The sequence below is a fragment of the Streptomyces sp. NPDC048211 genome, from assembly GCF_043202315.1.
Classification (GTDB): domain Bacteria; phylum Actinomycetota; class Actinomycetes; order Streptomycetales; family Streptomycetaceae; genus Streptomyces.
The window spans coordinates 1-57671 of record NZ_JBIDAD010000021.1 but is presented as its reverse complement, the minus strand read 5'-3'; the positions used below and the strand labels follow the sequence as shown (position 1 = coordinate 57671).

The 57671-nt window shown below is 68.9% G+C and carries 45 protein-coding genes and 6 pseudogenes (1 of these 51 running past the window's edge); 19 read left to right on the top strand and 32 right to left on the bottom strand.

What is annotated here, in order from left to right; all coding sequences use genetic code 11:
- Together ACGFZA_RS39240 and ACGFZA_RS39235 are read right to left on the bottom strand one after the other, a co-directional pair.
- Positions 1-351, bottom strand: the start of a protein-coding gene (locus ACGFZA_RS39240; RefSeq protein ID WP_385278260.1) for a glycoside hydrolase N-terminal domain-containing protein. Its footprint begins 2082 nt before the window's first position; the window shows 351 of its 2433 coding nt (coding positions 1-351); the start codon lies at positions 349-351; the stop codon falls past the left edge of the window.
- A 161-nt stretch (positions 352-512) separates the two neighbouring features.
- Positions 513-2393 carry a right-handed parallel beta-helix repeat-containing protein gene (locus tag ACGFZA_RS39235; protein ID WP_385278261.1) on the bottom strand — a complete coding sequence of 627 codons (1881 nt, stop codon included), beginning with the start codon at positions 2391-2393 and terminating at the stop codon, positions 513-515.
- A 579-nt stretch (positions 2394-2972) separates the two neighbouring features.
- Between ACGFZA_RS39235 and ACGFZA_RS39230 the strand changes: the two genes are divergently transcribed.
- The 10 genes from ACGFZA_RS39230 (at position 2973) to ACGFZA_RS39185 (ending at position 15811) form a co-directional block, all read left to right on the top strand.
- Positions 2973-4136 (top strand): GntR family transcriptional regulator, encoded by a 1164-nt coding sequence (locus ACGFZA_RS39230; protein WP_385278263.1) that lies wholly within the window; start codon positions 2973-2975, stop codon positions 4134-4136.
- 383 nt (positions 4137-4519) lie between these two features.
- The gene (locus tag ACGFZA_RS39225) at positions 4520-5722 is read left to right on the top strand and encodes a mandelate racemase/muconate lactonizing enzyme family protein (RefSeq protein WP_393685565.1); all 1203 of its coding nucleotides are present in this window, start codon (positions 4520-4522) and stop codon (positions 5720-5722) included.
- Positions 5719-6741: a hydroxyacid dehydrogenase gene (locus ACGFZA_RS39220; protein WP_393685563.1), complete on the top strand. Its 1023-nt coding sequence runs from the start codon at positions 5719-5721 to the stop codon at positions 6739-6741. Before ACGFZA_RS39225 ends, ACGFZA_RS39220 begins: the two co-directional genes overlap by 4 nt.
- 5 nt (positions 6742-6746) lie before the next feature.
- A complete protein-coding gene (locus ACGFZA_RS39215; protein ID WP_393685561.1) occupies positions 6747-7748 on the top strand; it encodes an aldo/keto reductase in 1002 nt (333 codons plus the stop codon).
- Positions 7745-9256, top strand: coding sequence for a hypothetical protein (locus ACGFZA_RS39210; protein ID WP_385278271.1), 1512 nt, complete (start codon positions 7745-7747; stop codon positions 9254-9256). Before ACGFZA_RS39215 ends, ACGFZA_RS39210 begins: the two co-directional genes overlap by 4 nt.
- A gap of 87 nt (positions 9257-9343) precedes the next feature.
- Positions 9344-10612, top strand: a complete 1269-nt coding sequence (locus tag ACGFZA_RS39205) for an ABC transporter substrate-binding protein (RefSeq protein WP_393685558.1) — start codon at positions 9344-9346, stop codon at positions 10610-10612.
- Positions 10613-10614: 2 nt separating this feature from the next.
- Positions 10615-11526, top strand: coding sequence for a carbohydrate ABC transporter permease (locus tag ACGFZA_RS39200; protein ID WP_393685556.1), 912 nt, complete (start codon positions 10615-10617; stop codon positions 11524-11526).
- Positions 11523-12365 carry a carbohydrate ABC transporter permease gene (locus tag ACGFZA_RS39195; protein WP_393685554.1) on the top strand — a complete coding sequence of 281 codons (843 nt, stop codon included), beginning with the start codon at positions 11523-11525 and terminating at the stop codon, positions 12363-12365. The genes ACGFZA_RS39200 and ACGFZA_RS39195 overlap by 4 nt, the downstream gene beginning before the upstream one ends.
- Before the next feature lie 147 nt (positions 12366-12512).
- Positions 12513-12854, top strand: coding sequence for an L-rhamnose mutarotase (locus ACGFZA_RS39190; protein ID WP_393685552.1), 342 nt, complete (start codon positions 12513-12515; stop codon positions 12852-12854).
- A 257-nt stretch (positions 12855-13111) separates the two neighbouring features.
- On the top strand, positions 13112-15811 hold the full coding sequence (locus ACGFZA_RS39185; RefSeq protein ID WP_393685550.1) for a right-handed parallel beta-helix repeat-containing protein: 2700 nt from the start codon (positions 13112-13114) through the stop codon (positions 15809-15811).
- Between the two features lie 63 nt (positions 15812-15874).
- On the opposite strand, the gene ACGFZA_RS39180 is transcribed toward ACGFZA_RS39185, so the two are convergent.
- Positions 15875-16624, bottom strand: a complete 750-nt coding sequence (locus tag ACGFZA_RS39180; protein ID WP_393685548.1) for a FadR/GntR family transcriptional regulator — start codon at positions 16622-16624, stop codon at positions 15875-15877.
- Positions 16625-17123: 499 nt separating this feature from the next.
- On the opposite strand from ACGFZA_RS39180, the gene ACGFZA_RS39175 reads away from it, so the two are divergent.
- Positions 17124-17783: a ThuA domain-containing protein gene (locus tag ACGFZA_RS39175; RefSeq protein ID WP_393685546.1), complete on the top strand. Its 660-nt coding sequence runs from the start codon at positions 17124-17126 to the stop codon at positions 17781-17783.
- Between the two features lie 76 nt (positions 17784-17859).
- Here ACGFZA_RS39175 and ACGFZA_RS39170 read toward each other — a convergent pair whose 3' ends face one another.
- The 5 genes from ACGFZA_RS39170 to ACGFZA_RS39150 form a co-directional block, all read right to left on the bottom strand.
- On the bottom strand, positions 17860-18900 hold the full coding sequence (locus tag ACGFZA_RS39170; protein WP_393685544.1) for a LacI family DNA-binding transcriptional regulator: 1041 nt from the start codon (positions 18898-18900) through the stop codon (positions 17860-17862).
- Positions 18901-18974: 74 nt separating this feature from the next.
- The gene (locus ACGFZA_RS39165; protein WP_393685542.1) at positions 18975-20147 is read right to left on the bottom strand and encodes a fumarylacetoacetate hydrolase family protein; all 1173 of its coding nucleotides are present in this window, start codon (positions 20145-20147) and stop codon (positions 18975-18977) included.
- 11 nt (positions 20148-20158) lie between these two features.
- The gene (locus ACGFZA_RS39160; RefSeq protein ID WP_393685540.1) at positions 20159-20962 is read right to left on the bottom strand and encodes an enoyl-CoA hydratase/isomerase family protein; all 804 of its coding nucleotides are present in this window, start codon (positions 20960-20962) and stop codon (positions 20159-20161) included.
- A complete protein-coding gene (locus ACGFZA_RS39155) occupies positions 20959-22056 on the bottom strand; it encodes an extracellular solute-binding protein (RefSeq protein ID WP_385273434.1) in 1098 nt (365 codons plus the stop codon). The genes ACGFZA_RS39160 and ACGFZA_RS39155 overlap by 4 nt, the downstream gene beginning before the upstream one ends.
- Positions 22053-23261: a CaiB/BaiF CoA transferase family protein gene (locus ACGFZA_RS39150; protein ID WP_393685537.1), complete on the bottom strand. Its 1209-nt coding sequence runs from the start codon at positions 23259-23261 to the stop codon at positions 22053-22055. Before ACGFZA_RS39150 ends, ACGFZA_RS39155 begins: the two co-directional genes overlap by 4 nt.
- Positions 23262-23463: 202 nt before the next feature.
- Here ACGFZA_RS39150 and ACGFZA_RS39145 point away from each other — a divergent pair, with 202 nt between their 5' ends.
- Together ACGFZA_RS39145 and ACGFZA_RS39140 are read left to right on the top strand one after the other, a co-directional pair.
- Positions 23464-24210, top strand: coding sequence for an SDR family NAD(P)-dependent oxidoreductase (locus tag ACGFZA_RS39145; RefSeq protein WP_393685535.1), 747 nt, complete (start codon positions 23464-23466; stop codon positions 24208-24210).
- Positions 24207-25274, top strand: a complete 1068-nt coding sequence (locus ACGFZA_RS39140; protein ID WP_393685533.1) for an aldose 1-epimerase family protein — start codon at positions 24207-24209, stop codon at positions 25272-25274. The genes ACGFZA_RS39145 and ACGFZA_RS39140 overlap by 4 nt, the downstream gene beginning before the upstream one ends.
- A 298-nt stretch (positions 25275-25572) precedes the next feature.
- On the opposite strand, the gene ACGFZA_RS39135 is transcribed toward ACGFZA_RS39140, so the two are convergent.
- Positions 25573-26580, bottom strand: a complete 1008-nt coding sequence (locus ACGFZA_RS39135; RefSeq protein ID WP_393685531.1) for an NADP-dependent oxidoreductase — start codon at positions 26578-26580, stop codon at positions 25573-25575.
- Positions 26581-26649: 69 nt separating this feature from the next.
- Here ACGFZA_RS39135 and ACGFZA_RS39130 point away from each other — a divergent pair, with 69 nt between their 5' ends.
- A complete protein-coding gene (locus ACGFZA_RS39130) occupies positions 26650-27747 on the top strand; it encodes a GlxA family transcriptional regulator (protein WP_385273449.1) in 1098 nt (365 codons plus the stop codon).
- Between the two features lie 269 nt (positions 27748-28016).
- On the opposite strand, the gene ACGFZA_RS39125 is transcribed toward ACGFZA_RS39130, so the two are convergent.
- The 3 genes and pseudogenes from ACGFZA_RS39125 to ACGFZA_RS39115 form a co-directional block, all read right to left on the bottom strand.
- Positions 28017-28535, bottom strand: coding sequence for a hypothetical protein (locus ACGFZA_RS39125; RefSeq protein WP_385273452.1), 519 nt, complete (start codon positions 28533-28535; stop codon positions 28017-28019).
- 573 nt (positions 28536-29108) lie between these two features.
- A pseudogene (locus ACGFZA_RS39120) lies at positions 29109-29461 on the bottom strand (NAD(P)-dependent oxidoreductase); the annotation flags it as partial.
- A complete protein-coding gene (locus tag ACGFZA_RS39115; protein ID WP_393685600.1) occupies positions 29425-29595 on the bottom strand; it encodes a hypothetical protein in 171 nt (56 codons plus the stop codon). The gene ACGFZA_RS39115 and the pseudogene ACGFZA_RS39120, both read right to left, overlap by 37 nt.
- Between ACGFZA_RS39115 and ACGFZA_RS39110 the strand changes: the two genes are divergently transcribed.
- Positions 29537-30046, top strand: coding sequence for a DUF5958 family protein (locus tag ACGFZA_RS39110; RefSeq protein WP_393685529.1), 510 nt, complete (start codon positions 29537-29539; stop codon positions 30044-30046). The two genes, ACGFZA_RS39115 and ACGFZA_RS39110, sit on opposite strands and share 59 nt — an antisense overlap.
- A 49-nt stretch (positions 30047-30095) precedes the next feature.
- On the opposite strand, the gene ACGFZA_RS39105 is transcribed toward ACGFZA_RS39110, so the two are convergent.
- From ACGFZA_RS39105 to ACGFZA_RS39080, 6 genes and pseudogenes are all read right to left on the bottom strand, one after another.
- Entirely contained in the window at positions 30096-30908 is an 813-nt protein-coding gene (locus tag ACGFZA_RS39105) for a phytanoyl-CoA dioxygenase family protein (RefSeq protein WP_393685527.1), read from the bottom strand.
- 790 nt (positions 30909-31698) lie between these two features.
- Positions 31699-32586 (bottom strand): annotated as a pseudogene (locus tag ACGFZA_RS39100) (family 16 glycosylhydrolase); the annotation flags it as partial.
- 436 nt (positions 32587-33022) lie between these two features.
- Positions 33023-34111, bottom strand: a complete 1089-nt coding sequence (gene rhaS / locus ACGFZA_RS39095) for a rhamnose ABC transporter substrate-binding protein (RefSeq protein WP_385273455.1) — start codon at positions 34109-34111, stop codon at positions 33023-33025.
- A gap of 116 nt (positions 34112-34227) precedes the next feature.
- Entirely contained in the window at positions 34228-35277 is a 1050-nt protein-coding gene (locus ACGFZA_RS39090; protein WP_385273458.1) for an ABC transporter permease, read from the bottom strand.
- Positions 35270-36325 (bottom strand): ABC transporter permease, encoded by a 1056-nt coding sequence (locus ACGFZA_RS39085; protein WP_393685524.1) that lies wholly within the window; start codon positions 36323-36325, stop codon positions 35270-35272. The genes ACGFZA_RS39090 and ACGFZA_RS39085 overlap by 8 nt, the downstream gene beginning before the upstream one ends.
- Positions 36322-37851: a sugar ABC transporter ATP-binding protein gene (locus ACGFZA_RS39080; RefSeq protein WP_393685522.1), complete on the bottom strand. Its 1530-nt coding sequence runs from the start codon at positions 37849-37851 to the stop codon at positions 36322-36324. The genes ACGFZA_RS39085 and ACGFZA_RS39080 overlap by 4 nt, the downstream gene beginning before the upstream one ends.
- Positions 37852-38678: 827 nt before the next feature.
- On the opposite strand from ACGFZA_RS39080, the gene ACGFZA_RS39075 reads away from it, so the two are divergent.
- Entirely contained in the window at positions 38679-39110 is a 432-nt protein-coding gene (locus ACGFZA_RS39075) for a hypothetical protein (protein WP_393685520.1), read from the top strand.
- 145 nt (positions 39111-39255) lie between these two features.
- Here the strand turns inward: ACGFZA_RS39075 and ACGFZA_RS39070 are convergent, their stop codons facing one another.
- The 5 genes from ACGFZA_RS39070 to ACGFZA_RS39050 all read right to left on the bottom strand — a co-directional run bounded on the left by ACGFZA_RS39070 (position 39256) and on the right by ACGFZA_RS39050 (position 45756).
- Positions 39256-39759 (bottom strand): N-acetyltransferase, encoded by a 504-nt coding sequence (locus ACGFZA_RS39070; RefSeq protein WP_393685518.1) that lies wholly within the window; start codon positions 39757-39759, stop codon positions 39256-39258.
- Positions 39756-40187: a hypothetical protein gene (locus tag ACGFZA_RS39065; protein WP_393685516.1), complete on the bottom strand. Its 432-nt coding sequence runs from the start codon at positions 40185-40187 to the stop codon at positions 39756-39758. The genes ACGFZA_RS39070 and ACGFZA_RS39065 overlap by 4 nt, the downstream gene beginning before the upstream one ends.
- Positions 40188-40303: 116 nt before the next feature.
- Positions 40304-41431 (bottom strand): ricin-type beta-trefoil lectin domain protein, encoded by a 1128-nt coding sequence (locus ACGFZA_RS39060; protein WP_393685514.1) that lies wholly within the window; start codon positions 41429-41431, stop codon positions 40304-40306.
- 64 nt (positions 41432-41495) lie between these two features.
- Positions 41496-42902 (bottom strand): glycoside hydrolase family 76 protein, encoded by a 1407-nt coding sequence (locus tag ACGFZA_RS39055; RefSeq protein WP_393685592.1) that lies wholly within the window; start codon positions 42900-42902, stop codon positions 41496-41498.
- Between the two features lie 241 nt (positions 42903-43143).
- Complete coding sequence (locus tag ACGFZA_RS39050; protein WP_393685512.1) at positions 43144-45756, bottom strand: lectin; 2613 nt, start codon at positions 45754-45756, stop codon at positions 43144-43146.
- A 730-nt stretch (positions 45757-46486) separates the two neighbouring features.
- Between ACGFZA_RS39050 and ACGFZA_RS39045 the strand changes: the two genes are divergently transcribed.
- Entirely contained in the window at positions 46487-48835 is a 2349-nt protein-coding gene (locus tag ACGFZA_RS39045; protein ID WP_393685510.1) for a ricin-type beta-trefoil lectin domain protein, read from the top strand.
- Positions 48836-49099: 264 nt separating this feature from the next.
- Here ACGFZA_RS39045 and ACGFZA_RS39040 read toward each other — a convergent pair whose 3' ends face one another.
- The gene (locus ACGFZA_RS39040; protein ID WP_393685508.1) at positions 49100-49627 is read right to left on the bottom strand and encodes a GNAT family N-acetyltransferase; all 528 of its coding nucleotides are present in this window, start codon (positions 49625-49627) and stop codon (positions 49100-49102) included.
- A 183-nt stretch (positions 49628-49810) separates the two neighbouring features.
- On the opposite strand from ACGFZA_RS39040, the gene ACGFZA_RS39035 reads away from it, so the two are divergent.
- Positions 49811-51568: a PP2C family protein-serine/threonine phosphatase gene (locus tag ACGFZA_RS39035; RefSeq protein WP_393685506.1), complete on the top strand. Its 1758-nt coding sequence runs from the start codon at positions 49811-49813 to the stop codon at positions 51566-51568.
- 224 nt (positions 51569-51792) lie between these two features.
- Here ACGFZA_RS39035 and ACGFZA_RS39030 read toward each other — a convergent pair whose 3' ends face one another.
- From ACGFZA_RS39030 to ACGFZA_RS38995, 8 genes and pseudogenes are all read right to left on the bottom strand, one after another.
- Positions 51793-52473: a 4'-phosphopantetheinyl transferase gene (locus ACGFZA_RS39030; protein ID WP_393685504.1), complete on the bottom strand. Its 681-nt coding sequence runs from the start codon at positions 52471-52473 to the stop codon at positions 51793-51795.
- Positions 52470-53321, bottom strand: coding sequence for a metallophosphoesterase family protein (locus tag ACGFZA_RS39025; protein ID WP_385273493.1), 852 nt, complete (start codon positions 53319-53321; stop codon positions 52470-52472). Before ACGFZA_RS39025 ends, ACGFZA_RS39030 begins: the two co-directional genes overlap by 4 nt.
- Before the next feature lie 329 nt (positions 53322-53650).
- Positions 53651-54330, bottom strand: a pseudogene (locus tag ACGFZA_RS39020) (transcriptional regulator).
- A 31-nt stretch (positions 54331-54361) separates the two neighbouring features.
- Positions 54362-54730 (bottom strand): annotated as a pseudogene (locus ACGFZA_RS39015) (transposase family protein); the annotation flags it as partial.
- A 111-nt stretch (positions 54731-54841) separates the two neighbouring features.
- Positions 54842-55009 carry an FAD-dependent monooxygenase gene (locus ACGFZA_RS39010; protein WP_393685590.1) on the bottom strand — a complete coding sequence of 56 codons (168 nt, stop codon included), beginning with the start codon at positions 55007-55009 and terminating at the stop codon, positions 54842-54844.
- Between the two features lie 5 nt (positions 55010-55014).
- Positions 55015-55479, bottom strand: a complete 465-nt coding sequence (locus ACGFZA_RS39005; protein ID WP_385273494.1) for a hypothetical protein — start codon at positions 55477-55479, stop codon at positions 55015-55017.
- A gap of 56 nt (positions 55480-55535) precedes the next feature.
- Positions 55536-56768, bottom strand: a complete 1233-nt coding sequence (locus ACGFZA_RS39000; RefSeq protein WP_393685501.1) for a cupin domain-containing protein — start codon at positions 56766-56768, stop codon at positions 55536-55538.
- A gap of 305 nt (positions 56769-57073) precedes the next feature.
- A pseudogene (locus tag ACGFZA_RS38995) lies at positions 57074-57241 on the bottom strand (IS5/IS1182 family transposase); the annotation flags it as partial.
- A gap of 61 nt (positions 57242-57302) precedes the next feature.
- Between ACGFZA_RS38995 and ACGFZA_RS38990 the strand changes: the two are divergent.
- A pseudogene (locus ACGFZA_RS38990) lies at positions 57303-57575 on the top strand (transposase); the annotation flags it as partial.
- Between the last annotated feature and the right edge of the window lie 96 nt (positions 57576-57671).

Here is a 57671-nt window from a genome sequence, read left to right as displayed (position 1 = left end):
CACCACCAGGCGGCGGATCTCGTCCAGGTGTGTTCCGGCACCGGGACGGACGTAGTCGTGCGGGCCTCCGGCCCACACGCTGTCCTCGTTGAGCTGGAGCCGTTCGGTGTCGGTGCCGCCGAAGACCATGGCGCCGATCCGGCCGTTGCCGACCGGGAGCGCCTCGAGCCATTCCGCCGCCGGGGACCGGTACCACAGGCGCATGGGGTTGGGTCCGTGCACGGAGCCGCCGGCCGCCGGCGCGGCGTCACCGGCCGCACCGGCCGCCTGCGCGCTTCCGGCGCTCAGGGCCATCGACGCCGCGGATGCTCCGGCAACGGCCAGGACGTTGCGCCGGGACAACTCGGACATGGGGTGCCTCCAGATGTGGGGTGCGGTGCGGGCGGGTGACGGGGCGGGGAGCGCGGCCGCCTCCCGCCCCGGGGTGCGGAGGTACGGGCCCGTACGGGCGGGGGCCGTCGCCGGTCCCGGGGGCGGGCCCGTACCTCTGGCGGTGTCCGGTCAGTGACCGGTCACTGGGTGTCGCCCTCGGGCAGCGGGTACGGGAAGTCGGCGGAGACACCGATCTTGTCGTACTCCATCTTCGAGGCGTCGTAGCCGTCTTCCCAGTTGGCGTTCTTCACGTCGTTGCACTGGTAGCTCTGGTAGCTCTGGTCGGTGGTCTTGCCGACCTCGATGTCCTCGAAGCTGAAGCCGCAGCCGCCGGCGTCCATGTGGACACCGCGGGTTCCGCTGTCCGGCATGGAACCGTCCGGAATCACATCGCCGATGACCATCTGGCGGACGTGGTTGTCGATCGTGTGCGGTTCGACGTTGCTGACGCCGTAGGTGTAGAAGGCGCCCATGTCACCGCTGTCCAGGCCCGCCTGGTCGATGCGCAGGTACTCGAAGGTGTTGTCGCGGGCGTAGTCGTCCGCAGGCGCGACCTCGGGCCGCGCTTCGAGGCTGATGCCGTAGCGCGCGCTGTGCTTGATGTGGCTGTGGCTGATCGTGTTGTGACCGGTGTTCATGAGCTCGATGCCGGAGGCGTCGCCGGGCACCAGTTCGCCGTAGTGGGTGATGTAGTTGTTGGTCAGCAGGTGACCGTTGGAGGTGTTGCCCTCGCCGGGGTACGGGCCCTCCACCTTGATGCCGTCGCCGCCGATGTTCTCCAGCAGGCTGTCCCTGACCGTCAGTCCGTCGTTGGCGAAGAGGGCGTACACCGCGTGGAAACCGGTGTCGGAGATGTGCAGCCGGGACAGGGTGATGTCCTTGCTGTTGGTCACGGTGACGGCGCCGAAGCGGTTGCGGGGCATCTCGATCTGCCGGTCGTACTCGGGGTACTTGTGCGGTTCGCCTGAGTCGCCGTCACTGATCCAGCCGTTGCGGTACCAGTCGACGAAGTCGGTGTACTGGAGGGAGAGCCCGTCGAGGGAGATGTTCTGCACGCGCCGGTCCGGGCTGGGCCCGGCCAGGTTGAACAGGGTCTTCACGGTGGGCCGCAGGACGGTCACGTCGTTGATGTCGCCGCGCGGCTTGTAGTACACCTGGCCCTTCTTGAAGTCCATGTAGTACTCGCCCGCCTGGTCCAGGAAGTCCAGCGAGTTCTGCAGGAAGTAGCGGGAGCCGCCGCGGGAGTTCATCAGGGCGTAGCGGGTCCAGTACTTCAGGGTCATCTGGTTCTTCGCCGGGTTCCAGTCCCGGATCGGGACGGTGTCGGTGAACCAGCTCCAGCTGCCGCCCGACCAGACGACGGCCGAGGCCTGGTCGAGATTCCAGCTCGCGTCCCAGTCGCCGGGGCTGGAGTAGAGCCACTGACGGACGGCCTCCTTCTCAGGCTCGGAGAGCACGGAGGTCATGTAGGGGGCCCACTCGTCGTCGGACTTGCGGTTGGGGTAGCGGGCCGTGGTGGCGCGCTTGCCGTCCTCGAAGAGGGTGTAGAAGGGCTTGTCCGTGCCGACGTCCGCACGGTAGATGCCGTCCTTGTACTCCTCCCAGCCGGTGACCGGGGCAGCCCCCATCACGCGGGCCTTGCCCGCGCCGTCGTAGGAGCGGTAGACGACCCGGTGCCCGTCGGCACCCGAGTCCCGGTCGTCGAAGTCGATCGTCGTGGAGACCGGGTAGTCGCCCGCGCGCAGATTGACGTTGATGTCGCAACGCATACGCCCGGGACGGTTGAGGCCCTTGTCGCGGATGTGGTCGCGGGCGCCTTCGATGGTCTTGAAGGGGCTGGCTTCGGTGCCTTTGGCCCGGTCGCTCCCGTCGGGCGCGACGAAGAGAGCGGTGGCCTTGCAGCCGGTCGCCCGCGCCTGCGCATCCGGCACGTTCAGTGTCGCTCCGCTGACCAGCAGGGCGCCGGCCGCCAGCAGCAGGGGAAGTCTTGACCTTTGTCGTACGAGGGTGGTGAGGGGCATGAGGTCTCCTTGCCACGTGCGTTATGTGGCTCTGTCGTTCGGCCGTGGACGTGCGACCGCCGGGCGGGGGCACGGGTCGTGCCGCACCGGGGCGTGCTCCTGCACGCGATGACGACGTCCGAGCACGTCATCGCGGCTTCACGTTCGGTCTGTCATCGCCCGCCGGTCACCGGGGAGCAGGTTCGCTCCGCCCGGGTCGTATGGGCGCAGGAAGGATTCGGCCCGGGCAGGCGCGGGCACAGGGGTGCCGTCGCGCGGGCCGTCATGGCCGGGGGCGGTTGTCCCCGGGTGGTTCCCGGTGTCCCGTGCGGGGCCGGGGACGGTGTTCAGGTGCGGACGGGCGACACGGCGCCGGTTCTTCCGGGCCCCGCGCCTCCGGTCCTCCGTTCACGCAGCGTTTCCTCCTCGGGGTGCTTCGCGGAGCGCGATCTCGTGGGTCACTGGCTGAGCACGATAAGTAAGATGTTCGCGCCCGGTCGCCGTCAATACGCCGGAGCGAACCATAAGTTGATGCGTGCGGGACGTCTTTCCCGTGGCCCTCCGAGTCATAAGTTCACCCAACCGTGGAGTGGCAAAGCCATGACATTTTCCGATCCGCAGGCGTTTCCCCAGCTCAGCGAGGAGGACCGGGCTGCTCTGTCCGACTACTCGCGCCGGCTGCCCGGGGCCGTGCGTCTGCGCAGCAGCATCGTCCTGGCCCTGGCCGAGGGGCTGACCAACGCCGAGGTGGCTCAGCGGTTCCAGGTCAGTCCCGCCACTGTGGCCAAGTGGCGGGACCGCTACGTGCGGCGGGGCATGGCCGGACTGAGGGACGCTCCCCGCTCGGGCCGACCGCGCAGCGTCACGAGGCGGGAGGCGGAGGCGCGTATCGCGGACGTGCTCGCACAGGCCGGCGACGGCACTCCGGTGCCGTCCACCCGCACCCTGTCGGACACCCTCGGCCTGTCGCAGTCCACCGTGGCGCGCATCCGACGCGAGCAGGCCGCCCAACTGCCCGACGGGGCGCAGCCGCCGAGGAGTGGGCGCCGGCGAGGAGGCGGCCGAAGCGCGGCGGGAGCGGCGCCGGAGCCGTCACGCCTCCCGCAGCGGCCACCCTCGGACCAGGTGTACGCGCTGCTGCGGGACTGGATCGTCAGCGGTGAAATCGCGCCGGGGCAGCCCCTCGTGGAGGCGGATATCGCCCGCCGGGTGGGCACGGGCCAGGCGCCGCCGCGCGAGGCGATCAAGCGTCTGGCGCACGAGGGCCTGGTGACCTCCCAGCCGCACCGGGGCACGCGTGTGGCCCGGATCTCCGAGCAACAGGCCCAGGACGTGAGGGACATCCGGGTCATGTTCGAGGAGTACGTGGCCAGGCGCACGGCCGGCCGCCTCGGCGCCGAGCACTCACGGCTGCTGACGGACGATGTGGCACGACTGCGCCTCGCCGTGGACAAGGGCGACATCGCGGCGTTCCGCGGCGCCGACATGTCGTTCCACCGGCATGTGTGCGCGGCCGCCGGCAATGAGGCGTTGATCCGGCTGTGGCGCGTGATCGAGTCCAGTCTCTGGGATCTCCACGTGCTGGGCGACCCCCGCTACGACGGCGGCTGGGGCGCGCTGGCCGAGCACCACGCCGAGCTCCTGGAGGTCCTGCGCCACGGGGATCCCGAGACCGCAGGTCCGATGTTCGCCGCCCACGCCGCAGGCGAGGTGGACGGCTACCTCGCCGACTCGACAGCCCGTCGGCGCGGGGCGGAACGCTGACCCGACGGCGCCGGATCCGGGCTCAGCAGGTGCTCCGACATGGCGTTCTTCCGTCCACGAACCCTGCTGCACAGGTGAGTTCGGTGTTTCCGCAAAGCTTCCAGGTCGTCACTTGTATGATACGTTACGACTGTTGAAGGGGTGGCGCGGGGCCTCCCCCTCGACGGCGCGACGCCATGGCCCGCGCCCAGAGAAAACGCCCCCGAACCATCAGCAGACGGCGCGGTCGTCGAGCGCGAGCCGCGTGCCCCGGCACCATCCCCCGCGGCCCGCGCCCGGCCTTCCCGGACCACAGGTCACCGGTCCACGGACGCACCAGCCACCCCGGAGGCCTCCCGCGCCTCCGTCCGGGGGCTGCTAACGAGCACTCAGAGGGGGAGCAGATGAAGATCACCGGATACCGGTCCCTGCGGACCGTGCACCACTGGGGCCGCCCCGTCGGGGACGCGAACGGCTTCGTCGCAAGCGGGGTCACCGAGGTCCCGGTCGTCCTGGTCGAAACCGATGACGGTCTCACCGGCGTGGGCCTGGGGGCCCACGCCGAGGCACATCGGATCTTCCCCGCCATCGAGGGGCAGGACCCCCGGGCCGTCACCGCCCTCTACGACCGGATGCTGGCCCACACGTTCAAGTCCGGCCACGGTGGCGCCGTGTTCGGCACCATCGGCGCCTTCGACATGGCGCTGTGGGACCTCAAGGCCAAGATGGCCGGCGAACCACTGTGGCGCACACTCGGCGCCGCCGACCGCTTCGTTCCCGGATACGCCTCCGGCCTGGACATCGCCCTGGACGACGAACAACTCGTCGCGCTCTACACCGGCTGGGCCGAACGCGGCTTCACCGGAGCCAAGATCAAGGGCGGACTCGACACCGACCGCGACATCGCGCGGCTCAACGCGGTGGCGGACGTGCTGCGGGCCACCACCCGCTCCCCCGCCCTGATGCTCGATGTCAACGAGACCTGGGGCAGACACCAGGCGGTGCGGCTGCTGGCCCGCATCGAGAGCCACGTCGACCTCACCTGGATCGAGGAACCCGTCCGCCGATGGGACGTGGCAGGAAACCGGGCCGTGGGGTGGGCCGCGCGTACCGCCGTCGCCACCGGCGAGAACCTGACCGGACTGGAGCAGTTCCGGCCTCTTCTGGCCGGGGACGCCGTGCAGGTGGTGCAGACCGGCAGCGTCTGGGGCATCACCCACTTCCTCCGGGTCGCCACCCTCGCCCACGGCCAGGACCTGCCTGTCAGCCCGGTCGGCTACGAGACCAACCCCCTCGCCCACGCCGCCGCCGCGACCCCCAACCACCTGGTCACCGAAGTGCAGGACACCTCGGCCCCGGTGGGACTCACGGTGGACCAGGAGGTCGCCGACGGCGGCATCGTCCTCGGCGACTCCGTGGGGCTCGGCATCACCGTCGACGAGGCGGCGATCGCGCGGCTGGAGGAGACGGCCGGCTGGGCCCAGCCGGCCGGACCCCACGTCCGGCCGCCCGATGCCGGCCTGCGCCTCGTGCCCGGATCCGGACACGACGGCCGGCCCGCCGACGACACCGCCGCCGGGAGCACCCGGAAGGGGATAGCACCGTGACACGACCACGTGCCGTCCTCGCGATGAACCCGCCGGCACTGGCCGGCTCCCTCTTCGACGAGAACGCGTACGCCCGCCTGCGCCGGGCCGCCGACATCGACACCGGTCTCGTTCTCACCGAGCTGGAATCCGCCCGCTCACGGGAGGCCCTGGCCGGGGCGGACATCCTCGTCGCGGGCTGGAACGCACCCGTCGTCCGCGCCGCCCACCTCCCGTACGCCTCCCGGCTGCGGGCCGTGGTCTACGCGGGCGGTGTCGCCGCGACCTGCCTGGAGGACCCCGAGTCCTTCACCGCCCGCGGGGTGGTCGCCGCCAACGCCCGGGCCGCCAACTCCGTCCCGGTGGCCGAGTACACGCTCGCCATGATCCTTCTGGCCGGAAAGCGGGCACTGCCCGCCGCCAGGAAGTTCCGGCGGTCAATGAGCGTTCCGGACCATCCGGCCACGCACACCGTACCCGGCAACTACCGGCAGACCGTGGGCATCGTCGGCGCCTCCACCGTGGGCCGCGCGGTCCTCTCCCTGCTCCGTTCCTTCGATGTCGACGTGCTCCTGTACGACCCCACCCTCACCGCGGAGGAGGCCATCGGCCTCGGTGCCCGGCCGGTGGCGCTCGACGACCTCATGCGAAGCGCCCACGTGGTGTCCCTGCACCAGCCGCTGACCCCTCGCACGCGGGGACAGATCGACGCGGGCCTGCTCGCCCTCATGCGCGACGGGGCGACGCTCGTGAACACCGCCCGCGGAGCCGTCGTCGACCAGGACGCCCTGACCGCGGAGCTCCGCAGCGGCCGGATCGACGCCGTGCTCGACGTCACCGACCCGGAACCGCTCCCCGAGGACAGCGAACTGTGGTCGCTGGACAACGTCGTGCTCACCCCGCACCTGGCCGGTTCCATGGGTGGTGAGCTGCACCGCATCGGAGACGCCGTCGTCGACGAGGTGGAGCGGTTCGCGTCGGGCCTTCCGTTCGCCCACCCCGAGGACCTCGCGGCCTCCGCGCGCGCCAGGGTCCGGTGAAGCGCGTGCGTACCCGAACCGCTGCCCGGACCCCGGCTCTGACGGAACTCGGCTTCGGAGCAGCCCAGTTGGGAAACCTCGGACGGGTCACGAGCGATGAGGACGCCTCGGGCGCCGTCGACGCGGCCTGGCACAGCGGTGTCCGCTACTTCGACACGGCCCCGCACTACGGGCTGGGGCTGTCCGAACGCCGCCTCGGCGCTGCCCTCTCGCACCGTCCCCGGTCCCAGTACACCGTCTCCACCAAAGTGGGACGGCTGCTGGTGCCGAGTCCGGAGACCGCCCACCTCGGGGACGACGGCGGGTTCGTGGTGCCCGCGGCGTCCCGCCGCAGCTGGGACTTCAGCCGGGACGGGATCCTGCGCTCCCTGGAGGGCAGTCTGGACCGTCTCGGTCTGGACCACATCGACATCGTCTATCTCCACGACCCCGACGACCATTGGCAGGAGGCGTCCACGACGGGCGTCGGCGCCCTCGTCGAACTGCGTGACCAGGGGGTGGTGAAGGCGGTGGGCGCCGGAATGAACCGGACCGGAATGCTCACCGAGTTCGTCCGCCGCTGCGACGTGGACATCGTCATGGTGGCCGGCCGCCACACCCTGCTCGACCACTCCGCCGAGGACGAGCTGCTGCCGCTGGCCCTGGAGCGGGGCGTGGGCGTCGTCGCCGCGGCGGTGTACAACTCCGGGCTGCTCGCGGCCCCCCGCCCACCGTCGCACGCCACGTACGACTACCGGCCGGCCTCCCGTGAACTGCTCGGCCGGGCCGCCGCGATCGCCGACGTCTGCGAGCGGCACGGCAGCAGCCTCCCGGAGGCCGCCATCGCCCACCCCCTGCGGCACCCGGCGGTCACCTCGGTGGTCCTCGGCGCGCGGAACGCCCACCAGTCCCGTACCAACGCCGACCGGCTGGCGGCCTCGGTCCCCGACGCCCTCTGGGACGAACTCACCGCCCTGTCCCTGCTTCCCGTGAGCAGCGCGACGCTGCCAGCGGAGAAACGGACATGAACGTCACCGCCTCCACCCGGCCGGATGCCGCGCGGCTCTGTCACCCCTACGGAAGGAACGCCATGGAACACCGCAGGACCGAGCCGGACACGGCCGCACTCGCCGGCTGGCTGCACAGCTGGATCACGCAGGAGGGCGCGGTCAACGGCTTCCACAACCACAGTGTGTGGGGCACGAACCCCTTCACCTTCCTCGACTTCACCAGCGGGCACACCACGTTCGCCGGCCCGGCCGTCGGGGCCCTCGCCCAGGCCCTGGCCGAACAGCCCGACGAGCGGGGCGTCGAACTGCTGCGGCGGCTGGTGCGCTATCAGGCCACGGAGTTCCAGGACGACGGCCAGTACCGCCACATCGGCTTCCAGGTCGGTGAGTCGGCGACCACCGGGCTCATCCACAACGCCGTCGGCAGCCTCGGTGTGCTCCTCGCTCTCAAGCACGCACGTCATCTGCTGCCCGACGCCGAGGTGGAAGCCGCGCTCACGGCCGTACGCCGCAACCTCGACGCGTGCGAGATGTACGGGGGCGGCCGGGCCGGTGAGGACGGCACCTGCAACCAGGAATACGCCCGGGTGTGGGTCAAGCAGTTGTACACGGAACTGGCCGACGACAAGACGTACGCGGAGCAGATACCCGAGGACCTCGCCACCCTGGTGCGCCTGTTCCACCACCGCGGCGTGCCCGACGCGGACAGCTCCGGCACGTTCCGCACCGTGCGGGACCGTGCCGAGGGCGGCATCCTGGAGCCGGCCGAGTACTACGGCCTCATGATCGTCCCCCTGGTGCTCGGCTACCGCGCCCAGGGCGATCCGGAGCTGCTGGCCGAGGCGAGGCGGCTGTGCCGGCACGTGGCCCGCTCGGCGTGGACCGACGAGACCGGCGCCGTCCGTTACCACCGCTACTGGTACGTCCAGGGCGACCGCGCCCTCAAGACCGACACTCCCATGCTGATCGCGGGCATGGGCCTGACGCTCTACGGCATCCACGAGGTGCTGGCCGAGGGCCCCGACGCCGAGCTGGAGGCGTTCACCGAGGCATGCCTGGCCACCTACGCGGGCTACCAGACGCCCGGTGGCTACTTCGCCTCCGCCAGCGGATGGCACAACGAGGCCGACATCGCGCCCAGCACGGCCTGGCACGCCCATGACCTGCTGTTCCTGATGGCGCGGCTGGGACCGGGCGACGGCTTCTGGGACAAGGTGCTGGCCCCCAGGGACCGGCAGTCGGTACTGATCAGCGACCGCGCCTTCTGGGCCGAGTCCGGCGTCCACTGGTGCGTGCGCTCACCGCTGACCGCCGGAGACCTGCACATCTACGGCCGCAAGGACAAGGACACCTTCACCCGGGAGTTCTTCGCCTGGACCGACCGCGAGCCACTGCCCGAGGACCTGCGGTATCCGGAGTCGCTGGAGTTCTTCGTCGCCAACGACGGCATCTACCGCGTCGACGGCGACGAGGCACCCACCGACATCACGGCCGTCGGCCCCCTGCCCTACCGGGGGCGGCTGTGACAACGGAGCGCACCCCGTCTCCGCACCCCCCGCAGTCCAGCGAACGTTGATCACCAGTTTTCCCTACCGAGGAGAAGAGAGTCGACAATGATGTCTGCCAACCGAGGGAGCAGGGCGCGCGGAGCCGCCCTTGCCGCCGTGGTTCCGCTGCTGCTCCTCGCGGCCTGCTCGTCGGGGACCGGTACGTCCGGCGGCAAGGACGGCGAGATCCGGATGATGGTCAACCTGACCGACAACCTCGACCGGGGCTACTGGGAGAAGCTGGTCAAGCCGTTCGAGGACAAGACCGGTCTGAAGGTGAAGATCGAGGGCCCGACCGGCAAGTCCGTCGCCGAGTCCTTCCCCCAGCAACTGGCCGCGGGGACCGCCCCCGATGTCATCCAGTCCATCTTCCCGGACGACGACACGGCCCCCGAGCTGGTCGACCTCAGCGGTGAGGCCTGGGCCAAGGGGACCCCGATGTTCGACGCGTACGCCATCGGCGACACGCACTTCGCGGTCGGCGTCGGCACCCAGACGCAGTCGCTCGTCTATTACAACAAGGCCGCGTTCAAGAAGGCCGGCATCACCGCGACTCCGACCACCTGGAAGGAGATGACCGCTGATCTGGGCAAGCTCAAGAAGGCCGGCTACACGCCGATGCAGACCGCGGGCGACTACCAGACCGGCCTCCAGCTCCAGCAGATCTACCACCCGACTCTCAACGAGCTCCACCCGAAGTGGCAGAGCGCCGTCACGGACAAGAAGCTCACCGTCGGTGACGCGTACAAGCCCGCCTTCCAGATGTACGCGGACTGGATCGACGCCGGGTACATAGCCAAGAGCGACGCCGGGCTCAACCCGTCGCAGGCGGACGGCAACTTCATCGCGGGCAAGGCAGGTCTCTACACCAACGGCAGCTGGTTCGCCGCCACGCTGGCCAAGGCCGGGAAGCTGCCCTTCGAGGTGGGCGTGTTCTCCCCGCCTGTCGCCGACGGCAAGAGCTATCCCGGGCCGCAGGGCGCCACCATGGCCAACCCGTACATGGTGCACAAGGGCGCGTCGGACGAGGCCGGCGCGAAGCAACTGGTGGAGTTCCTCGTGACCGATCCGGCGGCCGTCAAGGCGCAGCTCGGCTCCGACGGAGTGTTCCGCCAGGACTCCGACGTCAAGCAGACCGGTACCGACGCCCTGATCCAGGGCATTCTCGACGACGCCCCCGCGCTCGTCGCCGTGGGCGAGGGCCAGGGCAACGTCCGGCTGCCCGTCACGGGCTTCAACCCCAAGTTCACCGAGGTCGCGCAGAGCCTCTACACCGGGGCCGGCCCGGCCGACGCGGCGGAGGCCATCAACCAGTGGACCGACGAGAACCGCTGACCATGCCACGCACACTCCCCCCGAAGCCGCGGCGATGGCGCGCCGCGGGCGTCAGTATCAGCATGGTCGTCCCCGCGGTGCTGATCTACGCCGCTCTCCTGGTCGTACCGGTGATCTACGCGATCTACTACAGCTTCACCGAGTACAACGGATTCCCCACCCGCGTCCCCGAGTTCATCGGACTGGACAACTACCGCACCGTCTTCGGCTCCGACGACATGACGGGCACCATGGCGGTCACCGCCGTGGTGGCCGTGGTGGGCGCGGTCGCCGTGAACGCAGCGGCGCTCGGCCTCGCGCTGCTGCTGAAGCGAACCAACCGGTTCAACACCTTCGGCAGGGTGGTCATGTTCTACCCGCATGTCCTGAGCGCGCTGATCGTCGGCTTCCTGTGGCAGGCGATCCTCGGGCCGCAGGGTGTCGTCAACACCATGCTGGAGAAGGTGGGAACCGACAGCCTGCCCTTCCTCAGCGACCCCGACTGGGCCCTGTGGTCGATGATCCTCGTCATCGTGTGGTCCCTGTTCGGTGTCCAGCTGATCCTCTATCTGGCGGGGCTCCAGGCGGTGCCGGAGGATCTGCTGGAGGCGGCGAAGCTCGACGGGGCCGGCCGGTGGCACACCTTCCGTGCCGTCACCTGGCCGTCGCTGGCCTCCACGGTGACGGTCGCCGTCATCACCTCGGGCATCTCTCTGCTGAAGACGTACGACGTCGTCGTGTCGCTGACCGGGGGCGGTCCCGCGGGATCGACCAAGACCCTCGCCTACTCGATCCTCGCGGTCTCGTTCCCCCAGCGGAACATCGGCGTGGCATCGGCCCAGGCCGTGCTGCTGATCCTCGCAGCCGCCGTCCTGTCCCTCACGGTCCTCTTCCTGCGCAGGCGCGCCGAGAACGACGCGGAGTCCATCGGATGAAGAAGACACCCACTCCGGCCGCCGCCCTGCGCGTCGTATTCGTCACCCTGGCATCCATCTGCATGCTCGTGCCGATGTACCTCCTGTTGGTCAACGCCTTCAAGAGTCAGCGGGAGATCCTCAGCAACCCGTTCACCCTGGACCTCGGCACCGCGACGTTCCAGCACCTCGCGGACGCGTGGAACAACCCCGACTTCAGCATTCTCAAGGGCTACGGCACCACGCTCGCGCTGGTGCTCTGCGTGAACGCGCTGGCCATGGTGGTGTGCGCCCCCGCGGCCTACGTACTGGCCCGCACACCGAAGCTGATCTCCCGGATGCTGCTGTTCTTCTTCATCGCGGGGATGTTCATCCCGACCCAGGTGATCCTGGTGCCGGTCATCTTCGTGCTCCGTGCCGTGGGACTGATGGGCACGATGCCCGGCCTCATCCTCTTCATGGCGGCCACCACCATCCCGTTCACGCTGTTCGTCTTCTTCGGCTACATCCGGGTGCTGCCCCGGTCGCTGGACGAGGCCGCGGCCATCGACGGGGCCGGCAAGTACTACACGCTGTGGCGGATCATCGTGCCGCTGATGCGGCCGATCATCGCCACGGTGTTCATCCTGAACTCGCTGAGCGTGTGGAACGACTTCGCCAGTCCGCAGATGATCCTCGGCCCAGGCAGTGACGTCTACACCGTCACCACCGGTGTGTACGCCGCCGTCGGCCAGTACTCGACGGACTACACCAAGGTGTTCCCGACGCTGCTGCTCGCCGTGATCCCCATTCTGGTGATCTTCGTCGTGATGCAACGTCATGTCATGAGCGGCCTCGCGGCAGGAGCCGTGAAGGGCTGATCCCCGATGGCGGGGCCGGCCGGACATCACCCCCCGGCCGGCCCGCCCGTCCCGCTCTCCCCCGAACCCGACCGGCCCGGCCCTTGCGCCCGGCCGGCACAGGCCGTTCGCGGGCCGATCCGGTCCGCGCCACGAAGGAGCCCCGCCATGCCCGAGTCCCGCACCCCGCGCCGTGTCGCGTCCGTGATCCGGCTGCGTCCTGAACAGGAGGAGAGGTACCGGGAGTTGCACCGGTCGGTCCCTCAACCGGTCCTGGACACGCTCTCCCGCGCCCACATCACCTCGTACTCCATCTTCCTGCGCGACCACACGCTGTTCGCCTATTACGAGTACACCGGCGACGACTACGAAGCCGACATGGCGGCCGTCGCCGCCGACCCGGAGACCCAACGCTGGTGGACGCTCACCGATCCCTGCCAGTTGCCGCTCGGCTCGGCGGAGCCCGGGGAGCGCTGGGTGGATGCGGAGGAGGTCTTCCATCTGGACTGACGGATCGGCTCCCGCCGCCGCGCCCCCTCCCGACCGCTCTCCAGGGCCCTCGGTTGCGTCGTGACGCTTGTGCGGGGACAACGGGCGTCATAGTCTCCACATGTCATACATGTTCTGTTTGCCTGCGGCGCTGACCCGGGCGGCACATGGGCTGTCGGACGCCCTCTCAGGCGTCCTCTCACGGACGCCGGGACGCCTCGACACGAACCGGCTGTCGCGCCCGGGCCGGAGTCGCTGAATCAACGAAAGGCTCCTCCATGGCGAGAATCGGGAGACGACCGAGGCGGTCGCTGCTGGCCGCCGTCGCCCTGGCGCTGGTGACAGGCGCCGGCGTGCCGTCGGCCGGCGCCGCGTCGGCCGCGCCGTCCGGGCATACGGCCTCCTCCGCCGCCCTCACGGTCTACGTGTCGGCCTCGGACGGCGACGACCGGAACAGCGGGAGCCGCGACGCCCCGCTGCGGACGATCACCGCGGCACGGGACGCCCTGGCAGGACGTACCTCGCCCGGGGCACGGGGCACGGTGTACATCCGGGGCGGCACATACGTCCTCGACGACACGGTCCGGCTCAGCGGCAAGGAGAACTCGTGGGTGACGTACGCCGCGTACCGCGATGAGAAGGTCACGCTGACCGGGTCGCACGAACTTCCGGCGGACGGGTGGCAAAGGCTCACCGACCTCTCGGACGACACGCTCGCCGAGCCCCGGTACTCCTCCAACACCCGGCTGAACACCCCGGAACTGCGGGACGGGGTCTGGGTGTTCGACCTCGGCGCGCACGGCATCGACCCGGGCACGCTCTACAAGAACGGCTTCAACTGGGTCCAGCAGCCCTTCGCCCCGGAACTCGTCGTCGACGGCGGCACCCAGACCCTGGCCGAGTACCCGAACGGCAACACGTGCGCCACCACGGAGACCGCCTGCCATCTGTGGGGCACGGGAGCCAAGTGGAAGGCCGACGGTCCCCGGGACCTGATGAACGTGGACCTGGACGCCCGCTTCGGGCCGGAGAGCGACTGGAACGGCTCCGGCACCACGCCCCGCGCCCAGTTCGAGGACAAGAAGCAGACCCTTTCCGACCCCGGGCAGCGGGACACCTGGAGCCCGGAGGAGATGCGGCGCATGACCCCGTCCGTCTTCACCGTCGGCGGCCGCGCCGCCAGTGGCGACCGCTACCGGAACTGGGCACCCGAGGCGGTGCCCACGGTGGATGACGCGGGCACCCGCGGATTCGGCGCGTACTCCGACGTACCGGTCCAGCTGGATCCGCGCTGGATCGAGGACATCGACAACACCAGGTCCGAGACGGAGGGGTGGCTCTCGGGCTACCTCGGCAACAACTACGCCAACGACATGCTGCGCATCCTGTCGTGGAGCGGCGACAAGCTGTACACGAAGTACCCCTCCATGTACATCCCGCAGGACTCCTGGACCAAGGTCAAGGTGCTCAACGTCCTCTCCGAGATGGACACGGCCGGCGAGTACTACATCGACCGCTACCACGACAACGACGTCCTCTACTACCGGCCCCAGAACGGCACGATCGAGGGCAGGACCACCACGCTGCAGACGTTCGACAAGAACTTCATGCTGCTCGACGGCACCCGGGGCGTGACGGTCCGGGGTCTGGCGATGACGGGGTCGCTGGTCAGCGGTGTGCAACTGCTGGACGCCGTCGGGACCCTCATCGACGGGGTCGACATCTCCAATGTGAGCATGGACGCGATCCGGATCGGGCGCACGACGGACACGATCACCAGCATGCCGGACTACGAGACCCTGCAAGGCGGGCACGACAACGTCGTGCGGAACTCCTACCTCCACGATCTCGGCGGCGGAGGCGTACTGCTCGGCGGCGGCGACCGCGCCACCCTCGCACGCGGGAACAACGTCGCCCGCCACAACGAGATCACCCGCTTCTCCAAACTCGCCACGTACACCCCGGCCGGTTACATGTACGGCGTGGGGAACACGTTCGAGTACAACTACGTCCACGACGCACCGCACATGGCCGTGCAGATCATGGGCAACGACATGCGCGTCAACCACAACCACTTCTACGACGTGGTGAAGAACGCGGGCGACATGGGAGTCGTCTACGCCGGGCGGGACTTCACCTACCTCGGCAACGAGATCGCCTACAACCACTTCGAGAAGATCGGAGGTTCCAACGACGCCCTGTACATGGACGACGGCGCGACCGGAGTCCGCTTCCACCACAATGTCGTGAGCGACTCCAGGTCCGGGGTCAACTTCAACTCCGGGCACAGCAACACCGCGAACGACAACGTGTTCATCGGGGTGGACCACCTGGGCCACGGCGGCATCTATCACAAGAACGGCGAGACGCGCCTTCCGCTGGCCAACAGCTGGGTGCTGGAAAGCCGTTACAACACGTTCCTCGACGTCCGCGAGGACGAGAAGTACACCGCGACCCCCCGGACCGTCGCGGCCTGGCACGCGCACTACACGAGCGGGAAGCAGAAGTACTCGGACGGGAAGCCGATCACGTACCCGGAGATCACCGACTGGTACGTGCCGCGCGTGACCGCGACGGGCGAGGAGTGCACGGCCGCCGTCTACACCACGTCCGGAACCGACGGTTGCAGCCGCGCGACCGTGTGGGAGGACCCCGGCTCCGTCTGGGTCCCGTCGCGGGTCGAGATCGACCACGCGGTGATCGTCGGCTGCTGCGGCTTCATCGAGACCAACGCCGACTTCGCCGAACCGGCCTCGCAGTACAACCTGTCGCGGTGGAGCGACCGGGTCAACACCAACAGCGTCCTGGCGGTCTCGGTGGCGGAGACCGGTCTCGACCTCGGCACGCTGAAGTTCTCGGCCTCCGGCTCGGTGGCGCGGTCGTACGGGGCCGCATGGGTCCGGGAGTGGAACCGCGGCGTCACGGCCCAGGGCATCGGCCGCCCGGCGAACCGCGTCACGGACGCCGTCCGCCCGTAGCCGCCGGGTGACACCGTCACCCCGCGCCGGGGCATCCCCCACACACGGATGCCCCGGCGTACGTCACGCGCCGGAGGTGTCGAGCGGTCGCCGGCGTTCCCACGAGGACGTGATGTGGTCCCGCATCGCGTCTGCCGCCTCGTCGGCGTCCTGGGAGAGCAGCGCGGCCGCGATCCGTGCGTGCGCCTCGTGCGTCAGCTCGATGTGCTCGCGCGTGGGATCGCCGCTGTACTGGGGGTAGCGCACGGCCTTGCCCTGGATGCTCGACACGATGGCCCGCCCGAACGCGTCCCGCGACGCGCGGTGGATGATCTCGTGGAACTCGATGTCGGCGCGGGAGTAGGCCTCCGGGTCATCCCGCAGGGCGGCGAGTTCATCGAGTTTGGCCGAGAGCACCGCGGCCTGTGTGTCGTCCATGAGGCGGGCGGCGCGGGCGGACATGGCGCACTCGAGGGTCGTCCGGATCTCGATCAGGTTGTCGAGGAAGACCAGCCGGTCCTTCCGCTGGAAGAGCGCGTCGAGGATCAGGGGGTCGAGCAGACTCCACTGCTCCTGGTCGAGCACGACCGTCCCCCAGCCCTGGCGGGTCGCGACGAGGCCCTTCTCGGAGAGGGCCATCGTCGCCTCACGGATGACGGTGCGGCTCACCTCGTACTGATCGCACAGGACGCCCGCCGAGGGAAGTGCCGTTCCGGGCGGGTACTCGCCGAGCACGATGGCCGTCGCCAGGCTCTGCACGACGGCGGCGGCGAGGGGAGGCCGACGCCGTTGACGGGGGGACACGGCAACGGCGTCCGCGGATGGGTTACTCATCTGGTCAGCGACTCCCAATGTGTGCAGGTGTGCCCGGTCCCCACTGTCCGAGGGTTCAAGGCTAGCGGAACATGCTAAAGTCATCACTCGTATCATAAGTGATGACCGCGGTTCGCGAACACGCCACCACTCCGAGGGCGAGGGCGCGCCCGGGGCCGGATCAGCCGCCCACCCAAGGCACTTCGGGCATGCCTGGTCAGGACTCCGGGGCCTGGACTCGCCCGTCACCACCGTGCGACACGCTTCGAACGAAGGCGGGGTGCGACGCATGTCACTGGGGTCCGGTCGACGGGAACGGCCGGCCGAGGAGCGAACGAAGCCTGACCACCGGGAGGCTCGGAGCGCTTCGCTCCAGGGTACTCCCCACCCCCTAAGTCGCGCTTGAGGACGGGGAGTTGAGGAAACTCGGCAGCACCGACCGGGCGCGGTCCCACCGGCAGCGCCGAGCGGAATCACCCCGGCCACAGGGACGACCGACACCGTACGGAGGCAATCCGAAGTGAGTCAGCGCAACGCCCTGGTGGTACGCGGCGGCTGGGAAGGGCACGACCCGGTCGGCTGCACCCGGCTGTTCATCCCCCGCCTCGAGCGTGCGGGGTTCGACGTGACCGTCGCCGACGACCTGGCGGTGTACGAGGACGCGGCCCTGCTCGCCGCCACCGACCTCGTCGTCCACTCATGGTCCGGAGGCGAACTGACGCCCCTTCAGGAGAACACACTCGTCTCGGCCGTGGAGGCGGGAACGGGATTCGCCGGCTGGCACGGCGGCGTCATCGGGACGAATGTCGCCGCCGCCCGCTATCTGCGCATGGTGGGGGGACGGTTCCTGTGGCACCCGGAGGGGTTCCAGGACTTCACCGTCCGCATCACCGCCCTGCCGGAGCGGGACGGTGGGATCACCCGGGGCATCGAGGACTTCGACGTCCACACCGAGCACTACTGGGTGCTGACGGACACTCTGAACACGGTGCTGGCCACCTCGGTCCTCGCCCCCGACGGCGGCCAGTGGGACGAGCCGGTCGAGTTCCCCGTCGTGTGGACGCGCCGCTGGGGAGCCGGACGGGTCTTCGTCTGCACCCTCGGCCACCGCGTCGCCGACCTGGAGGTGCCGCAGACCGCGGCCATGGTCGAACGGGGCCTGCTCTGGGCAGCACGCTGAGCACCCGGCGGCGACCGCTCGCCGGCCGCGCCCGGACCTCAGAGGGAGCCGCCGCGGCCCGGGTCGCGCCCGCGCGTCATGAGCTCGCGCGGGCGACGACCCGGTAGCCCACGTCGCGGTGCGGCGCGCCGACCGGCGTGCCGCGCATCCGTTCCAGCAGCAACTCGGCCCCCAGCTCGCCGATGAGGGTGCCGGGCACCGCCACCGTGGTGAGCGAGGGGACGAGATGCCGTGCCAGCTCGAAGTCGCCGAACCCGGCCAGGGCCAGCGTGCCGGGGACGTCGATCCCCCGGCGCACGCACGCCTGCAGGGCGCCGGCGGCGAAGACGTCGCTGGAGAACATCACGGCGTCGGAGTCCGGGTACCGTTCCAGCGCAAGGTCCAGGAGCGTGACGCCGGTGTCCATGGTGACCGGTTCCGGTCCCGCGTCCACCGTGCGCGGAGGACTCCCCAGCAGCTCACGGACCGCGGTCGCGTAGCCGTCGAGCCGCTCGGCGGCCCGGGGATCGCCGGAGGTGTGCCGCCCGGCGAACGTGATCCTGCGCCGGCCCCGCTCGACGAGGTGCCCGACCATCGCGGCGGCCGCCGCCGCGTTGGAGAACCCGACCAGCAGGTCCACCGGATTGTCCGACCAGCCCCAGGTCTCCACGACGGGTACGCCTGCGGCGGCCAGCAGGGCACGGGTTCCGGGGGTGTGGTCGGTTCCCACCATGAGCAGTCCGTCCGGCCGCCGGCCGAGGAAGCTGCGCAGCACCTCCTCCTCGTGCTCCGGTCGGTAGTCGGTCGTGCCGACGAAGATCTGGTAGCCGTGCGCCGCCAGGGCGGTCGAGAAGGCGTGAACGGTGTCCGCGAAGACCGACGCGTTGATCTGCGGGACCAGGACGCCGACCGTGCGGCTGCGGTTCGATGCCAGGTTGCTGGCGGCGAGGTTGGGCACGTAGCCGGTCGCCGCGATGGCCGCTTCGACGTTGGCCCGGGTCTCGTCCGGCACCGACCGGGGGTCGCGCACGACCCGTGAGACCGTCTGGGCCGACACCCCGGCCGCCGCCGCCACATCCGTCAGGGTCACCGAACGGGTGGCGGAACGCTTGCGTGGGCGGCGGGGTGGCTGGGTCACATCCGAGACGATATCCATTGCACCCGCCTCCGTGCCGTCCGCCCGGCCGGGCCGGGCGGACGCCGCGCCACGCGTCACAGCGCTCCGCGGGCGGACAGGGATCGCATCAGGTCGGCGATCCCGAAGTTCCACGGCTCGCAGGCGTCGCTCGGCCTGATCCGGCTGACGAGTGAACCGAGCCGGGGCGTGGCGATGGTGACCATGTCTCCGTCGTGATGGGTGAAGCCCTGGCCCGGAGTGTCACGGTCCTCGACGGGGGCGAACATCGTGCCCAGGTAGAGCACCGCACCGTCGGGGTACTGGTGGTTCGGACCGATCAGCTGACCGACGAGGTCCAGTGGATCACGGCTGATGGCGGCCATGGAGGACACCGCGTCGAGCCGGTAGCCCTCCTCGCCCTCGACGGTCAGGGTCACCGCCGCCTTCCGCACGTCGTCGATCCCGAAGGTTCCGTCGAAGAGCCGCACGAACGGCCCGAGGGCGGCGGAGGCGTTGTTGTCCTTGGCCTTCGACAGCAGGAGAGCCGAACGGCCTTCCACATCGCGGAGGTTGACGTCGTTCCCGAGCGTCGCGCCCACCACCTTCCCGGCGGAGGAGACGACCATCACCATCTCCGGTTCGGGGTTGTTCCACCGCGAGGAGGAAAGGACCCCGGCATCGGTCGCGGTGCCGACCGCGGCCAGCACGGGGGCCTTGGTGAAGATCTCGGCGTCGGGCCCGATGCCCACCTCCAGGTACTGGCTCCACATCCCCCGGGCGACCAGGAGTTCCTTGAGCGCGGCGGCCTCGTCGGAGCCGGGCCGCAGGGATGCCAGGTCGTCCCCGACGAGTCCGCGGATCCGCTCGCGCACCTCGGCGGCGCCGGAGGCGTCGCCCCGTACCCGTTCCTCGATCACCCGTTCCAGCATGGACACCACGAAGGTCACGCCGGCGGCCTTGACCGCCTGGAGGTCCACGGGGGCGAGCAGCCATGGGCGTGCGGGATCACGTTTCTCTGGAGGGGTGTTGGCCAGCAGTTCGTCGAGGCCGGCGAGGCGCCTGCCTTCGGCCGTGCGCAACCGCGCCGCCGGGTCGGGCGTTTCACACAGGTCGCGGACGGTCGGGAAGGCCCCCGTCACGTCGTGCACACCGCTCTCGCGGACGGCGACGACGCAGGGGCCGATGCCGGGCCGCCAGACCCGGCCGACGAGGGCCCCTTCCGTGCCGTCGTCGGGCAGGGTGGTGGCGGCGTCGGGCCACTGAGTCATGTTCGTTCCTCTCAGGCTTTGCGGAAGACGGGCGGGCGCTTCTCGGCGAACGCGCGGCGGCCTTCGGCGGCGTCCTCGGTGGCGAAGCAGATGGTCTGCAGGTCCCGTTCGTAGGCGAGAGCCTGGTCCTCGGGCAGATTCCCGGCCGCCCGCAGGTTGATCTTGGCGGTCTCCGCCGCCACCGGGGCCCGGGAGGCGATGACCGCGGCGAGGGCCTTGGCCCGGTCGAGCAGTTCGCCGGGGGCGACCACCTCGCTGACCAGGTGCCATTCCAGCGCGCGTGCGGCGTCGATGCGGTCGCCGGTGAGCAGCATGAGCGCCGCGTTGCTCGGGCCGGCCGCGCGGCTGAGGAAGGCTGCCATGCCGCCGCCGCCGATCCAGCCGAGTGTGATCTCCGGCGCTCCGAAGGACGCGGTTCCTGAGGCGATCCGGATGTCGCAGGACAGCGCGGTCTCCAGCCCGCCGCCGAGGGCGTAGCCGCCGACGGCCGCGATCGTGGGCGTCCGGGCCTCGCGGATGGCGTCGCAGTAGTCGATGCGGTTGCGGAACTCCCACGGGGTGCGGTAGCCGTCGAGTTCGCGGATGTCCGACCCGGCGCTGAAGGCGCGTCCGCCCGCGCCGGTGAGGATCACGGCGCGGACGTCGTCCGTGGTGTCGCACCATCGCACGGCCCGGACCAGGGCGCGGGACATCTCGGGGGTCACGGCGTTCAGTTTCTCGGGCCGGTTCAGCGTGAGGGTGGCCACGCGGTCGGCGACGTCGAGCAGGACGTGTCCGGTGCCGAGGTCGGGCGGGGTGCTGGCGGTCGCGGTCATGCTCGTCCTGCTTCCTTCGTGGTCCGGCTCGCGCGGTGGAGGGCCCGCAGCCGGTCGACTGCGGCCCGATGGCCGGTCTCCCCGGCCAGGGCATCCCGGACGACGGCGGATGCGGCGCTCTGGAAGCCGATGTAGCCGGCGTGGCGGGGGCGGACCCACGCCTGTTCGCAGGTGGCGGTGGTCCGGCGGTAGAAGTCCGCGGCGACGATCGCCGGGTCGGTCCAGGCGGCGCGAGCGCTCGGCTGCCCGCTGTGCCGGGGCAGGAATCCGCACTGGGCGGAGGGCGACATCAGCCAGCGGATGTGGTCGAGGAGCTGCGGGGTGGGGGTGCACCGGGAACTGACGGCGAGTCCGGTGCCGCCGAGGGTGGAGCCCGGCCGTCCCCCCGGCCGGGCGGCCGGGGCGTCGGTGAAGGTCAGCCGGTCCGCGTAGGTGACGTAGCCGTACACCAGCGGGCAGTGTGCCAGGTGGTCGGTGGCCGCCATCAGCTCCAGCAGCCCGATCGGGTTGAGAGCGCGCGTCCGGGCGGGTGCGTGGGCGTCGATCCCGGCCATGAGGTCCAGGACGGCGCGTCCCGTCGTGCCGCTGATCAGTTCACCGGGGTCGGCGGCCGGCTCCTCGCCGAGGGCGACCGCCACGGAGGCGAAGGTGAGGAAGGCGTGGGGTCCGGCGAGCGACAGGGCCACCGGCACGCGGCGGGCCAGGCCGAGCACCTCCTCCCAGGTGGTGGGCGGCTCCCCGGCCAGATCGGTGCGGGTCGCGGAGACCTGGGTGGCCGCGTCCAGGGGCAGGGCCCACTGACTGCCGTCCATCGCGTACGAGCGCATGGTGGGTCCGATCGATCCGGTGCGCCAGCCGTCCAGTTCCTCCCTGGTGAAGAGGTCGTCCAGCGGGCGGAGGCAGCCCGCTGCGAGTGCCTCGCCCAGGTGCGGATGGTCCAGGACGACGAGGTCGTAGCGGGCGCAGAGTTCGTCGACGGGATGGGACTCGAAACCCTCCAGCGGCTGGACGGACCAGCGCACGAGGTCGCCGGCCGCCGCGGCGAGGGCGTCGTGGCCGCGCGGGTGGTCCCAGGTCAGTCCGGCGTAGGTCACGAGGTCTCCGTCACGGTGCCGGAGGCGAACAGTTCCTCGATCTCCTCCTGGCCGAGGCCGGCTTCGGCCAGGATCTCGCGCGAGTGCTGGCCGGTGAGCGGGGCGCCGCGGTCGATGCGGGGCGGAGTGGCGGAGAACTTGTAGGGGAACCCGGGCACCTTCACACGCCCCTCGGTGGGGTGGTCGTAGGTGACGAAGGTGCCGTTGTGGCGGATCTGCGGGTCGTCGACCAGGTCCGTGTAGCCGTAGACCGGACCGGCCCACACCCCCGCGGACTCGAAGGCGCCGAGCCAGTGGCGCGAGGTTCGGGTGCGGAGCCGGGAGGCGGTGCGCGAGAAGAGCTCGTCGCGGTGGGTCCAGCCGTGCTCCTCGTCCTCCATGGCCAGGAAGCTTTCCTCTCCGAGGAGTTCGCCGAGTGTCTTCAGCCGTGGGAAGGCGAGGACGATGTAGCCGTCGGCGGTCTCGAAGGCGCCGTAGGGCGCGCGGATGTAGACATGCGCGTGCGGTTCGCCGGAGCGGTTCTGCGCCAGGCCGCCCACGGTGTGCACCGACAGTTCCTGCATCTGGAGCGTGGTGACGGCGTCCAGCATGTTCACCGTCACGAGCTGCCCCTCACCTGTGCGTTCGCGGTGCAGCAGCGCGGCGAGCACCCCCTCGAAGGCGGTGGACGCGGTGACGGCGTCCACGAGGTACTGGCCCGCGGCCTGCGGTGCCTCGCCGGCGCGGCCCGCGGAGAGCATGGCACCGGACATCGCCTGGAGCAGCAGATCCTGACCGGGGCGCTGGGCGTAGGGCCCGTCCTCGCCGTAGCCGGAGATGGACACGTACACGAGCGACGGGTTGATCTCCGCCAGCGAGGCGTAGTCCACGCCGAGGCGGTCGGCGACGCCGGGGCGGTAGTTCTGCAGGAAGACGTCGGCGTCGGCGACGAGCCGGCGGAGCACCTCCTTGCCGTCCGGGTCCTTGAGGTCGACGGCGAGGGAGCGCTTGTTGCGGTTCAGCGAGAGGAAGGAGACGTTGATCCGGTTCCCGCCCGCGCCTCCCGCGGCCGCATGGCGCTGCCACTCCCCGGTGACCGGCTCGACCTTGACCACGTCGGCCCCGAGGTCGCCGAGCCGCTGGGCCGCGAACGGGCCGGCCATCGCGATGGAGCAGTCGAGGACCCGGTACCCGGCGAGTATCCCGGGCTTGTCAGGCGTCGTCATGGAACTCCTTGAAAGGGGAGGGAGGCAAAGGGGAGGAGAGGGAGGGGAACTCGCCGCACCGTCGCCGCATTTGTTGTTCCAAGCTCTGTTGTTAGCGCTACCGGCAGCGCTAACATTCACACTATGCGGGCACCGCTCGCAGTGTCAACGCCTCGATCCGCCCCGCGGCGCCCGGACGGCACCGGGAAGATGGGAACCACCGATGAGTCAACCGCAAGCAGCTCTCGTGACCGGCGCCGGCGGCGCCCTGGGGCGTGCCATAGCCGCCCGCCTGGCCGCCGACGGGCACGATGTGGCCGTCCTCGACCGCGACGCCGCATCGCTGGAGCAGACGGTCGAGGAGGTGCGGAAGTCGGGTGCCCGCGCACTGGCCCTGACCACCGACCTGCGCGACGCCCAGGCGGTCGAGGCGGCCGTCGAACGGTCCGCGGCCGAGCTGGGCACCCTGCGCGTCCTGGTCAACAACGCCGCGGTGTACCCGAGCCGGCCCTTCCTCGACGTGCCGCTGGCGGAGTACGAGGACGTGGTCGCGGTCAACCAGCGCGCCTACTGGGTCGCCGCCCAGGCTGCCGCGCGCCGTATGGCCGGCTCGGGCGGCGGGTCGATCGTGAACGTCGCCTCGATCACCATGCACGGGGGCTGGGACTCGCTCGCCGCCTACATCTCCACGAAGGGCGCGGCCGTCGCCTTCACCCGCGCACTCGCGCGCGAGCTCGGGCCTGCGGAGATCCGCGTCAACTGCGTCTCCCCCGGGGCGTTCCCCACGGCCGCCGAGGAGATCCACGACGATCCCGAGACCTATACGCGGCATGTGCTCGACCATCAGGCGCTCAAGCGGCGCGGCCGCCCCGAGGAGCTGGCCTCGGCCGTCTCCTTCCTCGCCGGACCGGAGTCCTCCTTCGTCACCGGCCAGTGCCTGGAGGTCAACGGAGGGTGGGTGATGGCGTGAAGCTGAACGGACGCGACTACGACCGTCACACCCTCGCCCGGCACGCGGGCGACCTCGCAGCCGCCGGTGGCGTGCGGTCCGTCGTCCTGGACGACGGCTCCGAACGCGGCATCCGCACGCTGGAGTTCCGTACCGGCGCCGGACTCTCCTTCGACGTGCTCGTGGACCGGGCCATGGACCTCGGCGGCGCGGAGTTCCTGGGCCGCGGTTTCGGCTGGCGCTCCGCGACCGGGTTCCGCCACCCGGGCCTGCACGAGTACCGCGACGACGACGGCCTGTCGATGATGCGCAGCTTCTCGGGGCTGCTGCTCACCGCCGGCCTCGATCACACCCTGTTCGGCGCCGAGGTGGACGCCTCGCAGTACCGCTACCCGCCGCGCCCCACCGCCTCCCACGCACTGCACGGCCGGGTCGGCAACCTGCCCGCCCGGCTCACCGGTTACGGCGAACAGTGGCTGGACGAGGACCGCTGCGTCCTCTGGGCGGAGGGCGAGGTCCGCCAGGCCGCGGTCTTCGGCGAACACCTGCGCCTCACCCGCCGCGTCGAGGCCGATCTCGGCGGCACGGAGATCCGGCTCATCGACCGGGTACGCAACGCGGGCTTCGACCCCACACCACACATGTTCCTGTACCACGTCAACGTCGGCTGGCCCTTCCTGGACGAGGGCGCGCGCTACGAGATGCCGCTGCGCCGCACGCTGTGGCAGAGCGACAGCGTCGCCGAACAGGGCGTCTCCCACACCGAGATGCCGGGACCGCTGTCCGGATTCGTCGAGCAGGTCTACGAGCACGAACTGGAAGCGGACGCCGACGGCTCGGTACGGCCCCGGCTGGTGAACGACCGTCTGGGGATGTACTTCGAGCTGGAGTACGACCAGGAGCAGTTCCCGTCCTTCTTCCAGTGGCTGCACCTGCGCGAGGGCGCCTACGCCGTGGGCTTCGAGCCCTCCACCCATCATGTGCAGGGTGAGACCGCGGCCCGTGAGGACGGGTCCATGACGTTCCTGGAGCCGGGCGAGGAGCGCCTGTACACAACAACGTTCCGGGTGGGCCGGACCGGCTGACCGCAGGGCGGTGCGGGCCAGGTCGCGGGGCCGGCCACCGGCCCGGCAACGGGGCGGCCGCTGCGGGGGGCGAGGGCGGGAGGCCACTGGACCCGCGGCCGGTGGCCGGTTGATTCTTGAGCAGCGCGGGTCTGCTGTCACCGGGGAGTCCACGGGACCGTGGCAACAGCTCATTCGAGCCGACATCGGCTCGGCGCCGTCCGTCCCGGCCACCCCGCTGGGTGCTGCCTCGGGCCAACGTTCGACGACTCCGCCGGTCGCCGAGCGGTGGCCCGGGGCGATGCGGGGACACCCCGCCTCAGCGCACGCTCAGGACCAGCTTCCCTGTGGTGCGGCCTGTCTCTCCCATGGCGTGGGCGCGGCCCCCTTCGGCCAGGGGGAAGGTGCCGGAGACGTGCGCACGGAGCCGGCCCCGGTCCACGAGTTCGGCGACAGCCTGCATGCCGGCCCGGTCGTGCTCGACGAGCAGAACGACGGCGCGGACCTGTGACTTCTCCGCCACGGCCCGGGTGTCCTCGGCCCCCGGGAGAAGTGAGACGAGGACACCACCGGGACGGAGAACGCCCACGGAACGGGTGGCGGTCTCCCCACCGAGGGTGTCGAGAACGACGTCGTAGGGCTCCTCGGTGTCGGTGAAGTCGTCGGAGCGGTAATCGACACAGGCGTCCGCGCCGAGCTCGCGCAGGAACTCGTGCTTGGGCGCGCTCGCCGTCCCGGTGACGTGAGCGCCGCGTGCCTTGGCGATCTGTACCGCGAGATGACCGACACCGCCGGCCGCGGCGTGGATCAGCACGCGCTGCCCGGCCCGCAGGCCCGCGGTCTCGACGAGGGCCTGCCAGGCAGTGAGCGCCGCCAGCGGCAGAGCGGCCGCCTGGATGTGATCGATCCCGGCGGGCTTGGCTGCGAAAGCGCGTGCGGGGCCGGTCACGTACTCGGCGTGGGAACCGGCCCCGTACGGGTAGGGCAGCATGCCGAACACCTCGTCACCGGGCTGGAAGAGAGTGACGCCGAAGCCGGTCTCGGTCACGGTGCCCGAGACGTCCCAGCCGAGGGTCCGCGGCGGGGGCGGCAGGAAAAGGCTCATGGCGCGGTGCTTGAAGTCCGTGGGGTTGAGCCCGGCCGCGTGCACGGCAATCAGGATCTCTCCGGGGCCGGGCACGGGCCGCGAAAGCTCCGTCAGCTGCAGGACCTCGGGGCCGCCGAGGGCCGTCTGGTGCAGGGCGAGCATCACGGGGGCGCTGTCCGGTGCGGCAACAGCCGCTCGGGCCGGGGATGGGAGGTCTTCAGAGATGTCCGTAGAAGTCATGTCTCCACCTTGCCCGCACGGTCCGGCCCGCACGATGGCAAGAAGGTCATCCTCCGATACAATCGTGCCATGCTCCTCGACCCGGCCGCCGGCCCCAGACCCCCCGCACCGGTCGCGGCCCAGGACCTCACCGCCCGCGTCTGCGAACTGGACAAGTGGATGGGCCAGGCCCCGCGGCCCGACGCCCACAAGGTCGTCGTCCTGGCCCTCGACGGCGTCTACCCCTTCGAGCTCGGCATCCCGCACCGGGTCCTGGGCTCTGCCGGAGGCCGCTACGAAGTCCTGTCCGCGAGCCTGGACGGGCAGCCCGTGCGCACCGACTCGGACCTGACCGTCACCCCCGGGCACGGCCCCGAGGTACTGGCCGAGGCGGACACCGTGGTCATCCCTCCGTACGCGATCTCCAGGGCGTCGTCCGCGGCCCTGGACCCGCAGGCCCTCGCCGCCCTGTCCCGCGTCCGCCCCGGCACCCGGCTGGTGTCCATCTGTACCGGCGCCTTCCTGCTCGCCGCCGCCGGTCTCCTGGACGGGCGGCGGGCCACCACCCACTGGGCGCTCACCGACCACTTCCGGCAGCTGTTCCCCCAGGTCGAGCTCGACGCCGGTGTGCTCTTCGTCGACCACGGTGACGTGCTGACCTCCGCGGGGGCAGCGAGCGGCGTCGACGTGTGCCTGCACCTCGTACGCCAGGACCACGGCAGCGAAGTGGCCAACCAGGTCGCCCGCCGCTGCGTCGTACCGCCGTACCGGGACGGCGGGCAGGCACAGTACATCGAGCGCCCGCTGCCTCCGGTGAGCGAAACCGGCACCGGGCCGACCCGCGACTGGGCGCTGCAGCGGCTGGAACTGCCGCTGACACTGGGCGAACTTGCCGCGCACGCGGTGATGAGCACCCGTACCTTCGCCCGGCGCTTCCAGGAGGAGACCGGTCTGAGCCCAGGCCGCTGGCTGACCCAGCAGCGGCTGCGGCGGGCCCGGCACCTGCTCGAATCGAGCGATCTGTCGGTGGACCGGGTCGCCCATGAGGTCGGCTTCGCCACCGCGACGTCGCTGCGCCGGCACCTTGCCGCGGAGGCCGGGGTCGCCCCGTCCGCGTACCGGCGCACCTTTCGCGCGTCGAGTCCAGCCGGTGGCGACTCCAGGGATGCGACAAATCGAGCGGGCTGACAAGCGGGCCGGCAGCTGAAGCCCACCCGCATCCGGACCCGGCCGGGCAGCACACGCCTACGGACGCCCCCGACCGTGCGGGGCGCAATTCCGTACCGGGTCGTGCGGCGGCGTGTCCCGACGCGGCGCTCGCGACACCCGACGGCACCGCCCGGACCGGCGGAAACCGCATCGCCACGCACGCTGCTCCCGGCCACCCCGTCTCATCCCCGAGAGCTGCTGGGCCGAGCTCCCGCACGGGAACGGCGCGCAGGGAATCCACCGGCTCCTCATGGGAAGTACAGGACGGCTTTCTCCAGTACATGGCCGGTGAACATGCCGCCCCAGGCGACCCCGCCCCGGTACATCGCGATCCGCGCGGCCTGACCGGTCGTCTCGACCGCGAGAGGCCTGCCGATCACAGTCGTGTCGAGGATCCGGGCATCCTGCGCCGCCCACTGGGCCGCCTCGGGCCGGACACGCGCGCTCACCAGGGCAGGGAGCACCAGAGTCGCGTTGCGGGCACCCGGTATCCCCCCGCGCAGGCTCTTGGCATAGCGCATGGCCCACACCGTGAACTCCCCCAGGGTGCTCACGTCGATCTCCGGGACCGCGGTCGCGAAGACGAACAGTTCGGCCTTGGTCCCGAACCAGCGCACCTTGCGGTCGGCGCGGCAGCCGGTCACCACCGGCCGGTCGTTCCAGTGGGGAGTGCTCATCGTGCAGCCGTCGGCCGCCAGCCGCTCGTGGAGCGACGCGAGGTACGTGGCTGCCGCATCGGCGGTCTGTCCGGTCGTATGCGGATTCATGCGTGAATCCTCCAACACCCCTGCCCTGTAAGGGAAGAGGAGGCGAGGAAGCGTGCCCCAAGCACCGAGTGCGACGCCGCCCTCCGCGCTGCGTAACGACGGCACCACTGTCCTGGTCGCACCGGTAGAACGGCCTTGTCGCTCATCCCCTCACGCGCGTCGCGTCCACCGGCGGCGGTGCCGGCGGGGGCCGGTTCGGTGGGCGGCGCGGCTGCGGAGGGTGAGGCCGCCCGCTCGGGTTCCATCCCCACCCGGCCCGGATGCACATGCCGGGACCCGGTCAGCGACCGTGTACCGGACGCCGTCCGCGGCGTCGAACGGCCAGTGACTGCGCGCCGGTCCGCGCCGGGGGAAATCCGTACGCGGGAACCGCAGCGCAGGACTGCTCCGCGACCCGTCACGCGGCAAGTCCCGTCGGACCCCTGGACAAGCCCCCCGACTCCTGTGCCGGGCGACCCACGGCAGTCGCGGGCCGCCCCATGGTGCGCGACGCCCTGCGCCCGCGGAACGGAGAGGACCCGCTCTGCGCCGTCGTGCTCCTGACTGTCGGCGGAGCACCCCGGCGCAGGCGGAGATGCTGTCGATGATGCGCGTCCAGTTGTCGACGCCAGGGCCGTCCCTGATCGCGCGCTGATAGTGGGCCTGCACCGACAGTGGGAGCGCGAGGTCGAGGCCGAGTGACGTGCTGGTCTCGACGATGTGGTCGGACGTCGCACCCATCATGGTGACCGTGCCGAGGTCGCCGGGATGCTCTCCGGCATCGAGCCCGGCGCCGGTCTCCCTTCGCCGACCCTCAGGACGTCGCCCATCGAGTAGGCGGCGGAGAGCCACTCCTGCAGCGCCTCCCTCGCCTTCATCCCTGCGGTGCCCAGCATCGCGGTGGCGTGCATCAGTCCGGACAGAGTGGTGAGGAACAGGCAGACGCGTCATCCGCCAGAGTGACGGGCAGTCCGGCGGTATCGAAGGCGTTCGCCCAGTGAGAGGCGTCGACCTCGCAGGCGATGGTGCCGCCGATGGTCTCCTTCTCGGTGTGGGCGGCGACGGCCCTGCCGTGGGACATCAGGATGAGGCGGTCGACCGAGGTGCTGTGGAATGATCGGCAGATGTTGGGGGCCGGCAGCGAGGACGGGACCCGGCTTCGGCGTGAAGCCGAGCGAGTCGTCAACGAGGTCGCCCAGGAGCTCCGGACGTTGGACGCGGGGACATCCTGGTTCTCCGCCCTTTCCCCGGTGGTACTCCGGGAAGCCGACGGCTACGCGATGCAGGCCCACATCACGGCGGCAGACGGGCGCGAAGGAGTTGCCCGGTCCGGCGTGCAGCCCACGGCCAACCCTTCGGTGATGATCTGTACGGACCCACCTCGCTACGGGTTCCCAGCCCTCCCGGCTGATGAACACGTCAAAGCGTTCCGTGTCCTTGTCTCGGTGTTCTCCGTCGCCGACACCCGCCGCAGGCACACGTACTGCAGGGGCACGTGCGGACACGCATGGCACAACTTGTCGCCCCAATGAGATGCCGTGGCGGCGCACGGTTTGGCACCGATGGCCGCGTTGGGCGCGCCTATCCGGCGCCGTGGTCGGCATCTCCCCCGCTTCGTCCGGGGGTTTCCTGCCCCAGGCCCCAGCGGATCGCCGTCTCCACCGGCGAGTAGGCACCGTCCGCCCGCTCCAGTTCGTACGGTGCGGCCGGCACCAGCGGCGGCTGCGCCATGAAGCGCGGCCGCACCCCATGATGCGGTTGCGCCGCGTGCACCAGGAACGGGTGGCACAGGAACACATCGCCCGGGGACCCGGTGGCAAGGGCGAGTGGCCGGTGGCCGGACGCCGCCATCAGATCGGGTGCGATGGTCAGCCCGCTCGCCCCGTCCTCCCCGTACTTCTGCAGTACCTTCGGCACGTCGAGGTGAGAGCCGACCCGGATCCGGGTCGGTGCGTCCTCCTCACCCACCTCGCTGAACAGGAAGAGCATCAGCAGCGCCCGGCCCCTGGAGCGCAGATTGGTGAAGTACCAGCTCTCGCCCTCCGGCAGGTAGCTCCCCTCGATGTGCCAGCCCGCGTCGTCCGGCTCCTCCTCATGCGGAAAACGCAGTGGGAACGTGCCCAGCGAGTAGCGCGGCTCCCAGCGCCCCTCGCCGACGAGGAGGTCGTAAGCGTGCTGCAGCTCGGGGGAGTTGGGGGCAGCGGCGAACGGCCCCTGCGCCATACCGGCCACCCAGTGCACGGGCTGCCTCCACGTCGACGGGTCGTCCGGGGCACAGCCCGTCTCCCGCCACAGCAACCGCGCGCAGTCCGCGGCCACGCGCGGCGCGACAGCACCCTCCAGTTTCACGAAGCCGTCGTGGAGAAAACGGGTTACCAAGGTCGTGTCATCCATGCCCCCATCGTGCGGCGAGGGCGGCCCCGGTCACCCGACATTCTCTGCACCGCCTTTGTCGGGTGATCGCCGGAGCGCGGCCACGCGGCCTGCGCCGCCCACTCGATTTGATCGGCCCGTCCCGATGCCGAGGCCGACGGAACCTGGATGCGGTAGGCCCCGGGGGGACCACAGGCGCTGGCCTCGCCCGGCCGAGCCCTTGATCGTCGGAGCGGAAGGAAGGTTCAATCCCCGCGTGGCTGGGAGTGACATCGAATCGGCGGTGGGCACGTCCACGACTGCCACGACTGGATGTGTGAGATGGCATCGGTTTCGCGCTGCCGATGACAGGGCGTTGATGGTGCGGGCCGGCACGACGGCGTCGCCCTTCGACGGAGGACAGAGCATCGCAGTCCTTGAGATCGATCTCGGCCTGCCATGGGACAGCACCACAGGAGACAAGCCGATCGTCGTTGGCAACGTACCGAATCTCTCGCCACTGAATCCAGCGCCCGCCACGGGCTCCGGTCGCGGAGCCGCTCTCGGCCGCTCGCCACTGACCATCGATCTTTGAGATTTGAGATGAGGGTGCCCCACAGCGGTGGTCCGGTCTGGGCGGACGAGCCGGCAGAGTGTGGAGTTCTTCCAGCCGCAGATGTCCGATGCCCCGCCGTGCGGGATCCCGCTCCGGCCAGAGTGAACAAACGGGGCGCGCGGACGGGGCGCGCGGACGGTGGTTCCCGGACCGGCCTGTCAGGTGCGGTCGCACCCGGGAGCCACCTGCCGCTTCGGATCAGGCCGGCGGTGCCACGTCGCTGGTGGTGACGTGGACGTGGTCGACGACCAGTTCCTGGGGGAAGGTCGTGCTGCCGTCAGGGTTGCCGGGCCAGTCCCCGCCGACCGCGAGGTTGAGAATGAGGAAGAAGGGCTTGTTGAAGACCCACGGGTTGCCGCCGGTGTCGGTGGGCGTGCGGTGCTGGTAGACGTTGCCGTCGACGGACCAGGTCACCGAGTCCGGGGCCCAGTCGATGGCGAAGGTGTGGAAGTCGTCGGCGAACGCCTGCCCGTTGGGGAGGGAGTAGCCCGCGCCGATGCCGCCCGCACCCGAGTACCCGGGGCCGTGCAGGGTGCCGTGGACGGTGGAAGGCTCGAAGCCGACGTTCTCCATGATGTCGATCTCGCCGGAGTTGGGCCAGCCGACCTGTCCGATGTCGTCACCGAGCATCCAGAAAGCGGGCCACATGCCCTGCCCGCGCGGGATCTTCATCCGCGCCTCGACATGACCGTACGTGGACGTGAACTTCCCCGAGGTGTTCAGCCGGGCCGAGGTGTACTCGCATGTCCCGTACCAGCACTGATAGTTGTTCGGGTTCTCCTTGCGCGCGGTGATGACCAGATGGCCCTGGCCGTCCAGCGCGGCGTTGCTGTTGCCCGCTGTGTAGTACTGCCCCTCGTGGTTGTTGACGTTGTCGCCGGTCTCGATCTGCCACTTGCCGCCGTCCACGGCGGAACCGGCGGGACCGTCGAAGTCATCGGTGAACGTCGCGGCCGCCGCGGCGGAACCCAGTGGTGCGGCGGTCGTCCGAGCCGCGTCGAGTGGCTGGGGTGCGCCGGACGCGAGACCCGATGTGGTCGCGACCAGTGCGAGAACGGAGAGCGCTGAGACCAGGAGGCGCTTGGTCAGGTGGGGGGAGCTCATGAGATTTCCTTCCCGTGCGGGATGGAGGACCGTGATTAGCCATGCATATGACAAGCAGGCACGACCATCACGTGGGGGGGATGGCGGGGCCTTGGTTCACTACGTGATTTAAGAAGTGAACCATCGGGGTGTCAAGGCTCTGGTACGGACCACAGTTCTTGCACATGAGCCTCACGGCACTTCCGCGTACATCCCCCGGCGGATCGGGTACGGGGCGGGCGGGCGGCTCCCTCGCACGCCTCACACCTGCCCGCTGGACTCGTTCGGAGCCGGCGGGCCGACGCCGATCCGCCGGAGCGTCGACGCCGGAGGGGCCGTCCGTGGACGACCGTCCCGGTCGGCGCCCTCGGAAGGAATTGCGAGCACGGCGCGGCAGCCCGGCCTCGGGCCGTATGGGGCCGCCGCACCCTTCAGCGGCCCCGCGTTCGTCATGGAGTCAGAACCTGAACTGATCGATGTTGGCCTTGTCGAAGACGGTCGGCTTGCCGAGCGAGACCACGCCGTCCTTCTCGATCGTGAACGACCCCAGGTCCCCCGCCTTGAAGGTCTCCCCTTCGGCGCCGGTGATCTGGCCGGACTCCAACGCTACGGCCGTGTGGGCGGCGAGGGCACCGAGCTTCGCGGGGTCCCACAGCTCGAAGCCTTCGACTGTGCCGTTCTTGACGTATGCGCGCATGTCGTTCGGGGTACCCAGGCCGGTCAGCCTGACCTTGCCCCGGTACTTGGAGCCGGACAGGTACTGAGCAGCCGCCTTGATGCCGACCGTGGTGGGGGAAACGATTCCCTTCAGGTTGGGGTATTCCTGCAGCAGGCCCTGGGTCTGCTGGAAGGACTTCTGTGCGTCGTCGTCGCCGTAAGCGGTCTTGACGAGCTTGATGTCCTTGTACTCGGGCTTCTTCAGCTCGTCCTTCATGAAGTCGATCCAGGCGTTCTGGTTGGTGGCCGTCTGGGCCGCCGAGAGGATCGCGATCTCGCCCTTGCCCCCGATCTGCTTCGCCAGCAGCTGGATCTGCGTACGTCCGAGGTCCTCCGCGCCGGCCTGGGAGACGAAGACCTGGCGGCAACCGGGCTGCGTGTCGGAGTCGTACGTCACGACACTGACGCCGTTCTTCATGGCCTGCTTCAGCGCCGTGCACAGAGCCCCCGGGTCCTGGGCCGACACGGCGATGGCGTCAACCTGCTGCTGGGTCAGGGTGTTGACGTAGGAGACCTGCCCCGAGGTGTCGGTGCCGCTGCTGGTGCCGACCTCCTTGTAGCTGGAGCCGAGCTGCTCAAGTGCCTTCTTGCCGCCGTTGTCCGACGTGGTGAAGTAGGGGTTGTTGACCTGTTTGGGCAGGAAGGCGACGGTGAGGCCCTTCTTGGTGGCCTTGTTCGGGTCGGCCTTGCCGGTGGCCGCCGCCGGGCCGGGCTCCTTGTTCGCGGAATCCTTCGTGGTCCCCGAGCAGGAGGTCACGCCGAGGGCGAGAACGGCGGTCACGGCAAGGGCGGCGGTCAGCCGGGCGCTTCGGGCGGTGGGACCGTACATGGCGGAGTCCTTTCGACGCTGCCGCGAACGGCAGGGCTATCGGGCGGGCGCTGAACAGCGGGCAGTGCGTGCGGCATTGCGTGCGGCACCACGGTGACGTGATACGGCGTGTGGAGTCAGGAGGTGCCGGCCGAGGGCGAAATGGCCGTGGCGGTTGCTCTCCTGCGGGCGCGGGCCTGGGCGACCTGGCGGCCGACGCGGGGGGCGAGGACGGAGATCACCAGCAGAACGCCGGTGACGACGATCTGGGACTGGGCGGAGACGTTGATCAGGCTCATGACGTTCTGCAGCGTGCCGAGCAGCAGCACACCGGCGACGGCCCCGCCGAGTGTCCCCTTGCCCCCGTCGAAGTCGATGCCGCCCAGCAACACCGCTGCGATGACGGAGAGTTCGAGGCCCGTGGCGTTGTCGTAGCGGGCGCTTGCGTAGTGCAGGGCCCAGAAGACGCCGGTCAGCGCGGAGATCAGTCCGGTGGTCACGAACATGGAGAGCCTGAGCCGCTTGACTCGGATGCCCGAGAACCGGGCCGCGTCCTCACTGGCGCCTATGGCGAAAAGGGAGCGGCCGGTCGGGGTGGCGTGCAGAACGACGACGGCTGCGGCAAGGAGCACGGTGAAGGGGATGGCGGCGTACGGGACGAAGGTGTCGCCGATCCGTCCGGCGCCGAAGTCGAGGTACTGCGTGGGGAAGTCGGTCACGGAGTCGGAGCCGAGGACGATCTGCGCGACGCCGCGATAGGCGGCCATGGTGCCGATGGTCACGGCGAGGGAGGGCAGTCCGAGCCGGGTGACGAGCAGTCCGTTGATCAGGCCGCAGACGACACCGAGCAGCAGGCACAGCGGGATGATCGCCTCAATCGTCATGCCGGCGTTCCACAGCGCGCCCATCACCGCCCCCGACAGCCCTGCCGTGGAGCCGACGGAGAGGTCGACCTCTCCGGAGACCACGAGCATGGTCATGGGCAGGGCGATCAGGGCGATCGGCAGGGTGTTGCCGATCAGGAACGAGAGGTTCAGCGCGTTGCCGAAGTTGTCGACGAAGGAGAACGAACAGATCAGGAGTGTCAGCAGCAGGGTGCCGACGGCGGTGTCCCAGCGGACCGCTCCCCCGATCCGGGCGAGAGCCGTTGGCTGAAAGGGGGCGGTGGTCTTCGTGGTGTCAGGCATGGCGGGCGCTCCTCATCTGTGCGGCCTTCCTTCGCAGCGCCGCGGCGACCCGCAGGGCGAGGACCCGGTCGGCGGCGATGGCGAGCAGCAGCAGGAAACCGTTGATCGCGGTGACCCAGACGGAACTGACGCCGATGGCCGGGAGCACGCTGTTGATGGAGGTGAGCAGGAGGGCCCCGAGCGCGGCCCCGTAGACGGTTCCGGAACCGCCGGTGAAGGCCACGCCGCCGACTACGACGGCGCTCACCACGGTGAGTTCGTACCCGCTGCCGGTCGCGGCGTCGACGTTGCCGAAGCGGGCCAGGTAGAGGGCTCCGGCAAGTCCCGCGAGGGCGCCGCAGAGCACGTAGGCCGTCATGATCCGGGCCCGGACCGGGATTCCTGCCAGTCGGGCGGCCTCGGGGCTGGATCCGAGTGCGTAGAGGTCGCGTCCACTGTGGTAGTTGCGCAAGTAGTAGGCGACTCCCGCCAGTACGGCCATGGCGAGCAGGGCGAGGTACGGCAGCACCCGGATCCCGTCGTGTCCGAAGTCGACGTAGGAGGCGGGCAGTGCGTCGGCGGTGATCTGGCGGGAGCCGACCCAGATGGAGTCGATGCCGCGGACGATGTAGAGGGTGCCCAGGGTGACGACGAGTGCGGGAACCTTGCCCAGGCTCACCAGAGCCCCGTTGAGGACCCCGAAGAGCGCGCCGAGGCCGACGGCGAGCAGGACGGCGATCAGCGGATTGCCGCCGTCCTGGAGGTACGTGCCCGCTGCGAAGGCGGAGATGCCGAGGACGGAGCCGACCGAAAGGTCCACGTTGCGGGTGATCACCACCACCGCCTGGCCGACCGCTACCAGGACCAGGATGGTCGCGTTCAGCAGCAGGTCCTTGATGCCCTGCTCGGAGAGGAACTCGGTGTTGGACAGCTGGGTCGCACCGAGCATTACGACGAGAACGAGGGCAACGGCCAGTTCGCGGGCCTTGAACACCTTGTCGACGAGTCGTCGCGAGGCCACGGACTGGGGTGCGGGCCTTCTCCGCACCGGGTCGGCAGTCGTCGTCATGCCGTGGTCCTTCCTCGATCGGCACGGCCGGTCGCCGCCGCCATCACTGTCTCCTCGGTCGCTTCGGACCGGGGTATCTCGGCGGTCAGCCGTCCTTCGTGCATGACCAGCACCCGGTCGGCCATCCCGAGAATCTCGGGGAGGTCGGAGGAGATCATCAGCACCGCAACTCCCTCCGCGGCCAGCGCGGACAGCAGTCGGTGGACTTCGGCCTTGGTGCCGACGTCGATCCCGCGGGTCGGCTCGTCCACGATCAGCACCTGGGGGGTGGTGGCCAGCCACTTGGCGAGAACGACCTTCTGCTGGTTGCCGCCGGAGAGGGTGCCGACGACGTCGGCGAGCCGGGCGTACTTGACCTGGAGCTTGACCGCCCAGTCCACCGCACGACTACGTTCGGCGGCTCGGTTCATCAAACCGCCGCGTGTGGTCGTGGCGAAGCCGGTGAGGCCGATGTTGCGCTCGATCGACATGTCCATCACCAGGCCCTGCGCCCGGCGGTCCTCGGGGACGAGGGCGAGGCCGGCGGCCATCGCCACGCTCGGGGCACCGGACCGCAGCTTCCGGCCAAGGACCTCGACTTCGCCGCCGTCGAACCGGTCGACGCCGAACACGGCGCGGGCGACTTCGCTGCGGCCGGCTCCGACCAGGCCCGCAAGGCCGACGATCTCTCCCCGTCGGACTTCGAAGGAGACGTCTGTGAATACCCCCTCACGCGTCAGCCGGCGCACGCCGAGAGCTACTTCGCCGAGTTCAGTGCTCTGCTTCGGGTACAGCTCGTCCAGGTCGCGGCCGACCATGCGGCGCACGAGGTCCTCCTCGCTGAGCCCGTCCAGCAACTCACTGGAGATCCAGGCCCCGTCACGCAAGGTGGTGACCCGCTGGCACAGCGCAAAGATCTCCTCCAGGCGGTGGGAGATGAACAGGACCGCCGCACCCTGGGTGCGGAGCGTCCTGACGACGCCGAACAGGCGGGCTACCTCACTGCCGGTGAGCGCGGCCGTCGGCTCGTCCATGATCAGGACGCGGGCATCGAAGGAGAGAGCCTTGGCGATCTCGACCAGTTGCTGGTCGGCGATCGACAGCCCACGCGCCGGCTGGTCGGGGTCGAGGTCGACACCGAGACGGTCGAAGAGGTCGGCCGCTGCCTGCCGGACCGCACGGTGATCCACTCGGCCGAGAGAACGTCTCGGCCGGCGGCCCACGAAGATGTTCTCCGCAACGGACAGGTCCGGAAAGAGAGTCGGCTCCTGGTAGATCACAGCGACGCCTGCGTCGCGGGCGTCGCCCGGACCGTGGAACTCGACAGGCTCGCCATCCAGCAGGACCGTTCCCGCGTCGGGCCTGTGCACGCCGGCCAGCACCTTGATCAGGGTCGACTTGCCCGCGCCGTTCTCCCCGGCAAGAGCGTGAGCCTCTCCGGCGAAGAGGCGCAGGGCCACACCGCGCAACGCCCGGACGGCACCGAAGGACTTGCTCACCCCCTCCAGCGCGAGTACCGGAGTCGTCTCCGGTTCGGGGTTCGTCATGAAAACTCTCCCGTGCTTGTGCCGAGCAAAGCGTCTGCATGAAATGTTTCAGTGGAGTTTCCGGGAAGCTAGCCCCGCCCCGACGAACACGTCAAGAGGTGCTCCGTACGGAACCCTCGAAATCGCGCACCCTGAGGACGGGTCTCGAAGTGGCGTTGAAATGCGCAGGAAGGGCCGCAGCGACACCTGAAGCGGCCGAGAAGACACGATCCGGCAACGCGCCTTGCGGCGGCCCGGAACTCTTGACGACTCCGACTGGGGGGATTAACTTTCCCTCGTCCAGAATGAATCGATTCATGAACCTTTTCCCGGTGCCCACCGTTCGGGCCGCCCACAACCCAAGATGGAATGCCTGAAACCGCCGCAATGGAGGCCGCTACCGGTCGCACGGCCGTACGACGAGGGCTGGGACCGTCCTCGCGATGGCGATGAGCGGGCTGATGAACCTGTGGGGGCCACTGCTTCTGTCGTGTTCCCCTTGATTGCCCGAGCCCGGTGAACGCACCGCACCGGTGGGGACTGCCCCAGCCTGAGCAAAGGGTGTGCCGGGAAGAGTGGGCCCGCGCGCGGCGCTTCGCAACGCCATGACGCGCTGGATGACGGGCCCGGCAGCACGGCCGTCGCGACCACGAGCCCTTCCCTCACCACGAGGAAAGTCATCGGCCCCGGGGCCGGCCGTGCACTCACATCAAGCGGTCAAACGCACCATGTGCGGTCGGCCGCTCCTCCGGCCACTGCGGAGTATGCATGCGCACGTCATGGTCCACCTCACGTGCTGGGCAGAGAAATGCCAGGTCGGTGCTGCCTTCACCTGCCATCCTGGGCCCATGGGAACCATCGAGCCCGACGACCGGCAGGTGACGGCGATCAGGGACGCAGATTCCGTCTCATGGTCGGTGCGGGCCTCAGCAGGGCGGCGACTGGCAGCATCAGCAGAGCTCACGGGCCTCACGCGCGTCCTTCATCGTCTCCTCCTCGACAACCAGGACACGGGAGTGATCCGGGAAACCGCCGAAGCGCTGCTCGCTCGGGGAGACGTCAGCGGACTTCGCACGGTGCTGGCCGCACTCGCCCGCGCGGCATCGGCCGACGCCCTGGACCAGCTCAGCGCGGCAGTGGACTGCAATCCCCTCTGGACGACGGTGGAAGGCACGGCCCGTCTCGTCGAGCAGCTACAGGGGCTGGTCGCCGATGTCGACGAGGGAGTCCGGAACGAAGCCCTGAAGATACTGGAGCCGATTCTCAAGAGCCGCGATTAGCCTGCCGCTTCACTTTCAAGCTTCACGGACCACAGCTCCGAGCCTTGGCACTGCGGCCCTGATGCTCCTCGCCTCCAGCAGAGCTCAAGGGGCGCGCGGTGTGGTCCGCTCGGTGTGCCCCAAGGACCAGTGCGGAAAGCGGTACTTACGCGTCGGGGTGCTCCGGCAGTGCGAGCCAGTCCGACCAAGAGGTCTCGCGGCCGAGGAAACGCGGCTGCACGAACGGCCAGTCGGCGGCGATCCACTGCGGCACCAGCTCGTCGAGGGCCTGCTCGACCTCACTGTCCACCAGCTCGTCCACCACCCACCAGGAGATCTCGGCATCCGCACCGGCCCTCTCCGGTGGGTCGATGTAGACGCAGCCGAGCAGAGCTGTCTCCGCGGCGTCGAGCAGCGCGTAGTTGAAGGACTGGTGTGCGGCGATCTCCTTCTCGTGCCGCAACAGGTCGGCCCGGTCGGCCTCGTAGGTCATGGTGGCCGCGGGCCAGCCCCAGGCCGGGCCGAAGATGGTCCACAGCCGCTCGCGCGAACCCATCACCGCCGGATAGTCGAGAGGGGTGTCCGCTTCCCGAATCGGCCGCAGGTGCTGACCACGACCCGGCAGCGGTAGCAGGACGGGGTGGACGAAGTCATCGGGAAGCCAGCTCATAGCGCTCGACGGTAGCAGCGCGCGGCCGTCCGCTCCCCCGGATTTTCCCCGTGTACCGCCCGCTTGACGTGGTCGCCGTCAGAGAGCTCGACTGCGGCCCGCGCTGCCATGTCGTTACTGGTCCAGATCTTCAGTGGGCCACCGTTGCTCGTGCCGAGGGCACGGAGACCGTGCGCCATTCGATCTGTTTGTCGTTTGCCTGTGGTGGGGTGAGGACGACGACGCGTGGGGCGAAGACGCCGGTGGATGTCGTCCGGGTTCAGGGCACCGGGTCCTATGGTTTCCTCGACCTCGGCGATGGTGAGGTGGCCGGAGGTCACCCTGGGCCGGCCGTGTACGTCCTTGCCGGCTTCTACGGCGACCGCGTCGTCGCCGTCCATGAGCACCCGCTTCATCCGCTGCCGGCCGTCATCGCGCTGTCCTGCCATCAGGCCGCCCCGTCATGGTGTCCTCACAGGCGATCGGGGGAGGCCGGGTGACCGTCCTCCCCCGATCGCGAGAGGGCACATCCCACCGTCTCCGAGTCGGTGCGGCGCCACACGGGTCAGACGGTCGTCCACTTCTGGTTGGAGCCACCGTTGCAGTCCCACAGCACCAGCTGTGTGCCATCGGCAGTGGAGGACGCGGGGTCATCGAGGCACCGCCCGGATGCCGGGTTCCGGTAGCCGCCGTTGTAGGTCTGCCAGATCTGGTTGGTCCCGCCGTTGCAGTCCCAGAGCTCCACCTCGGTGCCGTTGGCGGTGCCGAGGCCTGTGGCGTCCAGGCACTTGCCCAGGGCCCGGAGTGTTCCGCCCGACCCCGCGGTCCACCACTGCGCGTCGGTGTTGTTGCAGGACCACAGCTGGACCACGGTGCCGTTCGCGGAACCGCCGCCGTTGACGTCCATGCACTTGTCGGCGACGGCGGATCTCACCTGACCGCCGGTGCGGACGGGTTCGCCGATCCAGCCGGCGGCGTCGGCGGCCTGGATGCCGCTGTTGAAGGCGTCGGCCATCTTCCGGTAGCCGGCGTCATTGGGGTGCAGCCCGTCGGCCAGGTCACCGGTGGTCAGAGCGCCCATGTCGACGTAGCGGACATGCTTGCCCGCTGCCTGCTTCGCCTGGACCATCCCCGGGATGCGCTGGTTGTACCCGCCCCTGTTCGCTTCGATCGTGGGGTTCGTGGAGACGATCAGCGACGCGACGAGCACCGTCGCGTCCGGGGCGTCGGCCACCACCTGGTCGATCAGGGAAATGAGCCGGTCCGGCGCGGTGGGCACCTGGTAGTTCTGCCCCAGGTCGTTGGTGCCGATCATCAGGGTCACGACGTTGGGCCGGTAGCGGGACAGCGACGCATCCGCGAGGGAGGCGATCTGGTCGATCCGCCAGCCGGAGTGGCCTTCGTTGTCGGGGTCCCCCATGGAGCCGGCCCGGGACGTGCCGACGAAGTCCAGTGCGTAGCCCTTGGCGCTCAACCGGTCCCAGAGCGGGCCTCGATAGCCGTTTCCGGTACTGCTGCCGAGGCCGTCGGTGATCGAGTCACCCAGTGGCATGACGCGTAAGGCGGAGGCCGCCGCGACAGACCGCTCGTCCGGTGCAGCGGACCGCGCGGCCGCGGGCAGCGTGCCGCCCCAGAGCATCCCGGCGGCGGTCGCCAGCATCAGGCCGAGAGTCGCGAAGGATCTCTTCTTCATCACCAGTCCTTGTCAGGTGGAGTGCGGATGGCTCAGGGGGGATGACTCAGGGAGTGATCAGCTCTCAGCCTGTGGCGGCGTTGAGGAGGTCGAGGGCGCTCTGCTGGCAGCCGTAGTCGGTGGTGGCGTTGCCGCCGCTCCAGTGCGGGCCGTACTGGTCGAGAGGGTTGCGGTCGTGGGCGTAGGCGCTGTCGGCCCAGCGGGTGAGGGCCGGGGCGTAGGGGTGGTCGGAGAGGCGCCGGTTGAGGGCGCCGAGGCCGCGCACGTAGGCGCCCTTGAAGCTGGGGCCGTCTCCCGTGCAACTGTCGCCCTCGCCGGGTTCGCGCAGGACGCCGTCGGTCTGGAGCCTGACGGTCGACGCGTCGGCGAGGTCGCGTGCGGTGGTGAGGAGACCGGTGTCACCGGTGGCTTTGCTGAACTCGGTCAGCGCGCCCAGGATGACGCCTTGGTTGTAGGTCCAGGTGGGCTGGCCGTTGTTGGCGCAGGCGTCGGTGAGACCGTCGTTGATCATGCGGTCGCCGTTGATCATGCCGCTGCCCTTGAACCAGTTCCACTCGCTCTTCGCCCGGTCCAGATACGTGGCGTCCCCGGGAATGCGGTTGTGCAGGGCGGAGTTGAGCTGCAGAAACAGCTCGTTGGTGATGGCGTTCTTGTAGTTGCCGTTCGTGCTCCAGCGCACCCCGCCACCACAGGTGCTGTTCCAGTTCGCCTGCATGTGATCCGCGTCCGCGCGTGCGGTGTCCAGATAGCGTCTGTCACCGGTCACGTCGTACGCGTCGATCCAGGCCAGTCCCCACCACCCGGTGTCATCCAGGTACTCGTTGCGGAACTGACCGCCCTGCGCGTTGATGTTCTTGTCGTACGTCTCGGCAATGGCATAGGTGTAACTGCCCATGCCACTGATCCGGCTGTTGTCGATGACCGCGGTCAGAGCATTGGCAGCCGTCCACCAGCCGTTACCGCCGAACAGCTTGCTGCCCCGGTCGTACGACATCATCAGCGCCGTGGCCGCCGCCGTACTCCAACTGCCCGCGTTCCAGGTGGTCCGCGCCCACGGGGTACACGCGATCGCGCCACCGGCCGGCTGCCCGCACGCCCGCAGCGCCCCGACGCCCTTCGTGTTCCAGTCGTCCACGTTGTACATCTGGGTTCGCCACCCGGTCCCTCCGGAGGGCACCGCGGTGTCGCCGAGACGGCTTCCGGACGCCCAGGTCCGGCCGCCGTCCATGGACCGGTCCAGCCATACCCAGTCACCGGACCCGCCCTTGTCGATGGAGGCCCAGCCCATCGCGTCGGCGTCGTCGAAATGCAACGCGACCGACCTCCCGGAGACCGAGGCCGTCACCGGGACGCGGTCCTGGGGGCTCGAAGCAGGGTCCCGCGCATCGCAGTACGCGTTGCACACGGTCGCCTCAGCTGCGGCGGCGGCAGGCGACGTTCCGCCGGCAGCAAACGAGGACAGCGTTGCCATGAGCACGAACAGCGCTGCCGAAGTGGATCTCTGTGACTTCATGTAGGGACTCCCGAAACCTCTCGGTCACGGCCGGAGACCGCTCTGACGAAGGAAAGAGCGCTCTCCGGCGTGTACGTCGGATGGCCCGCGCCCATGTCGGGCATACGGACGACTCGCGGTGGTCATGGCATCGGTGCCCCGGACGGCACACCCTCGTTGCACGGGTCTGCCCTCGCTCGGGGCGGAGTGCGCCCTGCTTTCAGGAGGGCAGGCTCCATTTCTGGTTGTTCCCGCCGTGGCAGTCCCAGATCTGCAGCTGGGTTCCGTCGGAGGTGCTCGCGTCGGGTACGTCGAGACAGCGGCCGGACTGGGGGTTGACCAGTGCACCCGTCGAGGCCGTGCGGGACCACTTCTGATTGCCGCCGCCGTTGCAGTCCCACAGCTCGATCAGCGTGCCATTGGCCGCTCCGCCGCTGCCGGTGACCTCCACGCACTTTCCCAGGAGTTGCAGGGAACCGTCGGCGGCCACCGTGACCCGCTGAGCGGCGGAGTTGTTGCAGGTCCAGATCTGGATCTTGTTGCCGTTTGCCGTCGACCCGGAGTCGTCGTCCAGACACTTGCCGCCGTTCGCCGACGTCACGGGACCGGAACGCCCGACCGGTGGCCCCGGAGGTCTGGCACCACCGTCGCCGTTGTACGAGGGCGGTGCGGAGGAGGCGGCGGTGGCCCATCCGGTGTTGGCACTGGTGCCCAGCACGAGATCGAGTGTCCCGCCGCCGGTGGCGAAGCCGGCCGGCAGGTAGGCATTGTTCCAGTTCGCGCCGTTGAGGGCGGCGCTCTGCACGTAGGGGGCGTTCCCGGCTGCCTGCGGAGCGTTGACGACCATGTGCCGGCCGTTGCCCAGCGTCACATCCACGTGGGTGAACAGCGGGCTGCCCAGGGCGAGGTCGGACGTGCCGGGGGTCTCCGGGTAGAAGCCCATGGCGGACCAGACGTACCAGGCGCTCATCGTGCCGAGGTCATCGTTCCCGACGCCCCAGTTCGCCGGGTCGTTCGGCCACAGCTGGTCCTGGACCTGACGGACGATCCTCTGCGTCTTCCAGGGCTGGCCCACGTAGTCGTACTCCCACGGCAACTCGATGGACGGTTCGTTGCCCAGGTCGGCGTGCGAGCCACCGGAGCCGTGGAAGTCGGACAGCACGCTGTCCAGGTAACTCGCGTATCCGCTGTTTCCGCCCATGGCATCGGCCAGCCCGCGGATGTTGTGCGGCACCGCCCCGGTGTACTGCCAGGACGTGCCCTCCACGAACTGATCACTGCTGGTCGGGTTGAATCCCGGTTTCCAGGAGCCGTCGAGCTGCCGGGGCTGCATGAAGCCGCTGGAGGCGTTGAAGGTGTTCTTCCAGTCCTGCGCGCGGTTGGCGAACTGCGACCGGTTGGTGGTGTCCCCCAGCGCCCCGGCGAACGCGGAGGTCGCGAAGTCCTGTGCGCTGTAGTCCAGGAGCGTGGCCACCGAGCCGTAGAAGTCGTGTGGGTAGGAACCGTCGGACGGCAGATAGCCGTACTTGGTCTGCAGGTCCAGGCCCATCCGGATCGGGTTGGTCGTGGTGCCTTCCTTGACCATGTCCGCCTTGGCCGCCGCCGTGTCGAAGTTCCGCGCGCCGAAGGCGTAGTAGTCGGCGATGATCGCCGGGCCGGGGTCGCCGTTCATGACCTGGGTCTCGGCGGAGTTCAGCGACCATTTCGGGAAGAATCCGGCCTGTGCGTAGTCATTCACGAGGGACTGGGCGCTGTCGCCGGCCTGCTCGGGTGCGACCAGAGCTTCCAGCTGCGCCTGCGTGCGGTAGATGTCCCAGCCCGAGTAGGTGCCGTACTGGGCCTTCTGCCCTCCGGACACCGTGTGGACCTTCTTGTCGAAGCCCCAGTACTTCCCGTCGCTGTCGCTGAGCAGGTTCGGGTGCAGCAGCGAGTGGTATAGCGAGGTGTAGAAGACTTGCTGCTGGTCGGACGAGCCACCGGTGACAGCGATCTTGCCGAGTACGTTGTTCCACGTGTCGTGCGCGGCGGTCCGGGTTGCGCCGAAGTTCCAGTTCGGGTTCTCCGACCGACGGTTGGCTGCGGCTCCCGCGATCGAGACATACGAAAGGCCGACCTTGGCCTGCACCGTGCGGTTGCCGGTCGTGTCGAACGTGACCGAATCACCCCCGTCGAACGTGCCGCTACCGGTGAACGGCCGGTCGAAGACCATGTCGAAGTACGCGGTGTAGGACGGCGCCGACGCACAGAAGAGGCCCGCATCCACGGAGCCGCTCACCTCGGTGCTGCTCACCTTGTTGAAGTGCAGATTGGTGGCCTTGTCAGCGTTCAGTTTGAACAGGAGATTGGCCTGCGTGGTCGACGGGAATGTGAAGCGCGCCATGCCGGAGCGTGCGGTCGTGGTCAGCTCGGTGCTGACCCCGTTGTTGAGGTTGACCGAGTACGCGCCGGCACTTGCCGTTTCGTTGCCGTGCGAGAAGCCGACGGTCGCGTTTCCGTCGATGCCGCCAGTGGTGGGCAGGACGGGGATGTCGCCCATCGCGCCGCAGCCGGGCCCGGAGATGTGGTTGAGACTGAACCCGGTGACAACGTTGTCAGAATATGCGTAATTGCCGCCGGGCGGACGGGAGGTCGTGTCGGGGCTCCACGAGACCATGCCGAACGGGGTATCGGCTCCGGGGAAGGTGTTGCCCCCGTTGGAAGTGCCCAGCAGCGGATTGACCAGGGCGGCGGGGTCGGTCACCGCAGCCGGCGTGGCGGCGTGCGCGGCAGTGGTCGGGGCGGCGAGTCCCAGGAAGAGCAGACAGGTCGCGAGAAGAGTGCGCCATCGTTTCATCGTTGCGACTCCAGGTACGGACAGCATGGCTGTCACCGGACCGGTGGGGGTGAATCCCCGAAAGCAAAGGGCACGGCTACAACACTTGTCAACGCAAACGACCGAAATCAGGAACAGACTCCAACAGACGTCGGAGCAAAGGGTGTTGCCCCTTCGACATCCGACGACACTGGGCGCCGGGCGACGAAACGATCCCCTGCGGGGCACCCCTCCAGCCTTTGACCACTGGCCAGCAGGGCTCACAACGCCGGGGGCGGAGCGGAATCCGGCACCACCAGCGATCAGGGGCGACCGACCGGTCCCAGGTCAGGGGCGCCGCCCCGGAATGGCCGCACGTGATGGGCGACGGCCGATTGATCCGACCATGCGTCCGAACCGTTGACGCGGTCATGCCGCCTGGCTAGCTTCGGAGAGCGCTCCCCCCTCTTTCTCCCTGCACCCTTTGAATCCCTGCAGGACTCTCCCGGCCCTCAGAAGGCTGCGCCAAGACACATCCCCCACACAGATGGACAACGTTGTCAGGTGACACGCACGGCAGCCCGGAGCGGCACGCACGGCAGCCCGGATTCGCAGGAACTGCGCCCGTAGACATTTCGATCGCGCCTGTGCGCGTCCGCCTGCCCGCCGAAGGCGCTGCCCCAGAGCTGAACATGACACCGCATTGAACCGAAGTCCGCCCGGAAGAAGGATGCCAGTGATGAGACGACTCAAAGGACTTGCCCCTTTATGGGTGCTGACGCTCCTCGCTGCCGTCCTGGTGGTGAGTGCCGTTCCCGCTCAGGCCGCGACCACGTCGATCAGTGTGGACGGGGCCCAGAGCGGCCGGACCTTCGACGGCATCGGCGCCATCAGTGGCGGTGGCGGCAACTCCCGTCTGCTGACGGATTATCCGGCCGCGCAGCGATCCCAGATCCTGGACTACATGTTCAAGCCGGGTTACGGCGCCAATCTCCAGCTGCTGAAACTGGAGATCGGCGGCGATGCGAACTCCACCGATGGATCCGAGCCGTCGATCGAGCACTCCCGCGGCACCATCAACTGCAATGCCGGTTACGAGTTCTGGCTCGCCGAGCAGGCCAAGGCCCGTAACCCCGACATCGGCCTGTACGGGCTCGCCTGGGCCGCACCCGGCTGGATCAACGGCGGCTTCTGGTCCACCGACACCATCAACTACCTGATCTCCTGGCTGGACTGCGCCAAGCAGCACGATCTGAACATCAAGTACCTCGGCGGCTGGAACGAGCGCGGCCACGACGTCAACTGGTTCATCCAGCTGCGCTCGGCGCTGAACAGCGCCGGGTATTCCGGCGTCCGGCTCGTCGCGGACGACAGTGGCTGGGGCGTGGCCGACGACATGGCGAACAACCAGGCGTTCAACGACGCCGTTTCGATCATCGGCGCGCACTACTCCTGCAACGGGGGTGACGGGGGCGACGCCAGGACCTGCTCCAGCAGCAGCGCGGCGAAGAACAACGGCAAGCCACTGTGGGACAGCGAGAACGGCTCGCAGGACATGAACACGGGCGCCCCGGCGCTGATCCGCGCGATCACCCGCGGCTACACCGACGCAAGGATGACCAGCTACTTCAACTGGCCGCTGATGGCCGCGATCTACCCGAACCTCCCCTACAACACGGTAGGTCTCGCCACCGCGAACTCACCTTGGTCGGGCAACTACCAGATCGGCGCGAGCACCTGGGCCACCGCCCAGGTCACCCAGTTCACCGAACCCGGCTGGAAGTTCATCGACTCGGCCTCGGGCTACCTGGGCGGCGACGAGAACAACGGCACCTACGTCACCGTCAAGTCGAACACCGGCCCCGACTACTCCACGATCCTGGAAACCACGACGTCCAACGGGTCCCAGACAGCCAACTTCACCGTCCGGGGCGGCCTGTCGACCGGCACCGTGCATGTCTGGGCGACCAAGGTCAACAACCCCAGCAACGCGACGTCCTTCATCCACACCCAGGACATCACACCGAACAACGGCTCCTACTCGCTGACGATGCAGCCCGGCTACGTCTACACGGTCAGCACCCTCGGCGGACAGGGAAAGGGCACCGCGACGGCCCCGGCAGCGCACCCGCTCGCGCTCCCGTACAGCGACGACTTCGACAGCTACGCCGACAACGTCCAGGCCACGTACATGTCCGACATGCAGGGCTCGTTCGAGGTCCAGCCCTGCGCCGCCGGCCGCGCGGGCAAGTGCGTACAGCAGATGGCTCCGGTCAAGCCGATCGAATGGCAGGACGACTCCGACTCGTACACCTTGATCGGCGATCCGAGCTGGTCCAACTACACCGTCAGCTCCGACGTGATGCTACGCAGCGCCGGCACGACCGAGCTCCTGGGCCGCGCCAACACCCAACAGCGTCCGCAGTCGCACATGAACGCGTACTACCTCCGCATCCGTGACACCGGCCAGTGGTGGATCGAGAAGATGCAGACGGACGGCTCGAACCACACCCTGGCCACCGGCACCACCACCGCCCTGGGAACGGGCAAGTGGCACAACCTGTCGCTCACCTTCCAGGGCTCCCGGATCACCGCCGGGCTTGACGGAAACCAGTTCGGCTCGGTCAGCGACGGCTCCTTCCAGACCGGCCAGGCGGGCCTGGGTATCCAGGGCTACCGCACCGACCAGTTCGACAACCTGTCCCTCACCCCCGGTCAGGGCAATCCCCCCACCGGCGGCGCGGGACGGATCAGCTCGGTCCTCGACGGCAACAAGTGCCTGGACGACTTCACCGGGTCGACCACCGCAGGTGCCGTCGTGGATATCTGGGACTGCAACGGATCCCCCGCCCAGCAGTGGACCGTGGGCAACGGCTCCGTCAAGACCGGCGGACTCTGCCTCGACGTGGTCGGCAACGGCACCGCCAACGGCTCCCTGGTGAACCTGTGGACCTGCAACGGCGCCGCGAACCAGGAGTGGAACGTGAGCAACGGGGCCCTCGTCAACCCTCAGTCCGGCCGGTGCCTGGACATCCCCGCGCTCAACACGACCAACGGCACCCAGCTCGCCCTATGGGACTGCAACAACGGACCGAATCAGAGGTGGAATTTCCCTTCCTGACCGAGCGGTGAGCCCGTTCGGGCGGGAGCGGAGGTCCGTTCCCGCCCGAACCACCACGGCGGGCCGTTCGCCTCGCACGTCCGTTCCGCCCTGCGGTCCGAGTGGCCGCCGGCTCGACCGCGCGTGCGGCCGAAGCCGGCCGGTAAACGGTCAAGATCGCCGGCCGGAGGGCGACAGATTGCAGCAGTCGCCTTGACGGCCGGCCCATCGTCGCAGCCGGTCTGGTATCCATTCGGTTGAACCGGTGCGATCCCAGAATCCCTCTCAGCTGTTCTCGGCGCCCGGCTCGGGCTCACGCGCCATGCGCACGTTGGGCAGCTTGCCTTGCCAGAGCTCACGCTCGCCGGTGGTCCTGAATCCGTACCGCTCGTAGAAGCGGATCGCCTTCTCGTTGTAATCGGTCACCCACAGACGCATGCGAGCATCCTGCGCCCACGCCATGAACTCGCGCATCAGCCGGCCACCGGTGCCCTGGCCCTGGGCTTCGTTCAGCAGATACATCGGCCCGAGGTTGACCACCGCGTCCCGGCGCCCGCACAGAAACCCGACGATCTCCGACCCGGAGCGAACCACACGGCAGAACAAGCGATCCGGCTGTCGCACCGCCTCCTCCATGAACGCTCGCCACTGAGCAACACCCTCCGCGGTCACAGCGAACCCGCGGTGCTCGCGGATCCACGCCTCATCGATCCCCGCTTCCTCGTTGGGGTAGGTCTGAAGCCAGGCCCTCATCTGCACCCGGCCCATGGCTTCAGCATCGCCGGGTCGGGGTATGTCGATCCGATGGGCCATAGGGTCATCCTTCACGTTGCGGACGATGGGGCGCGCGCAATTCTCCATCCAGGCCGCACCGGCCGTGCGATTCCCGATCGGACGCAACCCCACTCGGCCTAAGCCGACTGGCGCCCGTGGCTGATCGCGTCGACTGTTGCGGCACCGTCGGCACACCGCGCACCGAGAAGGCCCCCTATGCCCATGAACGACCCCTCTTCGGTGAGACGCGTGCGCTCCCGCCTGGAACTGCAGGCGATCCAGCAGTTGCTGGAGGCCCAGCGACGAAGAGTCAGGACGTACTCCGAACTCCAGCGGACGAACCTTCCCCCCGGCCGCACGCCCCCAGGGCTACCGCCGGTGACGCCCTCCCTCCTGCCCTCGGGCCAGGAAGTGCTCGACGCCCTCCCGATGGCGGCCTTATGGGTGGCCCCCGTGTTCGATATCGATGGCGAACTCCAGGACGTGCTCTACCTGACCCGCAACGCCGCCGCCCGAGCCTTCGCGGACTCCCGGCTCCCCGAGGGCTCCCTCCCCCGGTGGACCGGTCCCGTGTCACTGTTCGAACGCTTTCCCTCCCTGGCCCGTACGGCGATCCCCCGCATGCTGACTCTCGCGTTCCGGCAGGGCACGCTCCAGGGCCCCGAAACCGTGGAATGGCTCCTGCACACCCCGTCGGGGCCGATGCGCATCACTGACGAGGCCTGCGTCGCGCCCTGTGGTGCCCATTTCCTGCTCACCTTGAAACGGGGCGACCGGCTCCGTATGGCTGCCGCCGCCCAGCGCCTGGTGCGCACGTGCTGGGCGGAGTGGAATCTCGGAGGCCATGGGGTCGAGCCCTCCCGCGGCTTCCATCAGGTGCTCGGCCTGACGGAAGGCGTTCCGGTGCCCGATCTGTTCGGCCTGGCCACTGCCGCCACGTCGGACAGCCTGCCCGGTCTGTACCAGATGTTGTATGACGTAATCCTGCGCAAACGCACCGCCGAGTGCGAACTGCGTCTTCAAGGCAGCGGCAACCGTGTGTTCCGCATGGTCGCCGAGCCCGTACGCGTCGCTCCCGGCAGCCTCGTACGGGCTTTGCGAGCCGTCCTCATCGACGTCACGGCGGACCGGCAGCGGCGCAAGGCTGCACAGCGCTCCGCACGCGAAGCGCATCGCGAGCACGAGCGCGCCGAAGCCGTCGCGGAGATCGCCGACGTCCTGCGCGAAGCGGTGCTGCCCCACTTCCAGGACGAGCTGGACGCCTACGGCCTGGAGGCGGCGGCCGTCTACCGTCCCGACGCACGCGAGGCCGGAGTCGGCGGGGACTGGTACAAGGCCCGCAAGCTGCCCGACGGCCGCATCCTGATCGCGCTGGGCGACGCCCGCGGCCACGGTCTGGAAGCGGCCACCCTGATGGCCAAACTGAGGTACGCGCTCGCAGGGCTCGCCTACACCGAGGAACCCGTCGAGTTGTTGACACAGTGGCTCAACGAGGTTGCCTGCGCCGACGGCGACGAGTCGACCGCCACCGCGATCATCGCCCGTTACCACCCCGAACGCGCCCTGCTCCGCTGGACCTGCGCCGGGCATCCGCGGCCCGTCCTGTTACGCGACGGCCGCGCCGCCCCGCTGCCGACGCCCGCCGGTGGCCCCGGCCTCTCACTGGGTGTCCTGCCCGCCACGGAGTACAGCGCCACCGAAACCCCGCTGGAGGTCGGTGACATCGTCCTGATGTACTCGGACGGCCTCACCGAGCGCCGCCCGGCAGACCCGGACCGGGACACGCGACGCTTCCTCGAAGCGGCGGAACGCTGCTTCGAGGAAGCCGCGCCCGGTCTCGGCCACGCCGGGCTCCAGGCCTATATCGAACGGCTCGTGACCCGCCTGGACGGTCCCCACCGCACCGACGACGCGACCCTCCTGGCGCTGCGCCGGATCGGTGTCCGAGGGCTGTCCGTCATTGCCCCACCTTGCCCGTGAGCGGGTAGTTCTGTACTCCGGAGGGCAGAACAGCCCTCGCCCCGTTCACGACGCTCGCCGGCCCAACGCCTGACGGGCTGTTTCGCTCCGGCCTCTGATGGCATGCAGGCCAGTGACCCGGCCGCCACGCGGGATGTGCGCGGCGGGCCAGGGCTGGCCGTGCTCAGGCAGTCCTGCCGGCCCCGCTCTTCCGCGTACGAGCGGTGAACACGAGGGTGCGGCGGTCAGGGGTGGGGAACCGTGGTCGCGGTGACGACCAGGCCTTGGCGGATGATCCAACGCCCCTCGAAGCAACCGATCCGTCGTCCCCCGACCAGCGGTCCGGGAACGAGCAGTTCCGCACGGAAGCGGCCCTGCGGCGACGTTCCCGGGGCAGGGTGGAAGTGGATGTCCGCTTCCTCGAAGTCCAGCCACTTCCCGGTCAGAGGGAACCATGCCTTGTAGACGGACTCCTTCGCGCTGAACAGCAGCCGGTCCCAGTGCACGGCCGGCCGGCCGGCGGCGAGCGCAGCCAGGCGCTTCCGCTCGGCGGGGAGGGACACGGAATCCAGGGTGCCGTCCGGGAGCGGGCCGTGCGGTTCGGCGTCGATTCCGAGGGAGGCCAAGTCGGTGGCGCGAGTGAGGGCGGCAGCACGGTATCCGTCGCAGTGCGTCATGCTGCCGATCAGCCCCTCCGGCCAGCGGGGGGCGCCGCGCTCACCCGGCAGGACGGGCTGCGGTGGGACACCGAGCTTCTCCATGGCCTGGCGGGCGCAGGCGCGTACCGCGGTGAACTCGCGGCGGCGCTTTTCCACCGCCTTTGCCACCACCGTCTCTTCCTCGGGGTGGAGCGGCGCATGGTCGGCTGCGTCGCCCGCTCTGCTCTCCACTGCCACCACTGCGTCCGGGAGTACTTCCTCGATCATTGACTGTGCTCCCCTGTGGGCAGGATGCGGCGTAGTCTGCCGGGCTTCCCCGGACGGGTGCGCCACTCACGGGGGTATCCCACCGACACCTCTTCGAAGCGGACGCCTTCGTGCCAGGTGGTCCGGGGGATGTGCAGGTGCCCGTAGACCATGGCGGCCACCCGGAATCTGCGATGCCAGTCGGCAGTCGACCCCGTGCCGCACCACATGGCGAACTCGGGGTACCACAGGACGTCCGTGGGGTGGCGGTCCAAGGGGTAGTGATTGACGAGGACGGTGGGCAGGTCTTCGTCGAGCGCCGCCAGTCGGCGCTCGGTGGCGGCCACCCGGTCCCGGCACCAGGCCTCACGGCTCGGGTAGGGGTCGGGGTGCAGCAGGTATTCGTCGTTGCAGACCACGCCGGTCTTGTGTGCGTAGGCGAGGCCCTCGGCTTTGGTGGTGCAGCCGGCGGGCAGGAAGCTGTAGTCGTACAACAGGAACAACGGTGCGACTGCTACGGGGCCCGTGGGGCCGTCCCAGACCGGGTAGGGGTCCTCGGGCGTGGTCACGCCCAGCTCGCGGCACATCTCGACCAGGTACTCGTAGCGGGCGACGCCGCGGAGGGTGACGGTGTCCTTCGGGTGTGTCCACAGTTCGTGGTTGCCGGGAGCCCAAACGACCTTACGGAAGCGGCTTGCCAGGGTTGTGAGGGCCCATCGGATGTCGGCCACCGTCTCGGCGACGTCGCCGGCCACGAGCAGCCAGTCGTCGTCGGACTCGGGGACCATCTCCTCCACCAGGGCGCGGTTCTCGGGATAGCTGATATGCAGGTCGCTGATGGCCAGCAGTTGCCCGACCCTGTGGGTCATCGGTGGTCCCCTTCGCTCCCGCACTTGTGATCGCGTCCACGACAACACACCCCACGACCTGCTGACAAGCATTCACCTGTCGTGGGCGGTGGCATGATGATGCCGCCGAGATGCCCGGACGGGACCGCGCGTGAGGCCGGCCGCTCCTCCGGTGGCGTCGCCGGACGGCGCCGAACGGCTGCGCACCACACCGGACGTGACGGCGGCGTCGGTGAGGCACCACAGCGTCGTGCCTCTTCATGACACGCCGCGCCACGGCCAACGGCACCTCGCGTGCTCGCCCTGAAGACGACCGGCGACAGCCCGCGGGGGAATTCCACGCGTGGCATTCATTCGGCGGGTTCCGCGGTGGTGCGGTACTGGCCTGCCGCCCAGGAGGCGAGGATACGCAGTCCGTCGTAGGCAGGAGAGCCGACTTCGGCGGTCCAGACGACCAACTGCTGGTCGGGGTCGGTGCTGGCCGTGAGGGTGTCCCAGCCCAGGGAGAGTTCGCAGGCGATGGGGTGGTTCAGGACCTTCGTGCCCACGCTGAGCGTCGCCGCATGGTGCGCCGCCCACCACTGGCGGAAGTCCTCGTCCTGCACACTCAGTTCACCGACCAAGAAGGTCAGACGGAGGCCGTCCGGGTACTTCGCCGCCTCCATGCGCAATTGCGCGACCGCGGTCCGGCCAACGCCTTTCCAGTCAGCGTGAAGGTGCGCATCACCGGGTCGATGAAAAGAATCCGAACATAATTGCGATGCTTTTCCGGGACCGCCGCGAAGTCGGTGACGAGGGCCTCTGCGAGAGGGTTCCAGGCGATGACGTCCATCCGGCGGCCCATCACGACGGCGGGCGTGGCGGTGAGGTCGTCCAGCACCCTGCCCAGCTGGGGCTGAACCTTCTGTCGGGCCCTGCGGCGCGGCTTGGCCGCCTCTTTCCCGGCCAGCCCGAACAGGTAGCGCCGCTGGTCGTCGTCCAGATGCCGAGCCTGGGCCACCGCCTCCAGCACCGGACCCGAGGGAGGCAGCCTGCCCTGCTCCAGGCGGGTGTAGTAGTCCGTGGAGATCCGAGTAAGAGGGCTCGTCTGCGGCGATGCGGCCGATCGGCAGCACGGTGCCGTCGAGGATCACGTACGCCTTCCTCCGCGCGGTCGTCATGGCCTGCTCCGGCGTGGGCGCCCGAGCCGCCAGAAGATCGACGGCCTCACGTATATACCAGTAGACCGTCGCGATCCCGACGCGGAAACCTGCCGCGAGGCGGGCACAGGTGTCGCCACAGCGCAGATGGGCCGGAACAAGCAGGGCCTGCCGGCCACAGGTCAGCCGACGCCACCGGGAACCGATCCGACAGCGGTGACCTACGAGGAGTCCGGAGAGGTGCCGCAGGGTGCGGCTGGACAGATCGATGCCGGATGGGTAGACAAGCACACGAAAACTCCTGGCGGACTGGTGATCTTGGTCGTGAACCCGTATACCAGGAGCTTTCTTCATGCCTGCTGCCGGGGTGCCAGTCCAACCACCCGTCAGGTTGGAAATGGCTCACTGCACGCCCGCGGTGCGCAGTTCGTTGGCCAGCATCGGGCCCGTCGGCCCCGCACCCACAATGGTCACGTCACACGCTCTCCCTTCGAAGACACGGCACGAGCCATGCCGAATCGGCAGAAGCGTGCCCGCCCGTCGTAGCGGCCCCGACCTGACCAACGCCATCATTCTCAGTGATCTTTGGACCGATCCCCATAGTCGATGTGCCCAAAATCATCGATAGGATCTCCGACGTCCGCCGGGGCCCAATCGTCGCCGAAATATGATCCTCCGCCGGTATCGCCCCTCGTCAGGGCGCTGTCCCGTTGTGTTCGTGAGCGCAAAACCTCGCGCACTTCAGGGTGCCGCTCGCTCATCTCTCCCGCCCGAGGGGGAAGGACGATGTGCAGGGTGTCTGACGTATTCTCCCAAAACCGCAAGGTCACGCCCTCCGGTAGGGGCAGCTTTGTTCGGAACTCCCTGAGAACGCTTTCGGTGTCATGGACGAGCCGTGAGCGGAGGTCGTCATGGACCATCGTCAAAGCAGCTAGCTTGAGCAGACCTTTGCCATCCTCGAACCGGGGATCCTGGAAGGTCAAACTCGTGTACCAGTGACGCAATCCACGCACATCGTCACCATTGATCGCGTGACCCACCGGCGGATTTTGGTTCGGGGTCGAGCCGCTCGAGTCCGCAAGGCCATGATCGCCCATTATTTATCGCCTTCCTGGTTTCTTTCGACGCATTGGAGCAGACCTTCGCTGATGAGCCTGCTCACGATATCGATCTTGTCTTCGGTGGAAAGTTCGCCGGTTAGCTCACGGACTGTGAACCGTTCATGTTCAGCGACAAACTTGAATGTTGACTCCAGAAACAGGGGTCCAGAGACAAAGTTGGTGGCGAACTCGATCAAAACCTCGTCCGAATCGGCACGGACGCGGCAGAGGAGGTCCGAGGAGCGAACCACGACTGATTCTTCGGTCAGGCTTGAAATCAAATCCAGTGACCGGAAATGCCCTGAGCCCGCAGCCATAGGCTTCCGGAGCAGCTTTGCGGCCAGACGAACCTTGGCGCGCTCAGTCGGAAAATCTTTTTTCAGGGATGCCGCTAGGCGATTTACGAGTTCCGGTACTTGCGCCATCAGGGAACTGTCAAGGAAACCCGGCGGCAGCGCTTTCCTGAAATGAATGTCCTCCTCCGCCAGCACGCCGAGGGCCTCGACCATAAAGTCCAGCCAGCGGTAAGCATGGATTCCAATCGTCAAATGCAGGGAGGAGGAATTCGATGTCAGCGCCTCATGCGGAAATCCGCGCGGCAGATATAGGGTATCGCCAGGATTCAAAGTAAACTTGCGGAAATCGGTAAGTTCAAGCGGGCCGTGACCTGCAGAAACAAGCGGAAGATCCGTGGATGGACTTCCAACGTGCCACTCCTTGGACCCGTGCAATTGCAGAATAAACACGTCATGCGTGTCCACGTGAGGAGAGAAGCCTTGGCCATCGAGGGGGGTAAGGTAGAGATTCGCACCGATCGGATGATGGAGTGTACGCTCCAAGGAGCGACTGAGGCCTGCGATCGCAGCGGACCTACGATGAACACCGTTGACAACGATTGTGTATCCGTCGCTATATGCACGATAGGCACCCTGGATATCTGGGATACCGTTGGCGTTCAGTGGAATGTCTAGCTTGGACAGGGTTCCGTTTCGGTCGCTCCTGATGGCACTTACGTCTTGCGTCGAACGCACCATTCCTGTCGATGTCGTGGTGATGAGTTCTTCGATATCATCCAAGCCCGGCAGGCTTGCATAATATTCAACATCATTCCTGTTGATCAGAAGAGGTTCTTTTTCCCAGTGAGCGCATAGGAATTCAGCGGCCGTGACCGGATTCAAGAGATAGTCAAGGCTAAGACTTTGTGAAACCAGTCCGATATGCGTCGTCATGTGTATTGAGTACCAGGTCGATTTCGGGATGTCCATGGGGGCACGCCCCGGGTGACAGGAATGAACCCAGCTGGCCCCTTATCCCCTGCCGGGATCCGATACGTACGCTTCGACTCGCCCCTTGAGCTGGCGGCAACTTCGAGACCCATTAGGGTCGCTTCCGGGCCGCCAGTCGTGGTTCATTTGAAATCGACGCCCGCCTCCCGTAGGCCTTTGGTGATGCCTTCGGAATGGCCGCCGAACGATGTCACGTCAAGGCCTACGTGGAGGGCAGGGGCTGCTGGGCCTTGGCGGCGTCACGTGCCCGCGAGGACGGCCGCTGGCTGGCTTCTCGGTCTCCCAAGTCCGTTTCGCGGGACGCGGATCCTGGCCATGACCGCCTCGAAGGCAGGTGCGTCACCGGCCTGACCGGCAGTGACGTGCAGGTCTAACGGTCGTGAGTGGCTGTTGCCGGCCAGATGAACTTTCGTGTTGGCCTTGGACGAAGAGATTGCCGATATCGGCGCGCGCGTCGAGGCCATGGAAGATCCATCCGAGCTCTCGGCACGCGCACAAGACCTCCTGCGCCGACTTCGAGAGCACCGGGACGCGGAGATTCTTCTCAGCATGCCCGGCATAGGCCCTTTACTGGGAGCGGAGTTCATCGCCGGCACCGGCGGGGACATGTACGCCTTCGGCACTGCGGGACGCCCCGCCGGAGTCGCCGGCCTCGCACTGGTCTCACGGGACTCCGGTCGCATCAGCGGCAACATGCACCGACCACACTGCTACCACCGCCGACTCCTGCGAGTCCTCTACCTCTCTGCTTAGACGATGTCTTGATTGGTGATCGCTCGTTGCTCTGGGCATGGACATAGTTGTGCGCCTGGTGCCGGACTCGTTGTGGGAGATCTTCCAGGACGT

Bases quoted from the DNA above. Each gene is read 5' to 3' on its own strand.
- ACGFZA_RS39235 (WP_385278261.1), bottom strand. From the start codon at position 2,393: ATGCCCCTCACCACCCTCGTACGACAAAGGTCAAGACTTCCCCTGCTG.
- ACGFZA_RS39230 (WP_385278263.1), top strand. From the start codon at position 2,973: ATGACATTTTCCGATCCGCAGGCGTTTCCCCAGCTCAGCGAGGAGGAC.
- ACGFZA_RS39225 (WP_393685565.1), top strand. From the start codon at position 4,520: ATGAAGATCACCGGATACCGGTCCCTGCGGACCGTGCACCACTGGGGC.
- ACGFZA_RS39210 (WP_385278271.1), top strand. From the start codon at position 7,745: ATGAACGTCACCGCCTCCACCCGGCCGGATGCCGCGCGGCTCTGTCAC.
- ACGFZA_RS39205 (WP_393685558.1), top strand. From the start codon at position 9,344: ATGATGTCTGCCAACCGAGGGAGCAGGGCGCGCGGAGCCGCCCTTGCC.
- ACGFZA_RS39200 (WP_393685556.1), top strand. From the start codon at position 10,615: ATGCCACGCACACTCCCCCCGAAGCCGCGGCGATGGCGCGCCGCGGGC.
- ACGFZA_RS39195 (WP_393685554.1), top strand. From the start codon at position 11,523: ATGAAGAAGACACCCACTCCGGCCGCCGCCCTGCGCGTCGTATTCGTC.
- ACGFZA_RS39190 (WP_393685552.1), top strand. From the start codon at position 12,513: ATGCCCGAGTCCCGCACCCCGCGCCGTGTCGCGTCCGTGATCCGGCTG.
- ACGFZA_RS39185 (WP_393685550.1), top strand. From the start codon at position 13,112: ATGGCGAGAATCGGGAGACGACCGAGGCGGTCGCTGCTGGCCGCCGTC.
- ACGFZA_RS39180 (WP_393685548.1), bottom strand. From the start codon at position 16,624: ATGAGTAACCCATCCGCGGACGCCGTTGCCGTGTCCCCCCGTCAACGG.
- ACGFZA_RS39165 (WP_393685542.1), bottom strand. From the start codon at position 20,147: ATGACTCAGTGGCCCGACGCCGCCACCACCCTGCCCGACGACGGCACG.
- ACGFZA_RS39160 (WP_393685540.1), bottom strand. From the start codon at position 20,962: ATGACCGCGACCGCCAGCACCCCGCCCGACCTCGGCACCGGACACGTC.
- ACGFZA_RS39150 (WP_393685537.1), bottom strand. From the start codon at position 23,261: ATGACGACGCCTGACAAGCCCGGGATACTCGCCGGGTACCGGGTCCTC.
- ACGFZA_RS39145 (WP_393685535.1), top strand. From the start codon at position 23,464: ATGAGTCAACCGCAAGCAGCTCTCGTGACCGGCGCCGGCGGCGCCCTG.
- ACGFZA_RS39135 (WP_393685531.1), bottom strand. From the start codon at position 26,580: ATGACTTCTACGGACATCTCTGAAGACCTCCCATCCCCGGCCCGAGCG.
- ACGFZA_RS39130 (WP_385273449.1), top strand. From the start codon at position 26,650: ATGCTCCTCGACCCGGCCGCCGGCCCCAGACCCCCCGCACCGGTCGCG.
- ACGFZA_RS39125 (WP_385273452.1), bottom strand. From the start codon at position 28,535: ATGAATCCGCATACGACCGGACAGACCGCCGATGCGGCAGCCACGTAC.
- ACGFZA_RS39110 (WP_393685529.1), top strand. From the start codon at position 29,537: ATGGTGCCGCCGATGGTCTCCTTCTCGGTGTGGGCGGCGACGGCCCTG.
- ACGFZA_RS39115 (WP_393685600.1), bottom strand. From the start codon at position 29,595: ATGTCCCACGGCAGGGCCGTCGCCGCCCACACCGAGAAGGAGACCATC.
- ACGFZA_RS39105 (WP_393685527.1), bottom strand. From the start codon at position 30,908: ATGGATGACACGACCTTGGTAACCCGTTTTCTCCACGACGGCTTCGTG.
- rhaS (WP_385273455.1), bottom strand. From the start codon at position 34,111: ATGTACGGTCCCACCGCCCGAAGCGCCCGGCTGACCGCCGCCCTTGCC.
- ACGFZA_RS39090 (WP_385273458.1), bottom strand. From the start codon at position 35,277: ATGCCTGACACCACGAAGACCACCGCCCCCTTTCAGCCAACGGCTCTC.
- ACGFZA_RS39085 (WP_393685524.1), bottom strand. From the start codon at position 36,325: ATGACGACGACTGCCGACCCGGTGCGGAGAAGGCCCGCACCCCAGTCC.
- ACGFZA_RS39080 (WP_393685522.1), bottom strand. From the start codon at position 37,851: ATGACGAACCCCGAACCGGAGACGACTCCGGTACTCGCGCTGGAGGGG.
- ACGFZA_RS39075 (WP_393685520.1), top strand. From the start codon at position 38,679: ATGGGAACCATCGAGCCCGACGACCGGCAGGTGACGGCGATCAGGGAC.
- ACGFZA_RS39070 (WP_393685518.1), bottom strand. From the start codon at position 39,759: ATGAGCTGGCTTCCCGATGACTTCGTCCACCCCGTCCTGCTACCGCTG.
- ACGFZA_RS39065 (WP_393685516.1), bottom strand. From the start codon at position 40,187: ATGGCAGGACAGCGCGATGACGGCCGGCAGCGGATGAAGCGGGTGCTC.
- ACGFZA_RS39060 (WP_393685514.1), bottom strand. From the start codon at position 41,431: ATGAAGAAGAGATCCTTCGCGACTCTCGGCCTGATGCTGGCGACCGCC.
- ACGFZA_RS39055 (WP_393685592.1), bottom strand. From the start codon at position 42,902: ATGGCAACGCTGTCCTCGTTTGCTGCCGGCGGAACGTCGCCTGCCGCC.
- ACGFZA_RS39050 (WP_393685512.1), bottom strand. From the start codon at position 45,756: ATGAAACGATGGCGCACTCTTCTCGCGACCTGTCTGCTCTTCCTGGGA.
- ACGFZA_RS39040 (WP_393685508.1), bottom strand. From the start codon at position 49,627: ATGGCCCATCGGATCGACATACCCCGACCCGGCGATGCTGAAGCCATG.
- ACGFZA_RS39035 (WP_393685506.1), top strand. From the start codon at position 49,811: ATGAACGACCCCTCTTCGGTGAGACGCGTGCGCTCCCGCCTGGAACTG.
- ACGFZA_RS39030 (WP_393685504.1), bottom strand. From the start codon at position 52,473: ATGATCGAGGAAGTACTCCCGGACGCAGTGGTGGCAGTGGAGAGCAGA.
- ACGFZA_RS39025 (WP_385273493.1), bottom strand. From the start codon at position 53,321: ATGACCCACAGGGTCGGGCAACTGCTGGCCATCAGCGACCTGCATATC.
- ACGFZA_RS39010 (WP_393685590.1), bottom strand. From the start codon at position 55,009: ATGGCGTTGGTCAGGTCGGGGCCGCTACGACGGGCGGGCACGCTTCTG.
- ACGFZA_RS39000 (WP_393685501.1), bottom strand. From the start codon at position 56,768: ATGACGACGCATATCGGACTGGTTTCACAAAGTCTTAGCCTTGACTAT.